The organism is Sphingomonas sp. Leaf38 (assembly GCF_001421825.1).
Taxonomy (GTDB): domain Bacteria; phylum Pseudomonadota; class Alphaproteobacteria; order Sphingomonadales; family Sphingomonadaceae; genus Sphingomonas.
Map to the genome: position 1 here is coordinate 205,005 of NZ_LMLD01000010.1, position 43,635 is coordinate 248,639.

The window sequence follows — 43,635 nt, forward strand, 5'->3', positions numbered from 1 at the left end:
TCATCGCGTGGGCGCCCTCCTCGCAGTCCTCGGGCACCACCAGCGCGCCCTTGCGCCAATTGCCGTAGCGATAATAGCCGATCGCGATCGCCAGCGTCGCCGCCGAGCCCAGCGGGAAGCTCCACCACAGCGCATCGCCGCCAAGCCACGGCTTGGCCAGCAGCGCAAAGCCGATCCGCACCGGATACAGCGCGATGATCAGCGCGATCAGCGGCGCGATCACCGCGCCGTTCGCGCGCACCGTCGAGAACAGCACCATCGTCATGCCGAACAGGATGAAGTTCCAGCTCGCGATCAGCTGGATATGCCGCGCGATCGGCAAGGCCGGGCTGTCGCCGCCGATGAACAGCGTCATCACCGGACGGTCGAACAGGATCACCACGCCGACCATCGCGCCGGTCAGCGCGATGTTGAAGAGCAGGCCGTACTTGGTGATATCGCCGACCCGGTCCCAGCGGCCCGCGCCGATATTCTGCGCCGCCATCGAGCTGACCGCCGCACCGATCGCGAGCGCCGGCATCTGGATATAGGTCCAGAGCTGCTGCGACACCGCATAGGCCGCCGCGGTATCGACGCCGAGCCGGTTGACCAGCCCGACCATCGCTAGGCCTGCGGTCGACATAACCAGCATCTGCGCGCCCATCGGCAGGCCCTTGCGCACGATCGTGCCGGTCAGCGCACGCTCGGGGATCAGGTAGCGTAGCTCAGGCCCGCGCAGCCGCAGCGGCAGGTCGCGCCGGTAGATATAGAGCACGAGCCCGAGCAGCGAGACGTGGCTGGCGATCAGCGTCGCCATCGCCGACCCGGCGATCCCCAGCTGCGGGAACGGGCCGATCCCGGCGATCAGCAACGGGTTGAACCCGCTGTCGAGAATCGCGCTGAGCAGCATGAACCAGAGCGGCGTCATCGAATCGCCGGTACCGCGCAGGCCCATCATCAGCAGCACCATCATCATGGACGCGGGCAGCCCGAGGAAGATCACGCGCAGATAGGCTAGCGCAAGCGGCATCGCGTCGCCGGGCGTCGCGAGCAGCTGCAGGATCTCGGGCGCGAACACCCAGCCGAGCGCGGCGATGACGATCGCCCCGCCGAGCACCAGCCCCACCGCCGAGCCGAACGCGCGGCGCGCGCCGTCGATGTCGTGGCGGCCGAAGCTCTGGCCGACGAGGATCGTCGCCGCCATCCCGAACCCGAACACCGCGCCGAACGTCAGGAACATGATGATGTTGGCGTTCGAGGTCGCGGCCAGCGCGCCCTCGCCGAGATAGCGCCCGACCCAGATCGCATTGATCGAGCCGTTGAGCGATTGCAGGATGTTCGAGCCGAGCGTCGGTAGGGCGAACGCGAGCAGCGTGCGGCCGATATGCCCGGTGGTGAGGTCGCGCTGGCCGGGCTTGCCGCCGGGGCGGGTTTGGGAGTTGGGGTTCGCGTGAGCGCTTGTCTCGACGTTGGATGGCAGGTCGCTCACACAGTCACTCCGTCAGGCCGGATTGTCCGGTATTCTCCGGCAGACGGGTGGACGCCCGTACAGGCTTTCCTGCCTAGCCGCGGAATGAACGCGGGAACAAGTCGGCAGGTCCCGCTCAGGCCGTAGCGCTCCATGTTTCCCCGCGAAGGCGGGGACCCAGACCGGGCTCCCGCCTTCGCGGGAGAACAAGGCGGCGGCGACTTACCCTTGCCAGTCGAGCGTCCCAACGGCCGTCGCCCCGGCGAACGCTGGGGTGAAGGCGATAGCTGCAACGTATCGCTATCGCGTCCTGCAATCCTCCCCCGCCAGGGGGAGGTGGCGCCGTAGGCGACGGAGGGGGAGGACACGCAACCAAGGGTATCGCCTACCGCCCCCTCCGTCAGGCTGGCGCCTGCCACCTCTCCCTGGCGGGGGAGGATCAGACGGCGATTACCCCAGCCTTCCCAGAGCCGCCTGCAGCCGCGCGGCTTCGGCAGCCTTGTCGGCGTGGTCGGCCTTGGCCTTCTCGACCGCTTCGGGCTTGGCGCGCTCGACGAAGCTTGCGTTGCCGAGACGGCCGGACAGCGCATCGCGCTCCTTCTCCGCCGCGGCGATCGCTTTGGTCAGGCGGGCGCGTTCGGAGTCGAGATCGATCACGCCTTCGAGCGGCAGGACGAAGGTCGCCTCGTCGACCACGACCTGCGCTGCGCCGCCGGTGGCTTCGCCCTCGGTATGCGTGACACGCGCGAGACGGGCGAGTGCCGGCGCCTGGCGTTCGAGCCGCGCCAGAGTCGCCGCGTTGGCGTCACGGACGTGCAGCGGCAGACGCGCACCCGGTGGCACGTTCAGCTCGTTGCGCGCGGTGCGGATCTCCTGAACCAGCCGGATCAGCCAGTCGACTTCCTTGCTCGCCTCGGGATCGAGCGAGCGCGCATCCGCCATCGGCCACTGCGCGACGATCAGGTCGTGCTCGCGTGGGTGGGCGGGATCGGCCATGGCGTGCCAGAGTTCCTCGGTGATGAACGGCATGAACGGGTGGAGCAGCACCAGGATCTGGTCGAGCACCCAGCCCGCGACCGCCTTCGATTCGTCGTCGATCTGGCCGCGCTCGTCGCCGACCATCTGCGGCTTGATGAGTTCGAGATACCAGTCGCAGAAGCGGCTCCACGCAAACTGGTAGATCGCGTTGGCGGCGCCGTCGAAGCGATAGTCGGCGAGCGCCAGGTCGACCGTCTGCACGGTCGCAATCGTCTCGGCGATGATCCACTTGTTGACCGCGAGCTCCGCGCGCGGCGCCTCGAGCGTGGTGCTCGCGACGATGCCGTTGGCCTGCGCGAAGCGGGCGGCGTTCCACAGCTTGGTCGCGAAGTTGCGATAGCCCTCGACCCGCTTCTCATCCATCTTGATGTCGCGGCCCTGGCTCTCCATCGCCGCCATGAAGAAGCGCAGCGCATCGGCGCCATACTGGTCGATCAGCCCGAGCGGGTTGACGACATTGCCCTTCGACTTGGACATCTTCGCACCGTCCGCCGCGCGGACGAGGCCGTGCAGGTAGAGCGTGCGGAACGGCACGTCCTTCATGAAGTGCAGCCCCTGCATCATCATCCGCGCGTTCCAGAAGAACAGGATGTCGAAGCCGGAAATCAGCACGTCGTTGGGATAACGGCCGCCGAGTTGGGATCCAGGACGCCCGCCGGATTGGGGTGCAGAATGCCCCGCAAGTTGGGACCCAGGATGCCCCCCATTTCCGTTCGTGCTGAGCGAAGTCGAAGCACCGGTCGCAAAGGCATCGCCCGTGGCCGGCCCTTCGACTTCGCTCAGGGCGAACGGGGGTTGGGTGCCATCCCAGCCAAGCGTGGCAAACGGCCACAGCGCCGACGAGAACCACGTGTCGAGCACGTCCGGATCCCGAACCAGCGTCACGCCTGAGCCCGCGAGCGCCTGCGCTTCGGCCTCCGTCTCGGCGACGTACGGCGTACCGTCCGGCCCGAACCAGGCCGGGATCTGGTGGCCCCACCACAGCTGGCGCGACACGCACCAGGGCTGGATGTTTTCCATCCAGTTGAAGAACGTCTTCTCCCACGTCTTCGGCACGATATCGATCGCGCCGACGCGCACCGCCTCGATCGCGGGCTGGGCGAGCGTCTTGGCGTCGACATACCATTGGTCGGTCAGCCACGGCTCGATCACCACGCCCGAGCGATCGCCGTACGGCGTCTGGATCGTGCGCGGCTCGGCGTCGTGTTCGGCGCCGTCCTTGTCGACATGCGGGATGAGGAAGCCCTCGGCCTTCAGCTGCGCGACGACGGCCTTGCGCGCCTCCGCGGTCGTCAGCCCGAGCAGATCGGCGGGGATCAGCCCGTCGGACACCTGCACGACGCGCGCCTTGGCATCGAGCATGTTGAGCATCGCGCCCGCGGCCATGCCGGCGCGCTTGCCGACCTCGAAATCGTTGAAGTCATGCCCCGGCGTGATCTTCACCGCGCCCGAGCCCAGTTCGGGATCGGCATGATCGTCGGCAATGATCGGGATCAGCCGGCCGGTGATCGGCAGCTTCACCTGCTTGCCGATCAGCGCGGTGTAGCGCGCGTCGGACGCGTTCACCGCCACCGCCATGTCGGCGAGCATCGTCTCGGGCCGCGTCGTTGCGACCTCGATGAAGCCCGAACCGTCGGCCAGCGGATAGCGCAGGTGCCAGAAGCTCCCCTTGATCTCGCGCGTCTCGACCTCGAGATCGCTGATCGCGGTGCCGAGGCCCGGATCCCAGTTCACGAGGCGCTTGTCGCGGTAGAGCAGCCCCTGCTTGTGCAGGTCGACGAACACTTTCAGGACGGCCTTCGAAAAGCCCTCGTCCATCGTGAAGCGCTCGTTCGCCCAGTCCATCGAACAGCCAAGCCGGCGGAGCTGCTGCGTGATCTCGCCGCCGCTCTCTTCCTTCCACGCCCAGACCTTGGCGATGAAGTCCTCGCGCGAGAGGTCGGTGCGCTTCTGCGGCGGGGACATCGCGCCCATTTGGCGCTCGACGACCATCTGCGTCGCGATCCCGGCGTGATCGGTGCCCACCACCCACAACGCGTCCTTGCCCTTCAGGCGGGCGTGGCGCGTCAGGATGTCCTGCAGCGTGTTGTCGAGCGCGTGGCCGATATGCAGGCTGCCCGTGACGTTGGGCGGCGGGTTGACGATCGTCCACGGCTCCGCGTTCGGGCGGTCGGGGCGGAACTGGCCGCTGGCCTCCCAATGCGCATACCAGCGCGATTCGATGGAGGCGGGGTCGAAGGTTTTGGGAAGCTCGCTCATGGCGGAAGCCTTAGCGAGCGTGTCCGGGCTAGGCCAGCGTCACGTCCGCGCGCCCGGCTTATCGAGCACCGCGCGGATCCGCTCGTTGAGTTCGTTGCGGCGATACGGCTTGCGGATCAGCTCGAACGACCGGCTGCCAGCGTCGATCGCCTCGTCGGCGAATCCGGTGGTCAGCAGCACCGCGGTGTGCGGATAGTCGCGCCGCACCGCCTGCGCGAGCGCAACGCCGTTCATGCCGCCGGGCATCAGTATGTCGGTAAACAACAGCCGGAAATCCGAATCACTGTGCAGCGTGTCGAGCGCGGCGCGCGCGCTGTCGACCAGCACGACTTCGTAGCCGAGATCCTCGAGGATGGTCTTGCCGAGCTCGCCCACCTCGATCTGGTCCTCGACCATCAGCACGCGTTCGGCGCCGCCCGCGCGGGGCGCGACCGGGCCCGCGGGCTTGCGCTCGACCGCGCCGCTGGCGCGGGGGAAATACAGCGCGAATTCCGCGCCGCCGCCCTCGATATTCCGGACGGCGGCGATCCCGCCCGACTGGCGCATGAAGCCATAGACCATGGCGAGGCCGAGCCCGGCGCCCTTCCCCATCTCCTTGGTCGTGTAAAAGGGTTCGAAAATCTTCTCGGCGACCGTCGGATCGATTCCGGGGCCGTCGTCGCGCACCGTGGCGACGACATATTCGCCGGGTTCGAGCTTGGCGACGCTGGCGTCCTCGGGCAGCACCGCGTTGCGCGTGGTGATCGTCACGGTGCCCGCACCGCCGGTCGCATCGCGCGCGTTGGCGATGATGTTGAGCAGCGCCATCTCGGTCTGGACGGGGTCGACGCGGCAATTCCACAGATCGGATGCGAGGTCGCGTTTCAGCGTGATCCCGGCGCCGACGCTGCGTTCGAGGATCGGCCGGAAATCGCCGATCAGCTGGTTCAGGTTCATCAGCCGATCGCGCAGTTCCTGCTTGCGCGCAAACGCGAGCAATTGCTGCGTCAGAGTCGCCGCGCGCGCCGCGGAGGTGGAGATGGCATCGACCGCGCGTCGCGCCGACCGGTCGTCGGGGCCGATCCGGGCGTCGAGGATATCGGCATAGCCCTGGATGACCTGCAACAGATTGTTGAAATCATGCGCGATCCCGCCGGTCAGCTTGCCGACCGCTTCCATGCGCTGCGCCTCGTGCAGCGCTTCTTCGGCCTCACGGCGACGGGAAATATCGAGCTGGCTGGCGAAGAAATAGCGGAGTTCGCCATCGTCGCCGAACACCGGCGACACGAACAGCGCGTTCCAGAAGGTCGAGCCGTTCTTGCGATAGTTGAGGACCTCGACCGCGACTTCCTCGCGCTTGGCGATCGCGGCGCGAACCTCGTCGATCGCGGCCTGGTCGGTTTCGGGGCCTTGCAGGAAACGGCAGTTATAGCCGAGGATCTCATCCTGCGAATAGCCCGTCATGAACGAGAATGCCTCGTTGCAGAAGATGATCGGGTTGTCGGGGCGATGCGGGTCGGTGACGACCATCGGCATCCGCGTCGTCTTCACCGCGGCGAAGAAAATATCGCTGCCCGCCTTCGCCGGAACGATGGCTTCGTTAGAGCCGCGCCATTCCCCGCCTTGTGTGGGGGCTTCCGCCGGATCCATCCCGGCCACTGGTTCCTGCGCGCACGGATCAGACATGCTAAGCGTAACCCCGGCGGAACCGTGCTGGTTCCGCGCGGGGTGCGCGGGAATTAAGGCTGCTGGTTCATAATCTTGGCGATCTCGCGCGCGACCATGTCCTCGACCATGTTTGGCAGGTTCGCATCGATCCACTCGCGCAGCATCGGCCGCAGCATTTCGCGCACGAGCCCTTCGAGCGTGCCGTCGCTGTTGGTGTCGGGCTTGACCATCATCCGGGTCAACGCCTCGAGCGGCGCGCGCGTTGCCGCGGCGGTTTCCCGCGAGACGATCGATTCGGCTATGGGCTCCGGCGCAGGTTGCGGCTGGTGCTGCGTGTGCGAGTGGGGCTGCGGCTTGGTCGCTGCCGGGCGCGGTTCGGGCGTGGCATCGACCGAGGTGAGGACCGGGGATTTCGGCGTGCGGGGCGTACGGTCGACCATCGGCATCGGATCGCTCAATTCGAGAATTTCTTCGTCGTCGATCTCGTCGTCGAGATAGGCGGCGTCACGATATACGGGCTCGTGATAGGCCGAGTCGCGATCGGCCGGCGCCGCGTTCGTCCGCGCGGGACGGCGCGACCGGCCGGGCGTATCACCCTCCTCGGCGATGATGCGTTTGATCGACGAGAGAATTTCCTCCATCGACGGCTCGCCGTTCACGTCCCCCATCCGGACCATCCCAAACCCCGTAGCCGCGCAACACCCCTATTGGCGGCTCGGCGCGTCCTTACCTGTGGTTAAGGCGGGGTTCCTGTCAACCGGCGTATCGAGCAACGGATCGCGTTGCGGCTGGACATGCGCATCCTGCGCGGGCGATTGGGCGGTCCGCGTGGCGACCGGCACCGGCTCGCCATCGCCACCGAAATCCCAGATCTTGTGGCGGACACGCCGATAATTGGCGACCGGATCGTAGAGCACGCCGCCATCGAGCCCCAGGTCGCGCGCCTCGGCCTGCCCCATCGCCGCGAGCAACGCGAAACCGGCGACATACGCATCGCGCCGCGCGGTAACGAGCGTCACCTGGCTGTTGAGCAGTTCCTGCTCGGCATTGAGGATGTCGAGGATCGTGCGCGTGCCCACGCTGTTCTCGGCGCGGACACCCTCAAGGCTCAGCTTGTTGGCATTGACCGCGGTTTCGGACGACTGGATCACCTGCTCCGACGACTGCCAGACGGCGAACGCGGAGCGCGCTTGCGAGATCACGTTGCGTTCGGTCGCGGTGACGTTCTCGATCGCGCGGCTCTGAAACGCTTCGGCCTGGCGGACCTGCGCGGCGGGGCGACCGCCCTGGAACAGCGGCAGCGTCAGGGAGAGGCCTCCCTGGACGGTCTTGTTGGCGTTGGGGAAGGTATTGACGCTGCCGTTGGTGGTCGAGGCCGACCCGAGATAGTTGGTATAGCTGGCCGAACCGGTCGCGCTGATCTGCGGCAGGCGGCTCGCGCGGGCGACCCCGACATCGTAGCGGGTCGCATCGCGCTCCTTCGCTGCGGCGATGAGGACCGGGTTGTTCTCGATCGCGACGGTCACCGCCGAGGCGGGGCTGTCGGGAAGATGCGGGAGCGTCGGGGGCGTTTCGAGCGTGCCGGCGGGCGTGCCGACATAGCGGATATAGTTTTCCCGGCTCGAGATCAGCTGCGCCTCGGCCGACTGTAGCTGCGCCCGCGCGAGCGCGAGGCGCGCCTCCGACTGGGCGACGTCGGTGCGGGTCAGATCGCCGACCTGGAACCGGTCGCGGCTCGCCTGCAGATTGACGTCGAGCACGCGGACATTCTGCGTGTTCAGGCCGACGATCGCCTCGTCGCGGATCACGTCCATATAGGCGGCGACGACGTTGGTGAACAAATCCGCCTCGGTCCCGCGCAGCGTCGCGCGGCCCGCCTCGACCCGGGTCTTGGCCGCGGCGACCGAATTGCGAACCTGGCCGCCCTGATAGAGCGGCACCGAGACGTTGGCGCGCGCCACCGCCTGGCGCGGCAGGGCGATGAAGCTGTTCGCCGCGGTCACGACGAATTCGGTATAATCGCCCGTCACGTTGGCCGAGGGCAGACCCGAGGCGCGCGCGATCGGGACATTCTCGTCAGTCGCGCGCAACGTCGCGCGCTGGCCGGTGAGGATCGGGTTGGTGGTGTACGCCTTGACCAGCGCCTCGCGCAGCGTGTCCGCACCCACTGGTGCAGCGTTATAGATCAGCGCAACACTTGTAAGCAAGCAGCGGAAACGAGCGGTGCGCGTGATCATAAGGCTCAGAACCTGAAGGGTTTGGGGATGTCGAACCCGGGGAGCGCGACACATTCGACATCGACAAAGGCCGCGAGCGCGAACCCGCCATCGGTCTTGCGTCCCGACGCCAGCCGCGTGACCCCGCGCTCGGCGATGCCCGACGCGACTCGGCCTCCCGAACGCAGCTGGGCGACAAGCATATCGGGCATCGCCTCGATCGCACCATCGACGATCAGCACGTCATAGGGGGCGCCGTTGGCATGACCCTCGTGCATCGGCGCCTCGACGAGTTCGACGTTGCCGACCCCGGCCAGCGCGGCGCGCGCGATCGCCAGGAGCGCCGGGTCGCTCTCGACCGCGACCACCGACCCGACGATCTCGCTGAGCACCGCGGCGGTGTAGCCGGTCGCGGCACCGATCAGCAACACGCGGTCGGTAGCGGTCAGATACGCTTCGGTCAGCAACCGGCCGGTCGCCATCGGCAGATTGGCGTATCGTCCGCCACCCAATGCGATCGCGGTGTCGCGATAGGCGATCGAACGGACGTTGTCGGGCAGGAACTGCTCGCGCGGCACCCGCGCCATCGCCGCAACCACCCGCTGGTCGTTGACCGCGTTGGTGCGGAGCTGGCTCGCGACCATCGCATGCCGCATGGTGTCGTAGGCCGAAGCAGCGGTCGCGGTATCGAGGCTCATCGTCGTCATAACCCATCCTGTCGCACAACTGTTTTAGCTGCGCAATACACTAGTTGTCGCGCCGACATGTATCGCGGCCCGGCGATTGCGCCAAGCGGGAGATATGCGCGCACGGGTCGAGATCGACCGAATCTGGGGTGTAGACGCCCCGCCCGCCCGTGTGACACCGAAGATGTCGCGGGCGGGACGTCGAGGGCGCATGCGGAAGACCACGGCACTACCTCTGCGGTGCTCTTTAGCAGCGAAAGCCGGCAACGTCGCTGAAAATGCCACGCATTTCGGCATCGAACCATCGCAAAGGCGTTGCCCGCCCTCACGTAAGCGTCCGAGACCGGCGAAGACGCGATATTTTATCGCCTGCCGCACGTCGCGGTTGACCGCGCTGGCAAAACCAAGCATTGGCGCCGTCCGCATCGGGGCCCGATGGCGGAGTGGTGACGTAGAGGACTGCAAATCCTCGCACCCGGGTTCGATTCCCGGTCGGGCCTCCAGCGTTGATATTCTATCGAGCCTTTCCAAGCGATTGGGCACGATCAGCCGATCGTCGATGGTCGATGGTCCACGGACGGCGCCGCGAGCGCGCCCTTTCCCACCCCGCAATCGTCCTAGCCGCATCGCCGGCCATCTGCGATCGATCGATTGTCCGCGTTCAGCACGCTCTTTCGGCCTCGCCGGTATGGTCCGGCCGGTATGATCCGAGCGCGACTTTACGGGGTGTTGCCGTGTTGAAGCGCGGCCACGTGCCGGATCATCGCCTCACCCAGCCCCCCGCGTTTCACGGCAGGGTCCGCGTGGTGTCGCGCCGATCGCGGGACGGTCGGGGCGATTATGCGCTTGCCTCCGGGTGTCAATCAAATAGGTTGGCCACCCATACGAACGGAGAAAACGGCGATGCGCAAGTTCAAGGCTCTGCCCGTGGCAGGGGTCCTCTTCCTGGCGTCCGCCGCGGCTGCGCACCAGTCTCCCCCCGCCCCTCCTGCTGCAGCCGCCGCAGATGGTCAGCGTCCGCAGACCGAGAAACCGATCTGCCGATCCGAAACGCCCACGGGATCGCGCTTTCCGAAAAGGGTCTGTCACACCAAGGCCGAGTGGAGCGCGATGACCGTCGATGGCGCCGCAGCGTTGGAAGCTAGCCGCCGTCCACGCTAGCAGGTCCGCGCTGGCACCCCGTTGTCGGTCTATCCCGGCGGGGAGGCACGATGACGGGCCCGGTTGCGCTGGATCATCGGCCGAGCAGCGGGTTCGGACAGACAGGCTCGCGCTCGGCCACACCTGACCCCCACCGTCCGGGCAATCCTGTCATGGACATTCATCGATATCCGGTCAGTCGTCCCCGTCAACCGCGGCGTACGCCACTGCGGTCTGTCGTGGATCCTATGATCGGATTCGGCGCCGTTTCGGTTAGGCTGCATGGAGCGGCGCGCGAGGGCGCGCGCGTGACCGGATGCGGCTCGCTCGAGAAAAGGGAATAACTCGCGCGAGCCGCGGTCCAACACCGACGTACGGTCTTGGGGACGTACGCTGGTAGACCCGCCTTGCGGCATCATCACAACCAGATCAAGTGTCATTTTTTGAAGGCGGAGTATGGGACGCTGCTGGCGCTGGACCGTCCCGTTTCGGAGCACCGGTCGACCCGCGACACCGACGCCGGGCAAAGCGCCCCGCGCCGGTCAGATCAACGCATCGAGCAAGCCGATCAGCGGTCGATCCGCGGGTGGCATCGGCAACGCGTGCATCTCCGCGGGACGGACCCAGCGCAACGCGGTCGCCTCGAGCGCACGCGGCACGCCGGTCCATTTCCGCGTGATGTAGAGCAGCAGCAGCAGGTGGCGATCGCCGAGCCCCGCGCTGGCGAAGGCGGCGGGCGCCAGGCACGCCTGCGGCACGACGATCGCGAGTTCCTCCTCGAGTTCGCGGATCAGCGCGGCCTCGGGCGTCTCGCCGGGTTCGACCTTGCCGCCGGGAAATTCCCACAGCCCTGCCAAGGACCTGCCCGGCGGCCGCTGCTGGAGAAGCACCCGCCCCTCCAGATCGACCAGCGCGGCTGCGACCACTGGCAAGAGCAGGTGCGCAGCCCGATCAGGTATGTCGTTGGTCATTCCTTAAGTCCCTTCAGGCTATGATGATGGTCATGAAGCCTGTCGCCTCCATGACCGCGATCGTCGGTCGAACGCTCCTGCGCGCGTTGCGTACCACACGCGGCGCGACCGCGATCGAATATGGCCTGATCCTCGCGCTGATCGTGATCGCCATGGTCGTCGGGCTGACCGCACTCGCCAACTCCACCACCGGCATGTGGGGGCGGGTCGACGCCAAGGTCTCGACCGCGCGCTGAGGCGGCACCGCGCGGCTTCGGCCGCTCTGACCAGAAAAATTAGAGCCTTAAACCTTTCTCAACTCACCGAACCTATTGGTCATGATGCTGATCCGGCCCGTCCGGTCCAGCCGGGTGACACTGAAGCAATCCAACGATGGAGACCGGAATGAAGACGATCCGCAAGTTTTTCAAGAATTCCAAGGGCGCAACCGCCATCGAGTACGGCCTGATCGCCGCGCTGATCGCCGTCGCTGCGATCGCCGCGATGCAGGGCCTGGGCAACAGCCTGAACAAGACGTTCAACAACGTCTCGACCAAGCTCAACACCTCGACCACGTAATCAACGACGCAGGCGGGCGATTCGGCGACGAATTTCCCGCCTGCACGATGTGCGACGAAAAGGGCGGCGGAACTCCGGTTCCGCCGCCCTTTTCGTGTGTTGCGACGCGGGTCGATGCGCGGTTAGAGCCGGCCCATCTTCAGGAACTTGGCCTGGCGATCCTTGCGCAGATCGGCAGGCGCGACCGCGGCGAGGTCGGCGAGCGCCGCCGCCAGCCCGTCGCCGAGCGACTCGATCGCCGTCGCTCGGTCGCGGTGCGCGCCGCCGAGCGGTTCGGCGACGATATCGTCGATTACGCCGAACGCTTTCAGGTCCTGCGCGGTGATCCGCATCGCTTCGGCAGCCTCGGGGGCCTTGTCGGCGGTGCGCCACAGGATCGAGGCACAGCCTTCGGGGCTGATCACCGAATAGATCGCGTGTTCGAACATCAGCACGCGGTTCCCCGCGGCGAGCGCGACCGCGCCGCCCGAGCCGCCCTCGCCGACGATCGCCGCGACGATCGGGACGCCCGCGTTGAGGCAGGCCTCGGTCGAGCGCGCGATCGCCTCGGCCTGGCCGCGCTCTTCGGCTTGGATGCCGGGGAACGCGCCCGACGTGTCGACCAAGGTCACGATCGGCAGGCCGAATCGGTTGGCGAGTTCGACGAGGCGGATCGCCTTGCGATAGCCCTCGGGCTTGCCCATGCCGAAATTGTGGCGGAGGCGGCTCGCGGTATCGTCGCCCTTCTCATGGCCGAGCACCATGATCTTGCGCCCGCGGAACGTCGCGAAGCCGCCGAGGATCGCCTGGTCGTCGCCGAACGCGCGGTCGCCGGCGAGCGGGACGAACTCGTCGAACAGCGCGGCGACATAGTCCTTGAAGTGCGGACGCTCGGGATGGCGCGCGACCTGCGCCTTCTGCCACGGCGTCAGCCGCGCGAAGGTATCCTTCAGCAGCTTGTCGGATTTGGCCTGGAGACGCGCGATATCCGCGGCCAGGTCGACGCTGCCCTCGGCAGCGGTGTCGCGGAGTTCGTCGATCCGGCCCTGGAGCTCGGCGATCGGTTTCTCGAAGTCGAGGAAGCTTGGCATCCGCGGCGGTTACGGTGCGGCGCCGTCCGCGTCAACGCGGCGGCATGTCCGCCAGCGGGTGACGCGTGTTGACGAGCTCGACCAGGCGGCTCGAATCGACATGCGTATAGATCTCGGTCGTGGCGATATCGGCGTGGCCGAGCATCGATTGCAGCGCGCGCAGATCGGCGCCCCCCGCGAGCAGGTGCGTCGCGAACGCATGGCGCAGGACGTGCGGGCTGACCCGGTCGGGCGGGATCCCCGCCTCGGCGGCGAGCGCCTTGACGATCTGGTACAGGCGGATGCGCGAGAGGTGGCCCTTGCCCGAGGGGAACAGCCAGAGACGGTCCCCGGCGACATGCATGCGCCAGAGCTCCACCGCGGCGCGCGCACGGTCGGAGATCGGCACCATCCGCTCGCGTCCGCCCTTGCCGCGCAGGATCAGGAACGGGCGATCGGGGTGGACCGCGTTGCGCGGCAGGCTGACGAGCTCGGTCGCGCGCAGCCCCGAGCCGTAGAGGAGTTCGAACAGCGCGGAGAGCCGCAGGTCGCTGGGGTCGAGCGGATCGCGCGCGGCACGCTCGGCGATCGCGGCGAACAACCGGTCGATATCGGCGTGGCTCAGCACCTTGGGGAGCGCGCGGGCGGGGCCCGGCCTTGGCAGCGCCTTGCCGGGGTCGTCGGCGCGGTGGCCCTCTTCGGCGAGGAACGCGAAGAAGCGGCGGAGCGAGGCGGACTTTCGGCCGACGGTCGCGCGCGAGAGCGCGGACCATCCGCCCGACACGGTTGCGAGCGCGGCGGCGTCCGCATCGACCAAACCGCCCTCGAGCGCCTGCGAAGCGAGCATCAGGTCGCTGCGATAGGCGGCGAGCGTGTTCGCCGCCGCCCCCGCCTCCGCCGCCATCATCTCCAGGAACCGGTCGATCAGCGCACGGTCGGTAGCGTGGGTCACGATCGAGCGGCGGCGTAGGTCACGCCCGTGCGATCGCCTCGGCGGCGATCATCCGTGCCTCGCCGTCGAGCCCGACGGCGCGCAGTGCGCCGACGATCCGGTACAGCGCCTCGGGCGGGATGTCCTTCCACCCGGCCGCCTGCATGCCAATCGCCGCAAGGACCACGACCGTACCCGACTGACCGGAGCGCGCGGCACGATCGAGCGCGCGCGTCCACGCATTGTCGGCACCGATCCGTACGCCCAGCGACTGCGCGGCGCGCTCGATATCGCCCGTATTGAGCCGCCCCATCCCGGCAAGCCCCGCAAACAGCATGCGCTGCTTGAGCGCCGAATCGCCTTCGCCGCCCGAATAGGAGGCAAGGTCGGCATAGCTGAGCCGGCGATACGCGTCTGGATCGCTCAGCATGATCATCGCCCAGGCGTCGCCGCCCGCGGGGACGCTGCCGAGCCAGCTCGCGGCGGTGCGGTCGAGCCCGGCGGACAGCATCGACGCGACCAGATGATCCGCCTCGGCCTTGGCCAGCGCCGGGTTCATCCGTGCCGCCGCGCGTGCGGTCAAGACCAGCCGCGCATAGGCCGGCCGCGCCTTCGCACCGCCCCAGAGCGCGCGCAGGGCCGTCAGCCGCGTCTCGGGATTGCGATCGGCATAGGCGGTTCGCAGATCATCCGCCGCCGCCGACGCGACGCCCTGCGTATCGTCGTCGGTCGCGGCGGCGGCATAGAGATCGACTAGTGCGGCGCTGGAGAGCACCCCCTGCCCCGCCGCCGATTCGGCGGGCGCGAGCCGGGCCGCCAGCGGCACCGACGGGGACAGCGCCTGCCAGTAGCGCACCTGCGGCCCTGCGCTGGCATAGAGCGCGTCGGGCACCGCGACGCCGGTCGCCATCGCCAGCCCGAACCGCCACGCGGTCAGCTGGTCGACGCCGTCCCATTCGATCGTGACCGCCTGACGGCCTTGCGCGCCGGCCCCTACGACTTTCTGCGCGAGCAGCATGTCGACACCGCTCGCGACGTTGCGGCGCTTGGCGGTCGCGATCAGCGGGGTCGCCTGCGCTGGGTTGCCCGAGAGGCCCGCGCACATCGCCTGCGCCATCGTCCAGCCGCGTGCCGGGCCAAGACGCATCGCGCCGGGGACCAGCGGGCAGAAGCCCGCGGGATCGCCCGTCGCCAGCGCCGTGTTCATCGCGACCTGATACAGCTTGGGCGTGTAGTTGTCGGTGTCGACGCTCTGCGTGACCGCGCGCGCGGCGACCGATTCGCCCATCCGCAGCAACAGCCAGGCGCGCTCCGCCGCGAAGTCCGCACCGTTGATGCGCGCAGGCGTATCGACGCGCGAAACCAGCGCGCGGCGCAGCAGGATCGACATCCAGCGCGACGGCAGCGGCGCGGTCAGCCGGCGCATCAGCGTCTCGACATAGCGACCGTCGGCATCACCGAACGCGTCGGTCTCCAGCCCACCCTCACGCGCGGCCACCGGCCCGACTGTCGTCAGCGAGCGCCGCGCCGATTCGGGCATCTCGTACTGCGCGAGCACCGCAGGGTCGACCGGCGCGGGCGTCGTGGCGGGCACGACCGGGGCGATGCCGGTCGGCGTCGTCGGTGGCAGCGGCTGGATCATCGCGCCGGACGACGACGCGGCGGGCGCCGGCTGGGATGCGGTCGGCTGCGGCGCGGTCGGCTGCGGCGTGCCGGACGGCCGCGCGGACGTGCCCGCAGGCGGCGCGGGCCGCGGCGCGGGCGTCGGGGTCGGATCGCCAAACCCCGGCGGCAGGATCGATTCGGGGCGATCCTGTCCGATCGCCGGTGCCAGCGCGACGAGTGCCCCGGCGGCAACCGCCGCCGCCAGTGTCGCCTTAAGAGAGGTTCGCAAGCGTCACGGCCTTCTCGACGCGGCTCTGCGGACGCTCGGTCGCGCGGCCGGCCAGCAGGAACAGGCCGCCGACCACGACCACAAGAACGACGACGACCGAGACGATGAAACGGGACATGCGACGTAACCTTGTAGTGGACAAACAGGCGCCAAGAGCTTTTGCCCTTGCGCGGTGCCGCTGTATAGCGCGGCTCACGATGTTGCAAAGCCACAACCCTTCAGGTGGGCCTCCAGGCGGCCCCGCCGGCGGTCGCCGCGCTGTCCCAATCGATCGCCCGATCGTGCTCGTCGGGCTGATGGGCGTCGGCAAGACCACCGTCGGCCGCCGCCTCGCGCTGCGCATGAACCTGCCGTTCGTCGATGCCGATCACGAGATCGAGGCGGCATCGGGCATGACCGTCGCCGAGATCTTCGCCAAATACGGCGAAGAGTATTTCCGCGACGGCGAACGCCGCGTGATCGCGCGGCTGATCGACGGCACGCCCAAGATCATCGCGACGGGTGGCGGGGCGTTCATCAACGACGACACGCGCGCGCTGATCCTGCGCGACGCGACATCGGTGTGGTTGAGCGCGCATCCCGATATTCTCGTCGAGCGTGTCGGGCGGCGCGATACCCGCCCGCTGTTGCGTAACCGCGATCCGGGCAAGGTCCTCGCCGAACTGGCGCGCGTCCGCAACCCGATCTACGCGCAGGCGCACATCCATATCGTCAGCAACAAGACGCCGCACGAAGCGACCGTCGCTGCAATCCTGAGAGCGTTAGGCCGATGAAGACCATTACCGTCGAACTGGGCGCCCGGACCTACCCGATCCATATCGAGGCAGGACTGCTTGGCCGCGCCGGCGAATATCTGGCGCCGCTGGCAAAGGGCCGGCGCGTTGCGATCGTTACCGATTCGAACCTGGCGACGCATCTGGCGACGCTCCAGGCTTCGCTGGCTGCGGCGGGGCTCGAGTCCGAGGCGATCGTGCTCGCGCCCGGCGAGGGCAGCAAGAGCTGGGCGACGCTCGAGATGCTGTGCGACCGGCTGCTCGAACTCGGGATCGAGCGTGGCGATCATGTCGTCGCGCTGGGCGGCGGCGTGATCGGCGATCTCGTCGGGTTCGCCTGCGCGATCCTCAAGCGCGGGTGCCAGTTCGTGCAGATCCCGACGAGCCTGCTCGCGCAGGTGGACAGCTCGGTCGGCGGCAAGACGGCGATCAACACGCGCGCGGGCAAGAACCTGATCGGCGCGTTCCGTCAGCCGGCGATGGTGCTGATCGACCCGAAGGTGCTCGAGACGCTGCCGATCCGCGAGTTGCGCGCGGGCTATGCCGAGGTCGTGAAATACGGGCTGATCGACGATCTCGCCTTCTTCGAATGGTGCGAGGCCAATGGCGCGGCGTTGCTCGCGGGCGATTTGGGTTTGCGCGAATATGCGATCGCGCACAGCGTGTCGGCCAAGGCGCGGATCGTCGCGGCGGACGAGCACGAGACCAATGGGACGCGGGCCCTGCTCAACCTCGGCCACACGTTCGGCCATGCGCTCGAGGCGGAGACCGGGTTCTCGCAGGCGCTGATTCATGGTGAGGGCGTGGCGGCGGGCTGTTCGCTGGCGTTCGGTTTTTCGGCGGCGCAGGGTCTGTGTTCGGAAGCAGACGCGCAGCGCGTTGCGGCACATTGGCGCGATGCGGGGCTGCCCGATGGGCTGGCAGCCGCGGGGGTCGGCGCGAGCGGGGCGCGGCTCGTCGATCATATGCGGCACGACAAGAAGATGGCGGCGGGGACGCTGCCGTTCCTGCTCGCGCGCGGGATCGGCGGGACCTATCTCGACAAGACCGTCGACCTCACCGATGTCGCGGCGTTCCTCGACGCGCAGGCCCGCTGATGCCCAACGGTGTCGCCAAGCAGAACCTGCCGACCAAGGTATGTCCGGCGTGCGAGCGCCCGTTTGCGTGGCGCAAGAAATGGGCGCGCGACTGGGACAGCGTGATCTATTGCTCGGACGCGTGCCGCAAGAAACGGTGACGCGCACGGATCGCGCGACGCGGACCACCGGGTTGCCGACGTCGCTCTAGCGCCGGCCATAGCCGCAGCAGAGCGCCAGCCCGGCGGGGTTCCAGACCATGGAGCGGCCGCGCGCATCGACCAGGGCGGCGCGATCAGCTGCGTCCAAGTCAGCGTCGTGGTGCGGCTGGGGTCGCGGCCATGCACAGACGATCCGGACGGTTTACGCGGCCCGGCCATGCCCCTCCCCGATGGTGATCCTAATCTCGGCCCGTATCGAACTGCATGCGCAGATCGGTCAGCGTCGATTGAATATGGCTGGTGAGCAGCGTCAGCATGCGATCGTCGTCGCGCGCGAGCCACGCGTCGAGCAGCTGGCGATGCTCCAGATGCGCGCGACTCTCGCGCCCCGCCGGCCGTAGATGCGCGACGACGTAGCGCTCGGCGAGGATCGCCAGCCGCTCGACCATCTGCGTCGTCAGCAGGCGCCGGCCGGGCCGGACCAGCGCGGTGTGGAACACGCGGTTGCGGATCGCGACCTCGGCGAGGCGCTCGCTCGCGGCGTTGTCGAGTTCCTCGAAGGCGAGGATCGCGGTCGCGCGATCCTCGTCGTTGGCGACGGTCGCGGCGTAGGCGGCGGCCTGCGGCTCGATCGCCAGCCGCAATGCAAAGATGTCGTCGGCCTCGTCCGCGGACATCGGCTGGACCGAATAGCCGCGGTTCGCGTGGCTGGTCAGCAGGCCCTCCTGCTCGAGTCGCGCCAAAGCCTCGCGCAGTGGGATCTTGCTGACGCCGAGTTCGGTCGCCAGCGCGTCCTGGCGGATCGCGGCATGTCCCACGAGCTTGCCCGTGACGATCTGTTCGCGGACGATCTCGAACACCTGCTCGGACAGGGTGCGGACGACGATGCTCATGGCGGGACGGCTCCGAAAACGGGAATATCGGTCCAGCATAGCCGAAATGTCATGAAACTTGGAAACCGTTCCAGAAACGATCGTCGCGATCGATCCAGATGGTGTTGAACCCGGTCGCGATCGCCGATCCCTCGATCGACGGGATGATCGCGGGCGTATCGCCCAGCGCGGTTTCAGCCTCGACGCGGCCGATGAACCGGCTGCCGATATAGCTTTCATGGACGAACCGGTCGCCGACCGACAAGCGGCCCTGGTCGACCAGATGCGCGAGCCGCGCCGACGTGCCGGTGCCGCACGGGCTACGGTCGATCGCCTTGTCGCCGTAGAAGACTGCGTTGCGGCCGTCGGCACCGTCACTTTGCGCGACATCGGCCCACAGCACGTGGCTGACGCCGCGGATCGTCGGGTCGAGCGGGTGGACAGGCTCGAACTGCGCCCGCACCGCCTCGCGAACACGGCCGCTGAGCGCAATGATCTCGGCCGCACCGAGGTCGTCGAGCCCGGTGTACCGCCCCTGCGGCTCGACGATCGCGTAATAATTACCGCCATAGGCGACGTCGATGCTCAGCGGCCCGATCCCCTCGACGTCCACGCGGATATCGCGCGCGGCGACATAGGCGGGGACGTTGGTGATGCGGACCGCCGTCACCTTCGCGCCCTCGGTCTCATAGGCGACGTCGATCACGCCCGCGGGCACCTCGATCCGCAACCGACCGGGAACGGCGGGCTGGATCAGCCCGTGCTCGAGCCCGAACGTCACCATCCCGATCGTGCCGTGGCCGCACATCGGCAGGCATCCGCTCGTCTCGATGAACAGGATGCCGATATCGGTATCGTCACGCGCCGGCGGGTAGAGGAACCCGCCCGACATCATGTCGTGCCCGCGCGGTTCGAAGCAGAGCCCAGTGCGGATCCAGTCGAACCGGTTCAGGAAATCCTGCCGCCGCTCCGACATCGACGCGCCTTTGAGCAACGGCGCCCCGCCCGCGACGAGGCGGACCGGATTGCCGGCGGTGTGGCCGTCGATGCAGAAGAAGGTGTGGCGCATCAGTTCGAGAGGGTCGGGCGCGTCGCAGCAGCCTGCTCGACCATCTCGATCACCTCGGCACGGCGTGCGCCGATCAGCGGATAGCGCGGCGGCAGGACGCGTTCGGACCCGCGACCCATGACCTGCTCGGCCAGCTTGATCGACTGGACCAGGTCATGCTCGGCATCGAGGTGGAGCAGCGGCATGAACCAGCGATAAATCTCCATCGCCTTGGCATGATCACCGCGCGCGAACGCATTGACCAGCTCGACCGACTCGCGCGGGAATGCGTTGGTAAGTCCCGAGACCCAGCCTTGCGCGCCCAGATACAGCCCCTCGAGCGCGACGTCGTCGAGCCCGGCGAACAGCACGTACCGGTCGCCGAACGCGGTCTTCACGTCGGTGAAACGCCGCGTGTCGGGCGCCGATTCCTTGACCGCGACGATGTTCGCGACGTCGACCAGTGCCGCCAGCACGTCGTTGTCGATCAGCGTGCGATAGGCGGGCGGATTGTTGTAGAGCATGACCGGCAGGCCGACCTGCTCCGCGACCCCCTTGAAATGCGCCACCAGCTCGTGCGGCTTGGGCACATAGACCATCGGCGGCAACAGCATCAGACCGTCCGCGCCAGCCTTCTCCGCCGCCTGCGCATAGCGCACCGCGCGGCGCGTATCATATTCGGAGACGCCGGTGATGACGGGGACGCGCCCCGCGACCGCCTCGACGATCGCGGTCAGCACCGAGACCTTTTCATCATAGTCGAACGAGTTATTCTCGCCGACCGTGCCGAGCGCGATCACCCCGGTCACGCCGTCGCGGATCAGGTCGTCGACGACGCGCTGCGTGTCGGCGAGATCAACGCGCATGTCCTCGCGGATCTGCGTCGTCACGGCCGGAAACACGCCCCTCCATTCGACAGACATTCGGTATCGACCTTCCATCGTTTCGCTATATATATCGTATACGAAATCGTCGGCGTGGAGCAATGGGAGAAACGGATTGCAAACGATCGGTCCGGAAATTGCCATAGTGGGCGGCGGCGTGGTCGGACTGTGCTGCACCATCGCGCTGCTCGATCGCGGGTATAGCGTAAGTGTGTTCGAACGCGGCACCGATTACAATGCCGCATCCTGGGGCAATGCCGGACACATCGCGGTCGAGCAGGTAGAGCCGCTCGCTTCCCCGGCCGCAATATGCTCGGTGCCCAAGCGGCTGTTCGGCGCGGGGGGGGCGCTGGCGCTGCCGCCGTCAATGGCGGCGTACTGGCTGCCGTTCGCCGCGCGGATGGTCGCTGCCTCGACACCGGCAAAATTCGCCGCGGGGACGGCCGCGCTGACGCCGCTGCTCGCCGGCGCGATGCCCGCGTGGCGCGATCTGGTCGGCATGCTCGGCACCCCCGATCTGCTCCGCGAGACCGGCCATATCGTCGTCTGGGACACGCCCGTCAGCGCGCGCGCCGGCCGCGACCGCTGGGCGCGCACCGCGATCGGGACGGCGCGGATCGCGGACGCCGGCCCCGACCTGCTGCACCGGCTCGGTTTCCTCGCCGATCCGGTCGGCGGCGCGATCCGCTTCATCGGCAGCGGCCAGATTGCCGATCTCCGCACGCTCGCCATGGCACTCGAAGCCGCGGTCGCGGCACGCGGCGGCCGGATCGTCCGCGAGGCGGCGCGATTGACGCAAGACGCCGGTCGGATCGCCGTTGTCGGACACGCCTTCGATCGGGTATTGGTGACCGCAGGCGTCCGGTCGCGCGCGCTGCTCGAACCGCTCGGCTACCGCGTCCCGATGATCGCCGAGCGCGGCTATCACATCCGCGCCCGCGCCGATGGCTGGCCTGCCGACCTGCCGCCGGTCGTGTTCGAGGATCGCTCGATGATCGTCACGCGCTATGCCGGGTGCGTGCAGGCGGCGAGTTTCGTCGAATTCGGCGATCCCGACGGCGCGCCCGATCCGCGCAAATGGGACCGGCTGGAGCATCACGTCCGATCGCTCGGCCTGCCGATCGAAGGACCGTTCGACCGCTGGATGGGAGCAAGGCCGACGCTGCCCGACTATCTCCCCGCGATCGGCCGGTCGACGCGCCACGCCAACCTCGCTTATGCGTTCGGGCATCACCATCTCGGGCTCACGCTTGCGCCGGTGACCGCGATGCTCGTCGCGGCGATGCTGGCGGGGGATACCCCGGCGGTGCCGCTCGCGCCGTTCGACCTCGACCGCTTCGCTAGAAAAGGACCTCGTGCATGACCATCGGCGGATCCTCGATAGCGGGCGAACTCGCGACGATCGTCCCCTGGGCGACGCCTGCGCCGCGGATCGCAGTGGCCGAGCGCACCGCGCGGCTGGACAAGGCGCGCGCGCTGACCGAGGCGGCGGGTGCCGACGCGCTGCTGATCGGCGCCGGCGCGAGCCTGCGCTATTTCGCGGGCATCCCGTGGGGCGCGACTGAGCGCCTCGTCGCGCTGCTGCTGCCCGTGAAGGGCCAGCCGATCCTGATCTGCCCGCGCTTCGAACAGGGGTCGCTCGAGGCCGCGGTCGAGATCGCGGCCGATCTGCGGCTCTGGGAAGAGGATGAGAGCCCCTACGCGCTGGTGGCCGACGCGGTCGCGGGCCGACTGCTGCTCGACCCGCAGCTCCCCTACGGCATGGCAAGCGCGCTGGCCGCCACCCGGCTCGACGTCGCCGACGGTGCGGCGGTGATCGACGCCTGCCGGATGATCAAGAGCCCCGCCGAGCTCGCCTTGCTGCGCCAGGCCAAGGCGATGACGCTCGACGTCCAGCGCCGCGCCGCGCGCATCCTCCACCCCGGCATCGCCGCCAGCGCCGTGATCCGCTTCATCGACGACGCGCACCGCGCAATCGGGTCGTCGGGGTCGTATTTCTGCGCGGTCCAGTTCGGCCAAGCGACCGCGTTCCCGCACGGCCTGCCCGGCGACCCGCGGCTCGAGGAGGACCAGCTCGTGCTGATCGACACCGGCTGCCAGGTGGAGGGCTATCTTTCGGACATCACGCGGACCTATGCGTTCGGCGAGGTCGGCGACGAGGCGCGCGCGATCTGGGATATCGAACACGAGGCGCAGGCCGCGGCGTTCGATGCAGTACGGCCCGGCGTCCCCTGCGAAGCGATCGACGCCGCCGCCCGCGTCGTGCTCGAAAAGGCCGGGCTCGGGCCCGATTACCGCCTCCCGGGACTCCCGCATCGCACGGGCCACGGCATCGGCCTGTCTATCCACGAACCCGCCTATCTGGTCCGCGGCGACCGCACGCCACTGGCGCCCGGCATGTGCTTCTCGAACGAGCCGATGATCGTCGTGCCCGACCGCTTCGGCATCCGGCTCGAAGATCATTTCCACGTCACCGATACCGGCGCGGCCTGGTTCACCGAACCGCAACCTGCGATCAACCGCCCGTTCGGTTGATCCCCAAAATCCTCCCCCGTGAGGGGAAGGTGGCACGCGCTTGCCGGACGGGGGGGCGGTAAGCGAACCGCAGGGCGCGTGTTCGCCCCCTCCGTCACCTTCTGCCCCCCTGGCGCCGGCGGATCGCTGGCGGCCCCGTCACGGCTCGTCGGAATGGGCCTCCCGCCTGCTGCGATCGGCGCGTCGGTGCGCGCCTCGATCACCGGGACGGAAACCGTTTTCATCGCCAGCATCGCGTCGTGAGACGCGCGGACGGTGAACTTCGGCGCGACCGGGGCCTGCGCCTGCGATCGGGTCCAGCCGTTGCCATTTATGCCGGTATCGACCACCCGCCGCGCCGCGCGTCTCGCAACGGAGCGCCCAACCCTCGCCATCGACAGACGGAGACCTATCGCGTCGGAACACGCGGCGAGCGGCATCTGGACCGCGCGGCCCGGCGCGCTCTCGTGCAGCTTCGGCGCGCCCCGTCACCAGAATGGCCGCGACGGCAGGGCGTAGGTGTCGACCAGAGCGATGCCGGGACCGCCGCCGCCAGATCGAGACGCAAATTCCGCACGCCCATCGAACCGTGCACTGGAGTTAGGTCTCGCGGGCCGGCTCAAGGGCGAGCAGCGGCGATCACCGGCAATTGCAGCGCGGGCGCGCGCGGACGCGCTTGTGCCAGGCTTTCCGCGGTGCGTACGAAACGGTATCGTAATAGTCCGTCGTGGTCGTTGTCGTCACCATCGGCGCGGACTGGACCACCACCGTGGACGCGCCCGTTGCATAGACGCTGCCGTTCGTCGTGGTCACCGTCGTCAGTCCGTCCGGCGAAACCCATGTTCCACCCCGTCCGGCCGCCGCGTAGCGTGGTTGCGGATAACCTGCGCCATACGACACCGGCGGCGCCGGGTCGGTCGCATAGGCCGGGGCATAGACCGGTGGGGGGGGCGCATAGCGCGCGCCATATTCGCGGCGGGGTGGTGGCACCTCGCGGCTGCGGTCTTCGCCCTTATCGATCGCATAGCCGGCCGCCGCACCGACTCCCGCCCCGATCAGCGTACCGCCCAGCCGATTGCCGCGCCCCGCGATCAGGTTGCCCGCGACACCGCCTGCAACCGCGCCGAGCGCTGCGCCGCCAAGACCCGTATCGCGGCGCGGTGTGCGATCCTGATAGGGCGCGGTGTACCGGCGATCGACCGGGTCGGTATAGATCGGGTCGGCATAGGCTGGGTCGGCATAGACTGTTTCAGTCTGGGCGTAGTCCTGCGGCACGGCGGCGGTGTACCCCCCGGAATCATAGCGATCCCAATCGGTGCCGCTTACCGTGTCGTAAACCGAACCTCGCGGGTCGATGAGCACCGCATCGTCATAATAGCGCGTCCAGTAATATCCCTGTGGCGGCCGTGGCAGACCATAAGTCGACCAATCATTGACGTAGAAGCGCGGGGCATTCCAATAGCCTGGCACCGTCCAACCTCGGTCCGGACGGCGATAGGCGGCCCAACCGCCGGGGGCGTTCGCGCCGCCCCACCAGCGCCCACCGATCTTGCTGCCCCAGCGTGGAGCCCGATGCCCGACGACCTGTGACGACGACTGCACGACGGGAGGACGCGCTGCGATCGGACCGGGGCGGTGCGGCGTGGCCATCGGCGCCTGCATCACGACACCAGGAACGCCGTAGCTCGCGCCGGGGCGGTGCTGCGCCTCCGCCGTGCCGCCACTGGCGATGGCAAGCCCTGCGCTTGCGATCAAAAGGCTCCGCATGTCCGTCTCCCAGGTTCTGCCACCCTATCCCGCGCAAACGCCGGATGTCTTAACGGGTTGCTTACCAAAACCGGGAGCGACTCGCCAGCGGACGTACCGTCCCGAAACGGATCAGATCGCCAGCCGCTCGCCGAGCAAGGCCGCCAGCGCTTCGCATCCGGCGGCATCCTCGGCATCGAACCGCGCGGGTTCGGGGCTGTCGAGATCGAGCACGGCGATCAGCACGCCGTCCTTCGACACCGGCACCACGAGCTCGGAGCGGCTCGCGGCGTCGCAGGCGATATGGCCGGGGAAGGCATGCACGTCGTCGACCCGCTGCGTCGTCAGTGTTGCCGCAGCGGCACCGCAGACCCCCTTGCCGACCGGGATGCGGATGCACGCGACCTTGCCCTGGAACGGCCCGAGCACGAGCTCGCCTTCGACAAGCCGATAGAAGCCGGCCCAGTTCAGGTCGGGCAGATATTCCCACACCAGCGCGGCGGCGTTGGCCATGTTGGCGATCGGATCGCGCTCGTCCGCGGTCAGCGCGTCGAGCGCGGCAAGCAGGTCGCGGTAGAGATCGGCCTTGCTGCCGGCGGCAATATCGAACTGGTACATGTCTTCTTCCTTGGTCGGCGGCGTCTTGAAGCCGGCACGCTCAAATGTCCGTCACCCCAGCGAACGCTGGAGTCTCCATGTCGGCGCGCGTGTCGCATTCCTCAAGGATACCCCAGCTTTCGCCGGGGTGACGAGTTTCGGGGGAGGCTGAGGCACTGCCTTGTCGCTTAATCGTCGCGGACCTTGCCCCGTCCCGCCTTCACGCCACTGCGTACCTTCTTGGTATCGACCCGGCGTGCCCTTGCCGCCTTGGACGGCTTGGTCGCGCGTCGCGCCTTGGGGACGATCGTGGCTTCCTTGATCAGCGCGACGAGCCGCTCGCGGACCTCCTGCCGGTTGAGCAATTGCGACCGCGATCCTTCGCTCCGCAGCACCAGCACGCCGTCGCGCGTGAGCCGCGATCCGGCGAGCACCGCGATCCGGTTCTTCACCGCCAACGGCAATCCCGGCGACAGGCCGACATCGAACCGCAGGATCACCGCGCTGTCGGTGGTGTTGACGTGCTGCCCACCGGGACCGCCCGACCGAGTCGTGCTCTCGATCAGTTCGCTGTCATCGATCGCGATGGACCGGGTTATCGGGATCGCGACCATCAGCCCCTTCCCTCAGGCCGCTCAATCGTCAGTGGGTGCAGGCGTCGCGACGTCGGCCGCAGCCGCAGCCGCAGCGGGCGCAGGCGCGGCCTCGTCGGCGAACCCGGCCTTGGCGAACCGCTCCGGCAGGGGCGCTTCGGCGAGCACGTCGGGCTTGCCAGGGCGCGGCACGATCAGCCGCTGCGCGTGAAGCATCATGCCGAGGCCATCCGCCTTGCCGTAGACGCCGTCGCCGACCACCGGTGCGCCGAGGCCGCTGGCCGCGTGCACGCGGATCTGATGCGTGCGGCCGGTCTCGGGCAGGAACTCGACCAGCGAGCGGCCGTCCTTGATCTCGAGGACGCGCCACTTGGTGCGCGATTTCTTGCCGTTGGGATCCTCGACCATCCGCCAGCCGGTCTCGGCGGTGCTGACCTTGCCCAACGCCATCTCGATCAGGCCCGACGTGCCCTCGACCACGCCGTCGAGCAGCGCGACGTAGCGCTTCGACACAAGGCCCTGCTCGAACGCCTGCTGCAAGCGGGCATGCGCTTTGGGATTGCGCGACAGGAGCAGACAGCCGCTCGTGTCGCGGTCGAGCCGGTGGACGGCCTTGGGCCAGCGCTGGAAGCCGAACTTCAGGCTTTCGAGATGATTTTCGAGGCTCAACGAGCCATCGCGGGGCGGATCGACCGGCAGCCCTGCGGGCTTGTCGATCACCAGGGCCTCGCCGTCGAGGAAGAGTACGCGTTCACCATGCATGGCGCCGCCCTTGCCATCATTAGCGCCTGCGTGCCAGAGCCCGCATCGATGTTGCACCGCACACTGGCCCTCGCGCTCCTCTTCGCCCCGACCATCGCGGATGCACAACTGTGCGAGGGGCAGAGCGCGGCGATCGCGCCCGACGGCCGCGCCTTCGGGCATCTGCCTTACGGCGACGCGCCCGAGACCGAGCTCGTCACGCTGCCGTCGGACTATTCCGTGGGCAATCCGTGCGTGGTGCGCGCCGACATCCTGCCCGACCTGCTGCGGCTGTTCGCCGCAGCGCAGGGCGATCCGGCGGTGATGGGTCAGCTCCGCGCGCTGTCGTGCCAGCGCTCGATCGCCCGCCAGCGCAACGTCTTCTGTCGCGGCGAGTCGAGCAGCGCGGCCGACCGGGCGATCTCGGTCGCCCCCCCAGGCTATAGCGAGCACTCGACCGGCTATGCGCTCGATTTCGCGGTGCGCCCCGCCAACGGGTGTCCGGACGCGGAGGCCTGTATGGCCGCCACCCCGGCCGCGCGCTGGCTAAGGGCCAATGCACCGCGGTTCGGGTTCGAGCAGAGCTTTCCCGGCGGCAATAAGCAGAACGTCAAGTGGGAGCCCTGGCACTGGCGCTGGGTCGGCACCAGCGAAAGCATGCCGGGCGCGGCCAAGGCGCGTTTTCTGTTTGCCCGCGCGCGGCGGCAATATCCGGCCAATCCCGCGGTGTTGCCGGTCGTCGTGCGGTTTACGACGTCGCCACCCGTGCCGCTGCCGATCGCGCCGGCACAACCATCGTCGAAGAAGAAACGCCGCTGACGCGCGCGCCGATTCGGTCTAGTGCAGCACCGCGCCGCCGGCCCGGACCACGCCGTCGCGCAACGCATGGTCGTAGAGGATTTCGGTCTCGAGCGTCACCTGGCCCGAGAGACGATCGAGCATCGACTTGGCCTGGACGCCGAACTTGTCCCATTCGCTCTGCGAGATGACCGGCAGCCATCGACCGATAAAGACCTTCCAGTCCGACCGGAGGATCTCGAGATCCTCCTCCATCATCGCGATGGTGTCAGGCGAAAACCGGGGCTCCATGGCGATGACCGTGCGGTCGATCACCTCGTCCTCGACGTCGAGATGTTTCGCCACGGCGATCGCGAGTTCTATCAGCTTGCGCGAGGCCAGCCCGCTCTGCTCGCGCGGACCTTGCGATAGTTCGGCGATCTCGATGCATTGCGCGGCGATCTGCGTGTGATCGTCGATCAGCCGTGCCCAGTTCGCGCGGTCCTCGTCCGAGGCGGCCTGGACTGCCGCGCGTTCCCGTATCACTTTTTCGCTCATCCTGCCGCCATCCCTGCCGCTATCCCTCTACGTATACGATCGCCACCCTACCCCGGATGCGCCTAACGGCGCAGGCCACCCATAATCTATAGTCTTTTCGGCGTCATTGACGCGCCAAAAGCACCTGAATTTATCTGGTACACGAGTCGGCGGACATCCGCCCTTTGACACGCCGCGCGGCCACGCCTATATCCGCTGCTCACCACAGCATCCGGGAAATGACATGCCGTCGCGCAGCGTGTCGATCGTATTGGATACCGAGGTTTCATACGCTGAGAGCCGCCGCACCTGATGCGCGCGGCCTTTTTGCGTGAACGTGCGTCTCGCTTGGGGGTTCCCAAGCACGAAATTACGACTGATCCGTCAGTTTTTATAGGGCGAAACAAAACCTATGGCATCCAAGGCGATCAATGAGGGCGCTGCCAAGCAGCGTGGCGAACACGGCACTGCAAAGCGCCGTATCCGCAAGGTTTTCGGCAACATCCACGAAGTCGTGCAGATGCCGAACCTGATCGAAGTCCAGCGCGAGAGCTACGAGCAGTTCCTGCGCTCCGACAAGTCGATCGGCCATGTCTCGGGTCTCGAGAAGACGCTGCGCAGCGTGTTCCCGATCCAGGACTTCGCCGGCACCGCCTATCTCGATTTCGACGATTACGTCCTTGAGCCGCCGAAGTTCGACGTCGAGGAATGCCGCCAGCGCGGGATCACCTATGCCGCCCCGATGCGCGTCACGCTGCGGCTGACCGCGTTCGAGGTCGATCCCGATACCGAGGCCAAGTCGGTCATCGATATCAAGGAGCAGGACGTGTACATGGGCGACATGCCGCTCATGACCGAGAACGGCACGTTCTTCATCAACGGTACCGAGCGCGTCATCGTCAGTCAGATGCACCGTTCGCCGGGCGTCCTGTTCGATCACGATCGCGGCAAGACGCACGCATCGGGCAAGTATCTGTTCGCTGCCCGCGTCATTCCGTATCGCGGCTCGTGGCTCGATTTCGAGTTCGACGCCAAGGACATCGTCAACGTCCGCATCGATCGCAAGCGCAAGCTGCCCGTCACCGCGCTGCTCTACGCGCTTGGCATGACGTCGGAAGAAATCCTCAACTATTTCTACAACCGCGTGACGTTCGTCCGCGGCCAGGGTGGCTGGATCGTTCCGTTCCAGGCCGAGAACTGGCGCGGCCAGAAGCCGATGTTCGACATCGTCGATGCGAAGACCGGCGAAGTCGTGTTCCCGAACGGCCAGAAGATCAGCCCGCGCGCTGCGAACAAGGCGTTCAAGGACGGCCTCACCGACCTGCTGATCCCGACCGAGGAAATCTTCGGCCGCTATTCGGCCTACGATCTGATCGACGAGTCGACCGGCCGCATCTACATCGAAGCCGGTGACGAGGTTTCGGCCGAGAACCTTGAACTGCTCGACCAGGCAGGCATCGAGCGGCTCGACCTGCTCGACATCGATCACGTCGCGACGGGTCCGTGGATCCGTAACACGCTCAAGGTCGACAAGGCCGAAGAGCGCGAGCAGGCGCTGTCCGACATCTACCGCGTGATGCGTCCTGGTGAGCCGCCGACGCTGGAGACCGCCGAGGCGCTGTTCTCGGGTCTGTTCTTCGATCCGGATCGCTACGACCTGTCGGCCGTCGGCCGCGTGAAGCTGAACATGCGTCTCGACCTCGACGTCGAGGACACGGTCACGACGCTGCGCACCGAGGACATTCTCGAGGTCATCAAGACGCTCGTGAACCTCAAGGACGGCAAGGGCGAGATCGACGATATCGACAACCTCGGCAACCGTCGTGTCCGTTCGGTCGGCGAGCTGCTCGAGAACCAGTATCGCGTCGGCCTGCTCCGCATGGAGCGCGCCGTGAAGGAGCGCATGTCGTCGGTCGACGTCTCGACCGTCATGCCGAACGACCTGATCAACGCGAAGCCTGCCGTGGCCGCGGTTCGCGAATTCTTCGGCTCGTCGCAGCTGTCGCAGTTCATGGATCAGACCAACCCGCTGTCGGAAGTCACCCACAAGCGTCGCGTGTCGGCACTTGGACCAGGTGGTCTGACGCGTGAGCGGGCAGGCTTCGAAGTCCGCGACGTTCACCCGACGCATTATGGCCGCATCTGCCCGATCGAGACGCCGGAAGGCCCGAACATCGGTCTGATCAACTCGCTGGCGTCGTTCAGCCGCGTCAACAAGTACGGCTTCATCGAGACGCCGTACCGCAAGGTCGTCGACCACAAGGTGACCGACGACGTCGTGTACCTGTCGGCAATGGAAGAGGCCAAGCACACGATCGCGCAGGCCAACGCCGAGCTGACGTCGGACGGCGGCTTCACCGAGGAGCTCGTGTCGTCGCGTCAGGCGGGCGAATTCCTGATGGCGCTGCCCGACAACATCACGCTGATGGACGTCAGCCCCAAGCAGCTCGTCTCGGTCGCCGCATCGCTCATTCCGTTCCTGGAAAACGATGACGCCAACCGCGCGCTGATGGGCTCGAACATGCAGCGTCAGGCCGTGCCGCTCGTCCAGGCCGAGGCGCCGTTCGTCGGCACCGGCATGGAAGAGACCGTGGCACGCGATTCCGGCGCCGCGATCTCGGCAAAGCGTGCGGGCATCGTCGATCAGGTCGACGCGGCGCGTATCGTGATCCGGGCCACCGGCGAGATCGATGCCGGCAAGTCGGGCGTCGACATCTACACGCTGATGAAGTTCCAGCGCTCGAACCAGTCGACCTGCATCAACCAGCGTCCGCTGGTGAAGGTGGGCGACGTGGTCCGTGCAGGCGACGTGCTCGCCGACGGTCCATCGACCGAGTTCGGCGAACTGGCGCTGGGTCGCAACAGCCTCGTCGCGTTCATGCCGTGGAACGGCTACAACTACGAGGATTCGATCCTCATCAGCGAGCGGATCGTGAAGGACGACGTGTTCACGTCGATCCATATCGACGAGTTCGAGGTGATGGCCCGCGACACGAAGCTTGGGCCTGAGGATATCACGCGCGATATCCCGAACGTCGGCGAGGAAGCGCTGCGCAACCTCGACGAAGCGGGCATCGTCTACATCGGTGCAGAGGTCGAGCCGGGCGATATTCTCGCGGGCAAGATCACGCCGAAGGGCGAGTCGCCGATGACGCCGGAGGAGAAGCTTCTCCGTGCGATCTTCGGTGAGAAGGCCAGCGACGTGCGCGATACGTCGCTTCGCCTGCCGCCGGGCGTGTCGGGTACGGTCGTCGACGTTCGCGTCTTCAACCGTCACGGCATCGACAAGGACGAGCGCGCGATGGCGATCGAGCGCGAGGAGATCGAGCGCCTGAAGAAGGATTCGGACGACGAGCGTTCGATCCTGAACCGTGCGACCTGGTCGCGTCTCCGCGAGATGCTGCTCGACCAGACGGCCACCTCGGCGCCCAAGGGCGTCAAGAAGGGCGTCGTGATCGACATGGATCTGCTCGACAGCGTCGACCGCCACGAGTGGTGGAAGTTCGCGGTCGCCGACGACAAGATCCAGAGCGATCTGGAAGCGGTCAAGATCCAGTATGACGATGCGGCCAAGCTGATCACCGACAAGTTCCACGATCGTCGCGAGAAGCTGGAGCGTGGTGACGAACTGTCGCCGGGCGTGCTGAAGATGGTCAAGGTGTTCGTCGCGGTGAAGCGCAAGCTGCAGCCGGGCGACAAGATGGCCGGCCGTCACGGGAACAAGGGCGTCATCAGCCGCATCCTGCCGGCGGAGGACATGCCGTTCCTCGCCGACGGTACGCCGGTCGATATCGTGCTCAACCCGCTGGGCGTGCCGAGCCGCATGAACGTCGGGCAGATCTTCGAGACGCATCTGGGCTGGGCCGCACGCGGTCTGGGTCAGTCGATCACCGCGGCGCTCGAGACGTGGCGCGAAGAGAACCCCGAAGCCAAGCCCGGCGCGATGCCGGAGGCGGTCCGCGATCGCCTCAAGACGGTGTATGGCGAGCAGTATCACGCCGAGATCGACGCCCGTTCGGGTGACGAGATCGTCGAGCTGGCCAAGAACCTGAAGGGCGGCGTGCCGATGGCGACGCCGGTGTTCGACGGTGCCCGCGAAGCCGATGTGTCGGCGATGCTGGCGCTGGCGGGTCTCGACACGTCGGGCCAGTCGGATCTGTTCGATGGTCGCACCGGCGACCAGTTCGATCGCAAGGTGACGGTTGGGTATATCTACATGCTCAAGCTCCACCATCTGGTCGACGACAAGATCCACGCACGGTCGATCGGGCCGTACTCGTTGGTCACGCAGCAGCCGCTGGGTGGTAAGGCGCAGTTCGGTGGTCAGCGCTTCGGCGAGATGGAGGTCTGGGCACTCCAGGCCTACGGCGCGGCCTATACCTTGCAGGAAATGCTGACGGTGAAGTCGGACGACGTGGTCGGCCGCACCAAGGTCTACGAGGCGATCGTCAAGGGCGACGACACGTTCGAGGCCGGCATCCCGGAGAGCTTCAACGTGCTCGTCAAGGAAATGCGCTCGCTCGGCCTGAATGTGGACCTGAAGCAGTCGGAACCCGGCTTCGACAGCGACGGCATCCAGATCGCGGCGGAGTAAGCCTCTACTTCCTCCCCTCCCGCCTTGCGGGAGGGGTCGGGGGAGGGCCTGACCACAGGCGCCACCCCGAGAGGCTACGACATCCCCTCCCCTAGCCCCTCCCGCGACGCGGAAGGGGAATGGAGAATAAAATGAACGAGATGACCCCCTTCGCCAATCCGGTCGCCAAGACCGAGACGTTCGACCAGATCCAGATCGGCATCGCGTCCCCGGACAAGATCCGTTCGTGGTCGTTCGGCGAGATCAAGAAGCCCGAGACCATCAACTATCGCACGTTCAAGCCCGAGCGTGACGGCCTGTTCTGCGCGCGCATCTTCGGTCCGATCAAGGATTACGAGTGCCTGTGCGGCAAGTACAAGCGCATGAAGTACAAGGGCATCGTCTGCGAGAAGTGCGGCGTCGAGGTTACCGTCTCGAAGGTCCGCCGCGAGCGGATGGGCCATATCGAACTCGCCGCCCCGGTCGCGCACATCTGGTTCCTGAAGTCGCTGCCGTCGCGCATCGGCCTGCTGCTCGACATGCAGCTCAAGCAGCTCGAGCGCGTGCTGTACTTCGAGGCGTACATCGTCATCGAGCCGGGCCTGACCCCGCTCGAGAAGTACCAGCTGATGACCGAGGACGAACTCCTCGACGCGCAGGACCAGTATGGCGAGGACGCGTTCTCGGCCGGTATCGGTGCCGAAGCGGTCCGCATCATGCTCGAGTCGCTTGATCTCGAGGGTGAGCGCACTACGCTGCTCGAGGAGCTCGCGGTCACCAAGTCCGAGCTGAAGCCCAAGAAGATCATCAAGCGGCTGAAGGTCGTCGAGAGCTTCATCGATTCGGGCAACCGCCCCGAGTGGATGATCCTCGAGGTCGTTCCGGTCATCCCGCCCGAGCTGCGCCCGCTGGTGCCGCTGGACGGTGGTCGTTTCGCGACGTCGGATCTGAACGATCTGTATCGCCGCGTGATCAACCGCAACAATCGTCTCAAGCGCCTGATGGAGCTCCGTGCGCCGGACATCATCGTCCGCAACGAGAAGCGCATGCTGCAGGAGGCCGTCGACGCATTGTTCGACAATGGTCGCCGCGGTCGCACGATCACGGGCGCGAACAAGCGTCCGCTCAAGTCGCTGTCCGACATGCTCAAGGGCAAGCAGGGCCGCTTCCGCCAGAATCTTCTGGGCAAGCGCGTCGACTATTCGGGTCGTTCGGTCATCGTGACCGGGCCGGAACTCAAGCTGCACCAGTGCGGCCTGCCGAAGAAGATGGCGCTCGAGCTGTTCAAGCCGTTCATCTACGCACGCCTCGATGCCAAGGGTCTGTCGATGACCCTGAAGCAGGCGAAGAAGTGGGTCGAGAAGGAGCGCAAGGAAGTCTGGGATATCCTGGACGAGGTGATCCGCGAGCATCCGGTCATGCTGAACCGTGCGCCGACGCTTCACCGTCTTGGCATCCAGGCGTTCGAGCCGGTACTGATCGAGGGCAAGGCGATCCAGCTTCACCCGCTGGTCTGCTCCGCGTTCAACGCCGATTTCGACGGCGATCAGATGGCCGTGCACGTTCCGCTGAGCCTCGAGGCCCAGCTCGAAGCGCGCGTCCTGATGATGTCGACGAACAACATCCTGTCGCCCGCCAACGGCAAGCCGATCATCGTTCCGTCGCAGGACATGGTCCTCGGTCTCTATTATCTGTCGATGATGAAGGAGAACGAGCCGGGCCAGGGGATGCTGCTCGGCGACATGGCCGAAGTGCATCAGGCGCTGAACGCGCAGGCGGTCACGCTGCACACCAAGGTCATCAGCCGCGTTCCGCAGACCGACGAGAAGGGCAAGCAGTACCTCAAGCGGTACGAGACGACCCCGGGCCGCATGCTGCTGGGCGAGTGCCTGCCGCACAGCCACAAGGTGCCGTTCGACACCGTCAACCGCCTGCTCACGAAGAAGGACGTGGGCGACGTGATCGACGAGGTCTATCGTCACACCGGCCAGAAGGAGACCGTGCTGTTCGCCGACGCGATCATGTCGCTCGGCTTCCGCCACGCATTCCGCGCCGGCATCTCGTTCGGCAAGGACGACATGATCATTCCGGACGCCAAGGTTGGTCTGGTCGACGACACCAAGGCGCTCGTGAAGGACTTCGAGCAGCAGTATCAGGACGGTCTGATCACGCAGCAGGAGAAGTACAACAAGGTGATCGACGCCTGGAGCCGTTGCGGCGATCAGGTCGCGAACGCCATGATGGACGAGATCCGCTCGGTGAAGATCGACGAGGACACCGGCCGTGAAAAGCCGATCAACTCGATCTACATGATGGCCCACTCTGGTGCCCGCGGTTCGCAGGCGCAGATCAAGCAGCTCGCCGGTATGCGCGGCCTGATGGCCAAGCCGTCGGGCGAAATTATCGAGACGCCGATCATCTCGAACTTCAAGGAAGGCCTGACCGTCCTTGAATACTTCAACTCGACCCACGGCGCTCGCAAGGGCCTCGCGGATACGGCGTTGAAGACGGCGAACTCGGGGTACCTCACGCGTCGTCTGGTCGACGTGTCGCAGGATTGCGTCATCATCGAACCCGATTGCGGCACGACCCGCGCTCTGGAGATGAAGGCCATTCTTCAGGGTGGTTCCACCATTGCATCGCTCGGCGAGCGCATCCTCGGTCGTACGACCGCGGAGGACATCGTCGATCCGAAGACCGGCAAGGTCATCATCCCGTCGGGCACGCTGCTCGACGAGCCGATGATCACGACGATCGAGGGCCTCGGTACGCAGTCGTGCAAGATCCGCAGCCCGCTGGTCTGCGAGTCCAAGATCGGTGTCTGCGGCAAGTGCTACGGGCGCGATCTCGCCCGCGGTACGCCGGTGAACATCGGTGAAGCTGTCGGCGTCATCGCCGCGCAGTCGATCGGTGAACCCGGCACGCAGCTGACGATGCGTACGTTCCACATCGGTGGTGCAGCGCAGCTCAACGAGACGTCGAACCTCGAGGCGCATGCCGACGGTACGGTGCAGTTCCGCGATCTGCGTATCATCGTCGACCAGCGTGGCCGTCGCGTGGTGCTCAGCCGCTCGGGCGAAATCGCGATCGTCGACATGGACGGCCGTGAGCTCTCGGTCGATCGTATCCCGTACGGCGCATATGTGCTGTTCGACGATGGCCACATCGTGTCGCGCGGCGACCGGATGGCCGAGTGGGATCCGTTCACCATGCCGGTGATCACGGAGAACCCGGGCACGATCAAGTATGTCGACCTGATCGAGGGCAAGACGCTCACCGAGCAGACCGATGAAGCCACGGGCATCGCCCAGCGCGTCGTGATCGAATATCGTGCGGCGACCAAGTCGAAGGAGGATCTGCGTCCGCGCATGACCCTGCTCGACGAGACGTCGGGCGAGACCGGCCGCTACATGCTGGCGATCGGTGCGACCCTGTCGGTCGAGGATGGCGCACAGGTGTTCGGCGGCGACGTCGTGGCCCGCGTCAGCCGCGAGAGCGCCAAGACGCGCGACATCACCGGTGGTCTGCCGCGCGTCGCCGAGCTGTTCGAGGCGCGTATTCCCAAGGACTCGGCGATCATCGCCAAGATCTCGGGCCGCGTCGTGTTCGGCAAGGATTACAAGGCGAAGCGCAAGATCGGCATCCAGCCCGAGGATGGCGGCGACGTCGTCGAGTATCTGGTGCCGAAGTCGAAGGTCATCGACGTCCAGGAAGGCGATTACGTCAAGCGCGGCGACAACCTGATCGGCGGCTCGCCCGATCCGCACGACATCCTCGAGACGATGGGTATCGAGCCTCTCGCCGAGTATCTCGTGTCGGAAATCCAGGAGGTCTATCGACTCCAGGGCGTGAAGATCAACGACAAGCACATCGAGACGATCGTTCGTCAGATGCTGCAGAAGGTCGAGATCACCGACGGCGGCGACACCACGCTGCTCAAGGGCGAGCAGGTCGATCGCGAGGAAATGGACGCGACCAACGAGAAGCTGGAGAAGAAGCAGGCCCGCGCACAGGGCAAGCCGATTCTGCTCGGTATCACCAAGGCGTCGCTGCAGACCCGCAGCTTCATCTCGGCGGCATCGTTCCAGGAGACCACGCGCGTCCTCACCGAAGCGGCTGTCCAGGGTAAGCAGGACATGCTGATGGGCCTGAAGGAAAACGTCATCGTCGGCCGGCTCATCCCGGCAGGCACCGGCGCAGGCCTCAACCGCCTGCGGGTCGTGGCGAACAGCCGCGATGCGTCGATGCGCGTCGCCCAACGCAAGATGGCCGAAGCCTCGATCGTCGCACCGATGTCGGCGGCGGACGAGCATGCCGCCGAACTCGCGCGCTCGCCGCGCGACGAGGGTGGCGTAGGTGAAGACCCGCTCGCCAAGGTCGTGACGTCGGGCACCGGCACCGATGCGGATGCCGGCGAGTATCTGAACGAAGCCGAGTAATCGGTTTCGTCGGACACCTCGACGCCGACTGAAAAAAGGCCGCCGTCCGGGACACCGGGCGGCGGCCTTTTTCGTTTGGGCGACCGGCCAGACCCAGGCTGGTGGCCGTGTGACTGAAATGTTCCCGCAATGAATGGGTAGTACCGACCGCCTCTAGGCTGCTGATGACGGCCCCTGTTCACGCGGCCGAAAAGGACCAAAGCGCCGATGCGGAAGATCGTCCTCGCCACGATCGGCTTGCTCGGCGACCTGCATCCCTTCATCGCCATCGGTCTCGCACTCAAGGCACGCGGGTTCGCGGTCGTGCTGGCCGTGCCCGCGGATCACGTCGCGAAGGTCGAATTGGCGGGATTGACCGGCGTCGCGATCGTCGGCGGGTTCGATACGCTGGCCGAGACGCTTGGCCTGCCGCCCGACCAGGCGGCGCGGCGGATCATGGCGGATCAGACCTATCTGATGGACCGGATACTGATGCCGTGGCTCGCCGGGAGTACGACCGCGCTGGACGAGGCGATGGACGGCGCCGTCGCGCTGGTCGCATCGCTGTTCGTGTTCGCCGCGCCGATCGTCGCGGAGCGGCGAGGCGTGCCGCTCGTCAACGTGCTGCTCCAGCCGATGGCGACCTTCTCCGCGTACTCCCCGCCCAGCACACCCGATTTCCGGATGATGGCCCACGTCCCGACTGGCCCGATCGGTAGAGCCTGGAACAGGGCGGTGTACCGCGTCATGCGCGGCGTCCTGCGTCACCGTCACGCGCGACCCGTGAACGCGGTTCGCGCCGCGCACGGATTGCCGCCATCCACCCAGGCCCTTCTGCTGGAGACTCCCGCTGCAACCGCGCTGACGCTCTGCTGCTATTCGCCGCGTATCGCGCCACCACAGCCCGATCTTCCCGCCACGACTTACGTCACCGGCTGTGCCGTGTTCGACAGCGATACCGGCGCGCCCGAAATGCTCGATCCAGCGCTCGATGCCTTCCTCGCCGATGGACCGGCGCCCCTGGTGTTTACGCTGGGATCGTTCGCCACCTTTGCGCCAGGCGATTTCTACACGACCGCAGCAGCGGCGGCCCGAGCGCTCGGCCTGCGCGCGGTCCTGCTCACCGGCACCGACGCGCACGCGGTATCGACCGAGCAGGTTCATGTCTGCCGCTATGCGCCGCACTCGCTGCTGTTTCCGCGAGCATGCGCGATCATCCATCACGGCGGCGCGGGCTCGACCGGCCAGGCACTGCGCGCGGGCAAACCACAGCTCGTCGTGCCGCACATGGGTGACCAGCACGACAATGGGCGCCGAATCGAGAGAATGGGCGTCGGTCGAACGCTGTCGTCGCGCCGGTTCACGACGGCGCGCGCGCGGGCTGCGGTCGCGGCCATCCTGACCCCGGACATGAGGTCGGAGGCAGCGCGGATCGGCGCGGAGGTTTCGCGGGAAAACGGCGCGGACGCCGCCGCGGCGCGGATCGCAACGCTGCTGATCGCGCGCGGCTGACCCGGCAGCCGCTGCGCTGGTGAATAGCGCAAAAAGATCGTCGGCTCCGGACGTTGCCGTTGACGCGTTGCAGGTCTAGGCGGACTGCCGATGCGGTCGGCGTACCATCCTTCGTCGATCGAGACGCGCGGTTCCACGCGACGGCGCGGCGCCGCGTTCGTGCTGACCGTGATCGCGCATGTCCTGATCATCCTCCTATTGCTGCGGCTGGCGCCTCCGTCGGTCGTCAAGCCGGCGGAGCGGCGCGATCCGGTCACGTTCCAGATCGCGCCGGACCAGCCCACGCCGACGCCGGAAAAGCGCACGCCGTCGCCGACCAAGCAGAAGCGCGCCAGCGGGGGGTCGCCGCAACGCACTGCCCCCCGCGTCGAAGCCGCGCAGGCCCCCCCTGCCCCCCCGAAGGCGCCACCCCCGCTGCCGATCAAGATGCTCGGCGGGATGGAAATGTTCGACGCTGCCGATATCTCGAAGATGCCGTCGCACCCCAACGACCAGCTTGCCGGCGGCGACGGCGGCAGCGGGTCAGGCAAGGGCAAGGACAGCGGTTCGACCTATGGTCCCGGCGAAGGCCCGGGTGGCGAGCGGCTGTACAAGGTCGAATGGTATCGCCGCCCGACCGATGCCGAGCTCAACGGCTATCTGAAGAGCCCGCCGCCGCCGAACAGCTGGGCCCGGATCGCGTGCCGGATGATCGAGAATTACCAGGTCGAGAATTGCCGCGCACTCAGCGAGTCGCCGGTCGGTTCGGGCCTTGCGCGCGCGATGCGCCAGGCCGCGTGGCAGTTTCGGGTCCGCCCGCCGCGCGTCGGCGGCAAGCAGATCCTCGGCGGCTGGGTCGAGATCGATATCGAGTTCAATTCCGGGAAGGCGCCGGACTAGGCGCGACGCTCGTCATACTCCACTCGTGATCGAGTATTTGGCTTCGTCCGACAACGTCCGCGCCAGTGTCTCGAAACGTCCGCCATCGACCCTGATCTCGTTGAACGCCGGCGGACTGCCGCGAGTCCGTTTTGAAAGCGTTCCCGCGCCGATCATCCGGATCGTCTGCCCCTCGCGCTCGACCGGCACGTCGAACGGATCATGGACGTGCCCCGACAGCACCGCATGCGCACCGGCCTCCGCCAGCGCGGTCAGCGCCTCGTCGCCGTTGCGCGTTTTGGCAGTGCCGGTCGTCCCGCCCTCGATCAGCGGATGATGTGCGCCGATGAAGATCAGATTGCCCTTCGGTACGTCCTGGATCATCGTCAGCGCGCGCTTCAGCGACCCTGAACTGACCCGTCCCTTCGACCAGTTCCAGCGCCACTGCGCACGTGCGGTCGTCTTCAGGGGCACGACCGTGACGCCAGGAAGCTCAAGCGGCCGCTCGATCATCTGCTCGACCGCCGCGTAGCGCTGATAGGGCGCGAAGAACCGCCGGAACGGATCCCAGTAATAGGGGATGTCATGGTTGCCGACCTCCAGCGTCACCGGCACGCCAAGCGAGCGCAGCCAGTCGCCGCCGCGCTGGAACTCGTCCTTGGTGGCGCGCATCGTCAGGTCGCCGGTCATGATGACCGCGTCGGGCTTCTCGTCTGCGACCCGCTCGGAAAACCAGGCGATCGCTGCCGGATCCTCGGCACCGAAATGCACGTCGCTCACGTGGAACAGCTTCAACGACGAGCCCTCCTTGCCTGCAACGTCACGCAAGGTCGGCCAACTTCACTGGCTGGTGCACCGGGCATCCGTTGAACTGGCCGCGAAACTCGGACGAGAGCCGATAGGTTTCCTTGCGGACACGATTGATCCCGCCGAGCGGCTGGTGCGCCGCGATTCCGTTCCACACGCTGTAGACCAGCGCATCGTCGGTGCGGTCGCTGCGGCCCTGTTCCCACGACGCCTGCGCCGGGATCTCCAGCTTTGCGATCGTCGTGAACGGGCTGATCGCTTCGTCCCACACCACCGATGCGTCCTCGATCGGCATGGCCTCGAGATCGGTGTTGATCTGGACACGCAGCTCCCATGTCCCGCCATGCGCGGCCAGTGCATCGCGAACGACCTCGCGCAGTGCGTCCGGACGCGCGGTGATATCGACGAGGGTGCCGGTCAGCGCGACCAGCTCGGGTGAGACCGGAACCAGCGCGAATTTGGCGATCGCGTCGCCGTAGCGGAATGCGGTCTGCGAATAATAGGTCTCGCCGAGCGGATGCACGGGCTTGGCCCCGCCGAGCGTCTGCAATGTCGCGGACTGGGTCCCGACCGCTTCCAGCGCGGATTCGACGACGCGCAACGTCGCCGACATTGCCTTCTTCGCGCCCTCGAACCGATCCGTCGTCTTGGTCAGCAGCTTGAGATTCTTGCCGAACGCCTTGGGATCGCTCGCGGAAAAGGCCGGCGCATTGACCATGATGAAGTCCTGCGTCGTGTCGCCTTCCGACCCGGGCAACCGATCCCCCGCGACGTCGAGAATCTTGAGCGCCAGACCGCGCGGCAGGCTGACGCTGTCGTCGAGGATGTCGCCCGCATTGGTCGAGATGCGGATCACCGCCTCGTGACGTCCAGGCTTAGCGAAGGCCCCCTGCGCGAGGAGCGGCGGAAGGCCCTCGGATATCGTGATCGACCCGCGCGCGATGCCGTGCGCCTTGGCATGAACCGCGCGGACGGCGTGGCCATAATCCTGCGACGTGGTCTCCAATATCTCCTGGAACGACGCCTTAAGCCCCTGCAACGTCTCCGCTTCGTCGGGCGCGATCGTCTCGACCGACGGGTCGAACCGGACGGGTTGGGTGCTGGGCATCGCTATCTCCACTGCGTAGACAGGCCCAACCCATCGTGCCGAAGGACGTTCCGCGTGCGTTGCAAACCATGTCCAGACACGTGATGTAGGCCGGCAAAGGAGCCATCATGCACATTCCCACGATCACCGCGCCGAGCGTCGCCGTCGCCGGTACGACCGACCGCTTTCCCGTCCGCCGGATCTTCTGCGTCGGCCAGAACTATGCCGATCACGCGCGCGAGATGGGCTCCGATCCCGACCGGCAGGAGCCGTTCTTCTTCTCCAAGCCCGCCGACGCCGTCGTTGCGAATGGCAGCACGCTCCCCTTCCCGCCGCAGACGCAGGACCTGCATCACGAGGTCGAACTGGTGATCGCACTGGGCGCAGGCGGCAAGGATATCGCGGTGCCTGATGCCGCCGCGACGATCTTCGGCGCCGCAGTCGGCATCGACCTGACGCGGCGCGATCTGCAGGCGGCGGCCAAGGCGATCGGCCGGCCATGGGACATGGCGAAGGGCTTCGATCGCTCCGCCCCGATCGGCGCGATCACGCCGGGCATGCCCGCAGCCAGCGGCGGCATCGCGCTCGCGATCGACGGCGAGACCCGCCAGTCGGGCGACCTGTCGATGATGATCTGGAGCGTGCCGGAGATCATCGCGACGCTGTCTACCTTCGTCGAGCTGGCGCCGGGTGACCTGATCTTCACCGGCACCCCGGCGGGCGTCGGCCCGATCCGCCCGGGGCAAAGCGTCAGCGCGACGATAGACGGTTTCGAAACGCTGCGGGTGACATTAGCCGCCTGATCGGCCACGCTCCCGAAGATAACCAAATATAATCGGGGGGTTGGATGACGGATACGATCGACACGGGAGTCGGCGGCGCGGGCGGACACGGCTTTCTCAGCCGCGCGCGCACCGTTGCCGCACCGGGGTTCAACCGGTGGCTGGTGCCGCCCTGTGCACTCGCGATCCATCTGTGCATCGGCATGGCGTACGGCTTCAGCGTCTTCTGGCTGCCGCTGTCGCGCGCGATCGGGATCACCGACCCCGTCGCCTGCCCCAACCTCTCGCTGCTCGGCGCCCTGACCACGACCAACTGCGACTGGCGCGTGAGCGATCTCGTCTGGACGTACACGCTGTTCTTCGTGGTGCTAGGCGCCGCCGCCGCGATCTGGGGCGGCTGGCTCGAGCGCGCCGGGCCGCGCAAGGCCGGCGTCGTGGCCGCCTTCTGCTGGTGCGGCGGCATGGGCATCGCCGCGATCGGCGTGTCGACGCACCAGTTGTGGATGGTCTGGATCGGATCGGGCGTGATCGGCGGGATCGGGCTTGGGCTCGGCTACATCTCGCCCGTCTCCACGCTGATCAAATGGTTTCCCGACCGGCGCGGCATGGCTACGGGGATGGCGATCATGGGCTTTGGCGGCGGCGCGATGATCGGCGGACCGCTCGCCGATCTGCTGATGAAGCATTTCGCCAGCGCGACCGGCGTCGGCGTCTGGCAGACGTTTCTGGTGCTGGCGGCCGTGTATTTCGTGTTCATGATGGCCGGCGCGATCGGCTACCGCGTGCCAGCCGAGGGCTGGGCGCCAGCCGGCTGGACCGCACCCACCAGCGCCAAGGCATCGATCAGCCGCTTCAACGTCGCGCTGTCGGACGCGCACCGCACGCCGCAGTTCTGGCTGGTGTGGCTGGTGCTGTTCTTCAACGTCTCCGCCTCGATCGGGATCATCGGCATCGCATCGCCGATGTTGCAGGAGCTGTTCGGCGGTCGGCTGATCGACGCGCCCGGTGTGCTGTTCACCGCGTTCGACGAGGATCAGAAAAAGGCGGCGGCGGCGGTCGGCGCAGGCTTTGTCGGCGCGATCAGCCTGTTCAACATCGGCGGCCGGTTCTTCTGGGCGTGGCTGTCCGACCGGATCGGACGCAAGCCGCTGTTCGCGACCATCCTCGTCGCAGGCGCGCTGCTCTACGGACTTGCCGCACCCGCGCTTGCGGGCACGACGCTCGGGCTGTTCATCCTCGTCTTCTGTATCCTCGCGTCAATGTACGGGGGCGGGTTCGCGACCGTGCCGGCCTATCTCGCGGACCTGTTCGGGACGAAATATGTCGGCGCGATCCATGGCCGGTTGCTAACCGGCTGGTCGACCGCGGGCGTGGTCGGGCCGCTGCTCGTCGCGAACATGCGCGACCGGGCGATCGCCGCGGACGTGCCGCGCGGCGTTATCT

At 67.1% G+C, this 43,635-nt stretch carries 35 protein-coding genes and 1 tRNA gene; 15 read left to right on the forward strand and 21 right to left on the reverse strand.

The genetic code is table 11. From position 1 onward, the window contains the following. From ASE88_RS06540 to ASE88_RS06565, 6 genes are all read right to left on the reverse strand, one after another. Positions 1-1,351, reverse strand: a 1,351-nt coding sequence (locus ASE88_RS06540) for an MATE family efflux transporter (RefSeq protein WP_082466367.1), incomplete at its 3' end; no start/stop codon positions are given. Positions 1,352-1,897: 546 nt separating this feature from the next. Beyond that, complete coding sequence (locus ASE88_RS06545; RefSeq protein ID WP_056476841.1) at positions 1,898-4,744, reverse strand: valine--tRNA ligase; 2,847 nt, start codon at positions 4,742-4,744, stop codon at positions 1,898-1,900. 39 nt (positions 4,745-4,783) lie between these two features. After that, positions 4,784-6,409 carry a histidine kinase famiy protein gene (locus ASE88_RS06550; protein WP_082466329.1) on the reverse strand — a complete coding sequence of 542 codons (1,626 nt, stop codon included), beginning with the start codon at positions 6,407-6,409 and terminating at the stop codon, positions 4,784-4,786. 53 nt (positions 6,410-6,462) lie between these two features. Next, positions 6,463-7,059, reverse strand: a complete 597-nt coding sequence (locus ASE88_RS06555; protein WP_056477160.1) for a DUF2497 domain-containing protein — start codon at positions 7,057-7,059, stop codon at positions 6,463-6,465. Between the two features lie 36 nt (positions 7,060-7,095). Next, positions 7,096-8,628, reverse strand: coding sequence for a TolC family outer membrane protein (locus ASE88_RS06560; RefSeq protein ID WP_056476844.1), 1,533 nt, complete (start codon positions 8,626-8,628; stop codon positions 7,096-7,098). 5 nt (positions 8,629-8,633) lie between these two features. Further along, the gene (locus ASE88_RS06565) at positions 8,634-9,314 is read right to left on the reverse strand and encodes a protein-L-isoaspartate O-methyltransferase family protein (RefSeq protein WP_055879348.1); all 681 of its coding nucleotides are present in this window, start codon (positions 9,312-9,314) and stop codon (positions 8,634-8,636) included. Positions 9,315-9,722: 408 nt separating this feature from the next. On the opposite strand from ASE88_RS06565, the gene ASE88_RS06570 reads away from it, so the two are divergent. Further along, positions 9,723-9,796 (forward strand) — tRNA-Cys (locus tag ASE88_RS06570). A 1,179-nt stretch (positions 9,797-10,975) separates the two neighbouring features. Here ASE88_RS06570 and ASE88_RS06575 read toward each other — a convergent pair. After that, positions 10,976-11,404, reverse strand: a complete 429-nt coding sequence (locus tag ASE88_RS06575; RefSeq protein WP_055879345.1) for a (deoxy)nucleoside triphosphate pyrophosphohydrolase — start codon at positions 11,402-11,404, stop codon at positions 10,976-10,978. Positions 11,405-11,436: 32 nt separating this feature from the next. Here ASE88_RS06575 and ASE88_RS06580 point away from each other — a divergent pair, with 32 nt between their 5' ends. Beyond that, the gene (locus ASE88_RS06580) at positions 11,437-11,640 is read left to right on the forward strand and encodes a Flp family type IVb pilin (protein ID WP_055880452.1); all 204 of its coding nucleotides are present in this window, start codon (positions 11,437-11,439) and stop codon (positions 11,638-11,640) included. A 148-nt stretch (positions 11,641-11,788) separates the two neighbouring features. Further along, on the forward strand, positions 11,789-11,962 hold the full coding sequence (locus ASE88_RS06585; RefSeq protein WP_055879343.1) for a Flp family type IVb pilin: 174 nt from the start codon (positions 11,789-11,791) through the stop codon (positions 11,960-11,962). Between the two features lie 122 nt (positions 11,963-12,084). Here ASE88_RS06585 and ASE88_RS06590 read toward each other — a convergent pair whose 3' ends face one another. From ASE88_RS06590 to ASE88_RS19730, 4 genes are read right to left on the reverse strand one after another with little or no spacing between them, the layout of a single operon-like run. Beyond that, positions 12,085-13,032: an acetyl-CoA carboxylase carboxyltransferase subunit alpha gene (locus tag ASE88_RS06590; protein ID WP_056476847.1), complete on the reverse strand. Its 948-nt coding sequence runs from the start codon at positions 13,030-13,032 to the stop codon at positions 12,085-12,087. Positions 13,033-13,063: 31 nt separating this feature from the next. Then, a complete protein-coding gene (locus ASE88_RS06595; RefSeq protein ID WP_414893480.1) occupies positions 13,064-13,963 on the reverse strand; it encodes a tyrosine-type recombinase/integrase in 900 nt (299 codons plus the stop codon). A gap of 19 nt (positions 13,964-13,982) precedes the next feature. Next, entirely contained in the window at positions 13,983-15,836 is a 1,854-nt protein-coding gene (locus tag ASE88_RS06600; RefSeq protein ID WP_056476850.1) for a hypothetical protein, read from the reverse strand. Continuing rightward, the gene (locus ASE88_RS19730) at positions 15,820-15,954 is read right to left on the reverse strand and encodes a hypothetical protein (RefSeq protein WP_267904487.1); all 135 of its coding nucleotides are present in this window, start codon (positions 15,952-15,954) and stop codon (positions 15,820-15,822) included. The genes ASE88_RS06600 and ASE88_RS19730 overlap by 17 nt, the downstream gene beginning before the upstream one ends. Positions 15,955-16,033: 79 nt before the next feature. Here ASE88_RS19730 and ASE88_RS06605 point away from each other — a divergent pair, with 79 nt between their 5' ends. The 3 genes from ASE88_RS06605 to ASE88_RS18290 are packed head-to-tail and all read left to right on the forward strand — an operon-like array spanning position 16,034 to position 17,846. Then, positions 16,034-16,609, forward strand: coding sequence for a shikimate kinase (locus ASE88_RS06605; RefSeq protein WP_082466331.1), 576 nt, complete (start codon positions 16,034-16,036; stop codon positions 16,607-16,609). After that, positions 16,606-17,706, forward strand: coding sequence for a 3-dehydroquinate synthase (gene aroB, locus ASE88_RS06610; RefSeq protein WP_056476853.1), 1,101 nt, complete (start codon positions 16,606-16,608; stop codon positions 17,704-17,706). Before ASE88_RS06605 ends, aroB begins: the two co-directional genes overlap by 4 nt. Next, a complete protein-coding gene (locus tag ASE88_RS18290) occupies positions 17,706-17,846 on the forward strand; it encodes a DUF2256 domain-containing protein (RefSeq protein WP_082466333.1) in 141 nt (46 codons plus the stop codon). The genes aroB and ASE88_RS18290 overlap by 1 nt, the downstream gene beginning before the upstream one ends. A 239-nt stretch (positions 17,847-18,085) precedes the next feature. Here the strand turns inward: ASE88_RS18290 and ASE88_RS06615 are convergent, their stop codons facing one another. Genes ASE88_RS06615 through ASE88_RS06625 form a run of 3 tightly spaced genes read right to left on the reverse strand, consistent with a single transcriptional unit; the run spans position 18,086 to position 20,689 of the window. Further along, positions 18,086-18,739 (reverse strand): GntR family transcriptional regulator, encoded by a 654-nt coding sequence (locus ASE88_RS06615; protein WP_055879331.1) that lies wholly within the window; start codon positions 18,737-18,739, stop codon positions 18,086-18,088. 49 nt (positions 18,740-18,788) lie between these two features. Continuing rightward, the gene (locus ASE88_RS06620) at positions 18,789-19,787 is read right to left on the reverse strand and encodes a 4-hydroxyproline epimerase (RefSeq protein ID WP_056476856.1); all 999 of its coding nucleotides are present in this window, start codon (positions 19,785-19,787) and stop codon (positions 18,789-18,791) included. Beyond that, positions 19,787-20,689, reverse strand: coding sequence for a dihydrodipicolinate synthase family protein (locus ASE88_RS06625; protein ID WP_056477171.1), 903 nt, complete (start codon positions 20,687-20,689; stop codon positions 19,787-19,789). The genes ASE88_RS06620 and ASE88_RS06625 overlap by 1 nt, the downstream gene beginning before the upstream one ends. 76 nt (positions 20,690-20,765) lie before the next feature. Here ASE88_RS06625 and ASE88_RS06630 point away from each other — a divergent pair, with 76 nt between their 5' ends. Together ASE88_RS06630 and ASE88_RS06635 are read left to right on the forward strand one after the other, a co-directional pair. Next, positions 20,766-22,013 carry an NAD(P)/FAD-dependent oxidoreductase gene (locus tag ASE88_RS06630; protein WP_056476859.1) on the forward strand — a complete coding sequence of 416 codons (1,248 nt, stop codon included), beginning with the start codon at positions 20,766-20,768 and terminating at the stop codon, positions 22,011-22,013. Further along, positions 22,010-23,185: a M24 family metallopeptidase gene (locus ASE88_RS06635; RefSeq protein WP_056476861.1), complete on the forward strand. Its 1,176-nt coding sequence runs from the start codon at positions 22,010-22,012 to the stop codon at positions 23,183-23,185. Before ASE88_RS06630 ends, ASE88_RS06635 begins: the two co-directional genes overlap by 4 nt. Positions 23,186-23,803: 618 nt before the next feature. Here the strand turns inward: ASE88_RS06635 and ASE88_RS06640 are convergent. The 4 genes from ASE88_RS06640 to ASE88_RS06655 form a co-directional block, all read right to left on the reverse strand. Continuing rightward, positions 23,804-24,931: an RcnB family protein gene (locus ASE88_RS06640; protein ID WP_056476864.1), complete on the reverse strand. Its 1,128-nt coding sequence runs from the start codon at positions 24,929-24,931 to the stop codon at positions 23,804-23,806. A gap of 111 nt (positions 24,932-25,042) precedes the next feature. Beyond that, entirely contained in the window at positions 25,043-25,528 is a 486-nt protein-coding gene (locus ASE88_RS06645; protein WP_055879313.1) for a GAF domain-containing protein, read from the reverse strand. 167 nt (positions 25,529-25,695) lie between these two features. Next, positions 25,696-26,121 (reverse strand): alternative ribosome rescue aminoacyl-tRNA hydrolase ArfB, encoded by a 426-nt coding sequence (gene arfB / locus ASE88_RS06650; protein WP_055879311.1) that lies wholly within the window; start codon positions 26,119-26,121, stop codon positions 25,696-25,698. A 21-nt stretch (positions 26,122-26,142) separates the two neighbouring features. Further along, positions 26,143-26,862, reverse strand: a complete 720-nt coding sequence (locus ASE88_RS06655) for an RluA family pseudouridine synthase (RefSeq protein ID WP_056476867.1) — start codon at positions 26,860-26,862, stop codon at positions 26,143-26,145. Between ASE88_RS06655 and ASE88_RS06660 the strand changes: the two genes are divergently transcribed. After that, positions 26,752-27,660, forward strand: coding sequence for a M15 family metallopeptidase (locus ASE88_RS06660; RefSeq protein WP_235527854.1), 909 nt, complete (start codon positions 26,752-26,754; stop codon positions 27,658-27,660). The two genes, ASE88_RS06655 and ASE88_RS06660, sit on opposite strands and share 111 nt — an antisense overlap. An 18-nt stretch (positions 27,661-27,678) precedes the next feature. Here ASE88_RS06660 and ASE88_RS06665 read toward each other — a convergent pair whose 3' ends face one another. Continuing rightward, complete coding sequence (locus tag ASE88_RS06665) at positions 27,679-28,164, reverse strand: hypothetical protein (protein WP_156356965.1); 486 nt, start codon at positions 28,162-28,164, stop codon at positions 27,679-27,681. Between the two features lie 403 nt (positions 28,165-28,567). Between ASE88_RS06665 and rpoB the strand changes: the two genes are divergently transcribed. The 4 genes from rpoB to ASE88_RS06685 all read left to right on the forward strand — a co-directional run bounded on the left by rpoB (position 28,568) and on the right by ASE88_RS06685 (position 39,537). Further along, positions 28,568-32,749 carry a DNA-directed RNA polymerase subunit beta gene (gene rpoB, locus ASE88_RS06670; protein WP_056476873.1) on the forward strand — a complete coding sequence of 1,394 codons (4,182 nt, stop codon included), beginning with the start codon at positions 28,568-28,570 and terminating at the stop codon, positions 32,747-32,749. A 131-nt stretch (positions 32,750-32,880) separates the two neighbouring features. Next, the gene (rpoC, locus tag ASE88_RS06675) at positions 32,881-37,167 is read left to right on the forward strand and encodes a DNA-directed RNA polymerase subunit beta' (RefSeq protein WP_055879295.1); all 4,287 of its coding nucleotides are present in this window, start codon (positions 32,881-32,883) and stop codon (positions 37,165-37,167) included. Positions 37,168-37,374: 207 nt separating this feature from the next. Beyond that, a complete protein-coding gene (locus ASE88_RS06680) occupies positions 37,375-38,658 on the forward strand; it encodes a glycosyltransferase (protein ID WP_056476876.1) in 1,284 nt (427 codons plus the stop codon). 90 nt (positions 38,659-38,748) lie between these two features. Then, on the forward strand, positions 38,749-39,537 hold the full coding sequence (locus tag ASE88_RS06685) for a hypothetical protein (RefSeq protein WP_056476879.1): 789 nt from the start codon (positions 38,749-38,751) through the stop codon (positions 39,535-39,537). A 12-nt stretch (positions 39,538-39,549) separates the two neighbouring features. Here ASE88_RS06685 and ASE88_RS06690 read toward each other — a convergent pair whose 3' ends face one another. Together ASE88_RS06690 and ASE88_RS06695 are read right to left on the reverse strand one after the other, a co-directional pair. Next, positions 39,550-40,311 (reverse strand): metallophosphoesterase family protein, encoded by a 762-nt coding sequence (locus ASE88_RS06690; protein WP_056477173.1) that lies wholly within the window; start codon positions 40,309-40,311, stop codon positions 39,550-39,552. Between the two features lie 25 nt (positions 40,312-40,336). Further along, complete coding sequence (locus ASE88_RS06695) at positions 40,337-41,431, reverse strand: catalase family protein (protein WP_156356966.1); 1,095 nt, start codon at positions 41,429-41,431, stop codon at positions 40,337-40,339. Positions 41,432-41,538: 107 nt separating this feature from the next. On the opposite strand from ASE88_RS06695, the gene ASE88_RS06700 reads away from it, so the two are divergent. After that, on the forward strand, positions 41,539-42,213 hold the full coding sequence (locus ASE88_RS06700) for a fumarylacetoacetate hydrolase family protein (RefSeq protein WP_056476882.1): 675 nt from the start codon (positions 41,539-41,541) through the stop codon (positions 42,211-42,213). A 44-nt stretch (positions 42,214-42,257) separates the two neighbouring features. Next, the coding region (locus ASE88_RS06705) for an OFA family MFS transporter (protein WP_082466339.1) at positions 42,258-43,635 on the forward strand (1,378 nt) is incomplete at its 3' end.

Excerpts from the sequence above, each read along its gene's own strand:
- ASE88_RS06680 (WP_056476876.1), top strand. The coding sequence starts at position 37,375 with ATGCGGAAGATCGTCCTCGCCACGATCGGCTTGCTCGGCGACCTGCAT.
- ASE88_RS06645 (WP_055879313.1), bottom strand. The coding sequence starts at position 25,528 with ATGTACCAGTTCGATATTGCCGCCGGCAGCAAGGCCGATCTCTACCGC.
- ASE88_RS06655 (WP_056476867.1), bottom strand. The coding sequence starts at position 26,862 with ATGCATGGTGAACGCGTACTCTTCCTCGACGGCGAGGCCCTGGTGATC.
- ASE88_RS06565 (WP_055879348.1), bottom strand. The coding sequence starts at position 9,314 with ATGACGACGATGAGCCTCGATACCGCGACCGCTGCTTCGGCCTACGAC.
- ASE88_RS06555 (WP_056477160.1), bottom strand. The coding sequence starts at position 7,059 with ATGGGGGACGTGAACGGCGAGCCGTCGATGGAGGAAATTCTCTCGTCG.
- ASE88_RS06685 (WP_056476879.1), top strand. The coding sequence starts at position 38,749 with ATGCGGTCGGCGTACCATCCTTCGTCGATCGAGACGCGCGGTTCCACG.
- ASE88_RS06660 (WP_235527854.1), top strand. The coding sequence starts at position 26,752 with ATGATTTTCGAGGCTCAACGAGCCATCGCGGGGCGGATCGACCGGCAG.
- ASE88_RS06560 (WP_056476844.1), bottom strand. The coding sequence starts at position 8,628 with ATGATCACGCGCACCGCTCGTTTCCGCTGCTTGCTTACAAGTGTTGCG.
- ASE88_RS06700 (WP_056476882.1), top strand. The coding sequence starts at position 41,539 with ATGCACATTCCCACGATCACCGCGCCGAGCGTCGCCGTCGCCGGTACG.
- ASE88_RS19730 (WP_267904487.1), bottom strand. The coding sequence starts at position 15,954 with ATGTCCCGTTTCATCGTCTCGGTCGTCGTCGTTCTTGTGGTCGTGGTC.
- ASE88_RS06575 (WP_055879345.1), bottom strand. The coding sequence starts at position 11,404 with ATGACCAACGACATACCTGATCGGGCTGCGCACCTGCTCTTGCCAGTG.
- ASE88_RS06550 (WP_082466329.1), bottom strand. The coding sequence starts at position 6,409 with ATGTCTGATCCGTGCGCGCAGGAACCAGTGGCCGGGATGGATCCGGCG.
- ASE88_RS06585 (WP_055879343.1), top strand. The coding sequence starts at position 11,789 with ATGAAGACGATCCGCAAGTTTTTCAAGAATTCCAAGGGCGCAACCGCC.
- ASE88_RS18290 (WP_082466333.1), top strand. The coding sequence starts at position 17,706 with ATGCCCAACGGTGTCGCCAAGCAGAACCTGCCGACCAAGGTATGTCCG.
- arfB (WP_055879311.1), bottom strand. The coding sequence starts at position 26,121 with ATGGTCGCGATCCCGATAACCCGGTCCATCGCGATCGATGACAGCGAA.
- ASE88_RS06605 (WP_082466331.1), top strand. The coding sequence starts at position 16,034 with ATGTTGCAAAGCCACAACCCTTCAGGTGGGCCTCCAGGCGGCCCCGCC.
- ASE88_RS06640 (WP_056476864.1), bottom strand. The coding sequence starts at position 24,931 with ATGCGGAGCCTTTTGATCGCAAGCGCAGGGCTTGCCATCGCCAGTGGC.
- ASE88_RS06620 (WP_056476856.1), bottom strand. The coding sequence starts at position 19,787 with ATGCGCCACACCTTCTTCTGCATCGACGGCCACACCGCCGGCAATCCG.
- aroB (WP_056476853.1), top strand. The coding sequence starts at position 16,606 with ATGAAGACCATTACCGTCGAACTGGGCGCCCGGACCTACCCGATCCAT.
- ASE88_RS06695 (WP_156356966.1), bottom strand. The coding sequence starts at position 41,431 with ATGCCCAGCACCCAACCCGTCCGGTTCGACCCGTCGGTCGAGACGATC.
- ASE88_RS06615 (WP_055879331.1), bottom strand. The coding sequence starts at position 18,739 with ATGAGCATCGTCGTCCGCACCCTGTCCGAGCAGGTGTTCGAGATCGTC.
- rpoB (WP_056476873.1), top strand. The coding sequence starts at position 28,568 with ATGGCATCCAAGGCGATCAATGAGGGCGCTGCCAAGCAGCGTGGCGAA.
- ASE88_RS06635 (WP_056476861.1), top strand. The coding sequence starts at position 22,010 with ATGACCATCGGCGGATCCTCGATAGCGGGCGAACTCGCGACGATCGTC.
- rpoC (WP_055879295.1), top strand. The coding sequence starts at position 32,881 with ATGAACGAGATGACCCCCTTCGCCAATCCGGTCGCCAAGACCGAGACG.
- ASE88_RS06580 (WP_055880452.1), top strand. The coding sequence starts at position 11,437 with ATGAAGCCTGTCGCCTCCATGACCGCGATCGTCGGTCGAACGCTCCTG.
- ASE88_RS06590 (WP_056476847.1), bottom strand. The coding sequence starts at position 13,032 with ATGCCAAGCTTCCTCGACTTCGAGAAACCGATCGCCGAGCTCCAGGGC.
- ASE88_RS06545 (WP_056476841.1), bottom strand. The coding sequence starts at position 4,744 with ATGAGCGAGCTTCCCAAAACCTTCGACCCCGCCTCCATCGAATCGCGC.
- ASE88_RS06625 (WP_056477171.1), bottom strand. The coding sequence starts at position 20,689 with ATGTCTGTCGAATGGAGGGGCGTGTTTCCGGCCGTGACGACGCAGATC.